Consider the following 55,027-nt stretch of genomic DNA (forward strand, 5'->3'; position numbering starts at 1 on the left):
CCCACCTGCTCACGGAGACGATCCGATACCCTCCCCGCTCGCGCTGCCCACAATCCGCTCATCCCCGCATCCGCGGGGATGAGCGGGGTGTGAGGATGAGCGGGTGTGGCTTGACACCCCGTCTTACACCTGTAGCCTCCGCGAGAGATTACGGGGGTAAGATGTCCAGGATCTCCGGCGCCGAAAGCCAGATCATGGAGGCCCTCTGGAACGAGGAGCCTCTCACCGCGGAAGAGATCATCGCGAAGGTGGGGCCGGCCAACGCGTGGGGCGAGGCCACCGTCAAGACGCTGATCAACCGGCTCCTGAAGAAGAAGGCGCTGATCTCGGCGCGGTCGGGCGGCCGGGCGCTCTACCGCACCCTGGTGACCCGCGAGGACTACGTCACCGGCGAGAGCCAGGGCCTGCTGGACCGGCTGTTCGGCGGCCAGATCGCGCCGCTGGTGGCCCACTACGCCCAGCACCGGGCGCTGTCGGCCGAGGAGGTCGCCCGCCTGAAGCGCCTGATCGCCGACCTCGAGGCGGACGATGAGTGACGTGGCCGCCGCGGTGGTGCTGGCCTCGATCAAGCCGATCCGGCCCTGAAGTTGACGCGGCGGGCGGTTGACCGCGCCCGACTCCGGCCCTGAGCAGTCGGCGGGCCGACTGCTCAAGACTCTTGCTTGAAGATAGACCATTCGTCGCGCTGAGCCCGGTCCAACTTTGGCGGCGAATGGTCTAGCGTGCCGCCCGACGGAAAAACGGGAGGACGTCATGCCGGAAGCCATTCTCGACCCTGAGCTGCCGATCGTCGACCCGCACCACCACCTGTGGGACCGGCGCAACTACGCGGCGCCCCAGGCGCCGGAGCACCCCTTCATGACGGCGATCGAGCCGGCGAAGCGATACCTGCTGGACGAGCTGATGGCCGACACCGGCAGCGGCCACAACGTCGTGGCCACCGTGTTCGTGGAGTGCGGCGCCTTCTACAAGGCCGACGGGCCGGTCGACTTCCGCGTGGTGGGCGAGACCGAGTTCGTGAACGGCGTGGCGGCCATGAGCGCCAGCGGCCTCTACGGCGACGTCCGCGCCTGCGCCGGGATCGTGAGCCGCGCCGACCTGCTGCTGGGCGACGGCGTGACGGCGGTGCTGGAGGCGCACATCGAGGCCGGCGGCGGGCGCTTCCGCGGCATCCGCAACTCGGCCTCGTTCGACGCGGACACCGATGTGCTGGGCCCGCTGAACCGGGTGGAGGCCGGGCTCTACCTGCGCGACGACTTCCGGGCCGGGTTCAGGCGCCTCGCGCCGCTGGGCCTGACCTTCGACGCCTGGCTGCTGGAGCCGCAGCTTCCCGACCTGATCGACCTCGCCCGCGCCTTCCCGGACACCACGATCGTCCTCGACCACGTCGGCACGCCGATCGGGCGCGGCAGCTACGCCGGCAGGCTGGAGGAGCGCTTCCCGATCTGGAAAGCCAACATCCTGGAGCTGGCCAAGTCGCCGAAGGTGAACGTGAAGCTGGGCGGCCTCGCCATGGCCTTCTGCAACTTCCCGTCCTTCCTGCAGGAGCCGCGGGCGCCGTCGAGCGAGCTGGCCGACCAGTGGCGGCCCTACATCGAGACCTGCATCGAGGCGTTCGGGGCGGAACGCTGCATGTTCGAGAGCAACTTCCCGGTCGACATGGGAAGCTGCAGCTACGCCACCCTCTGGAACGCCTTCAAGCACCTGGCCAAGGGCGCCTCGGCCGAGGAGAAGACGGCGCTGTTCTCGGGGACCGCGACGCGGGTGTACGGGCTTTCCCTCCCTTAATGGGGAGGGACAGGCGCCGCAGGCGCCAGGGTGGGGAAGCCTGACCCCGAGCGTCGGCGCTTCGGGATTGGCTGACCTCCACCCGCCCAGTTCCGGACCACACTGCCCCACCCTGGCCGCTTCGCGGCCTGTCCCTCCCCATTAAGGGAGGGAAGCTACGGCTTTGCGCCGCTCCATTTGGGCGGCGGGGCGACGTAGGCGCTGAAGGCGTCCAGCACCGCCTCGGTGCTGTCGGCGTAGACCAGCATGTCGACGTAGGCCTGGCCGATGAAGCCGTTGTCGGCCGTATGCTGGATGAGGTCGCGCAGGCGGTCGTAGTAGCCGGCGACGTTCACGAAGCCGCACGGCTTGGCGTGGATGCCGAGCAGGGCCCAGGTCCACTGCTCGAAGATCTCCTCGTAGGTGCCGGGGCCGCCCGGCAGGCAGAGGAAGCCGTCCGCCAGGTCGGCCATCTTCAGCTTGCGTTCGTGCATCGAGGCCACGACGTGCAGCTCGGACAACCCGCGGTGGGCGATCTCCTGGTCGACCAGGCCCTTCGGCATGACGCCCACGGCGCGGCCGCCGGCGGCCAGGACCGCGTCGGCCACCGCGCCCATCAGGCCCACCCTGCCGCCGCCGTACACGAGGGTGACGCCCGCCTTCGCCAGCGCCGCGCCGCAGGCCGTCGCCGCGGCGAGGAACTTCGGGTCCGTCCCTGGGGACGAGCCGCAATAGACGCAGATGCTCTTCACGGATGACCTGGCGGCGGGGCTGTGGCGGAAGGGCCGCTCCCTTATTCCGTTTGCGCCCGCGTGTCACGGGCGCTGGCGTTGCGCAAATTCCCTCGCTACAAAGTCTGCCACGGCTCGTCAGGGCGACTAGCCGGGCGTCGACACATGCGCGGCGCGGCACTTCTATTCTCGGTTAGGTTGCGACGACATGGCGAGCGGCACGGTTAAGTGGTTCAATACGGCTAAGGGCTTCGGCTTCATTCAGCCGGACGACGGCGGTTCGGACGTCTTCGTTCACATCTCGGCCCTGAACTCGGCGGGGCTGGACGCCCTCGGCGAAGGCGACAAGGTCGACTACGAACTCGAGCAGGACCGTCGGTCCGGCAAGCTGGCGGCGACGCAGATCGTCGTCACCGAACAGGGCGTGCCCCAACCCCGGCGCGCCGGCGGCGGCGGCGGCTTCGGCGGTGGTGATCGCGGCGGCTACGGCGGTGGCGGCGGCTATGGCGGCGGCGGTCGTGACCGCGGCGGCTACGGCGGCGGTGGCGGATTCGGCGGCGGTGGCGGCGGCGGCCGTTCGCGCGGCGTCGTCTCGGGCTCCGGCTCGGGCGAGGTGAAGTGGTTCAACCCCACCAAGGGCTTCGGCTTCATCAAGCCGGAGGGCGGCGGCCAGGACATCTTCGTCCACATCTCGGCGGTCGAGCAGGCCGGTCTCTCGGGCCTGAACGAAGGCCAGCGGGTCAATTTCGACCTCGAGCAGGACGGCCGGAGCGGCAAGACGTCCGCGACCAACCTCAAGATCACCGGCTAATGACCTGAAAACGGGCCCGTCCCGGCGGGCCCGTCCACGGCCGCGGTGAAACCGCGGCCCAGGGCGCGCGTTCTGACGCTCGATCGAGGAGCCGACCTCGTGTGGAGCGTGGATGATGCGTCCCCTGTTGAACCTTGCCCTGTGCAGCCTGATCGCGACGCCCGCCGCCGCGATGGCGCAGGATCTTCCCGACATCGCCAGCCCGCCCGCCGCGGAGGCGGCCCCGCCCGCGCCGGCGCTCACGCCCCTGCCCGCGGTGGAGCCGACCGCGCCGGCGCCCGAGGCCGTGACCAGCGCCCCGCCGCCCGCGCCGGTGGACGGCGCGCCCACGCCCAGGCTCGCCACGCCGACGGTCGTCGCGCCGGTGCTCGTGGAGAAGGAGCCCAGCAAGACGGCCCAGGTGGTGGGCGGCCTGGCCGTCAGCGTGGCCGGCGGCGCGGCCGGCTCGGCGGTGGCGGGCCCCATCGGCGGCTTCGTCGGCAAGCGGATCGCCACCAGCCTCTTCGGCCCCGACAAGGACAAGACGCCCGAAGTCCGCGCCATGTCGGCCGAGGACGCGGCCGCCCAGGCCGCGGCCCAGCTCAAGCATGACGAAGCCGCCGCCCAGGCCCGCGAGAAGAAACTCGCCGACGCCCGCTAAGGCGCGGCGGGGCTGACCCGCGCGGTTCCGCCGCCGGGCAGTTTCGCCGCATAGGGCCCGAACCGTGGGTCCGGCTGCATGTAGTCGGTCGAGACGTACTGCGCGCCCGAGGCGAAGGCGGCCGTCTGGCGCGTGGTGTCGTTGGCGCGGGCCTCGTAGGTGTCGGCGTCGGCGCGGGTGCGCACGATGATCCCGGCCTTCACCGCCGCGGCGATGCGGGCGGAAAGCTCCTTGGGCTCGTTCAGGGTGATGTAGCCGGCGGCGGGCGAGGCCTCGTCGATGTTCACGAAGGCGGCGCGGCCCTCCAGCACCTTGCGGCCCTCGCGATAGCGGGCGACCTGGTCGGGCGGGCAATCCAGGGCGAACATGACCCGGCCGCGGGCGGCCTTCAGCTTCGGCCAGCCGCCGGCGGCGACCGCGTCGCGCAGCGTGGCGTGGCGACCCTGCACCTGGTCGGGCGTGATCAGCGCGCGCTCCGGGAAGACCGAGCGGATCTCCCGGTCGATGCCGTCCATGGCCGCGGCGTCGAACAGCGGCGGCCTGACCGCGCCCGGCAGCGAGACGCCGTCCTCCTTGAGGTTGAGGATGATCAGGATCGGGACGTGGCCCGGGTGCGCCTTCGACCAGGCGCGAACGTCGCCCAGGCAGGCCGCGAAGGTGGCGCAGACCGAGCGGTAGTCGACGTCGGGCACGTGGAGGACCTTGAGGCCCGGTCCCTTCAGCGGCCCGAAGTCGTACGGGACGGCCCTGGCGCCGGCGGCCTTGTGGCCCAGCGGCGTGGCGTAGAGCCCGCCCGCGCCCGGATCGCTGACGACGTCGATCTCCAGTTGCCGCGCCCCGGCGTCGAGCTGTTCCTTCAGCGGCCGGTGGCTGTAGTCGAGGGTCGCGGCCGCCTTGGGGTTCGCCGCCGCGATCCTGGCGAACTCATCCGGCGCGATGGCCATCTTGTAGCTGTTGTGGGTCCCGATCACCTGGACGGCGTTCATGGGGAGGGCGTCGACGGCGGCGCGGGTGCAGCCCGGCTGGCCGGAGGGCTTCTCGAGGTCGCAGGCCGCCGAGATGGCGGCGGCGGCGAGCAGGGAGACGATCATGCGGGTCATCCTCGTCCGGCAGGGCCGCGCGGGCGGCGGGCGGTTCGCGCGGCGAACCCGACTTTCCCGACATTCCGTCCGCGCCGTTATCGAAGGCTCAAGCCTGATGAAGCACAATCGGCGCGCCCAGTAACCCCCCGCGTACTCGGACTGCGCATGCCGGACGAAATCCACACCAGCAAACGCGACCTGATCGCGCGCGTCGCGACCCTCGAACTGCTGGTCGCCGACCTCGTCCACATCCTGTGGCAGGTCTCGCCGCCGAGCATGCAGAAGCTGGCGGCCGACGCGCAGCACGACCTGGAGATCGGCCACACGAAGATCGCCCTGCCCGTGGGCGAGCACCAGCGCGACCGGCTCTACACCGTCCTGCAGACCCGGCAGCGCATCCTCAAGCGCAAGAAGGCCGACGCGCCGGACTGACGGCGCGGTCGGGCGAGGCCCGAGGGCGCCGCATACGCGATCTTAAGGGCGGCCGCGCGATTGTCCCGGCGCAGGGAGAGCCTCTTGTCCGCGCCGCACCGTTTCCTGGGCTTCGGCTTTGCCGCAGCCGACCTGTTGCTCGAGATCCGGCCCGACGGGAAGGTCGGCTTTGCGCTGGGCGCGGGCGAGGCGGTGCTGGGGGTGAGCGACACCAGGCTGGCCGGGCGGTCCTGGCGCAGCCTCTTCGACACCGAGGACCACCCGATGATCGAGGCGCTGTTCACCGGCCTGGACGACGGCATGCGCGCCGGTCCGGTCGTGGTGGGCGTCGCCCTGAGCCGCGGCGCGGCCGAACGGTTCGCCAGCGTGACCGCCATCCGCCTGGAGCAGAACCAGGGCGCGATCTCGTGCGCCCTCAGCCGCGCCACGTCGCGCGGGACGGTGGGCCTGCAGACCCGAGACGCCTTCGAGGCGCGCGCCAGCGAGCTCGCCGCCGGGGCGGCGCAGGAGCTGGAACTGGCCTTCGTCGAACTGGCCGGCCTGTCCGCCACGAGCGTGGCGGCCAAGGACCCGCGGCATGTCGAGGCGATGCTGACCGGCGCCCTGCGGGCCCAGGCCTACCGCGGCGAGGCGCCGACGCCGGTCGGCCCCGACCGCTACGCCCTCGTCCGCACGCGCGACGAGCCGACCGACGCCATCCTGTCGCGGATGGCCCGCATCCTGGACGCCAACGGCATCGCAGGCGTCGCGCCGTCCGCCAGGGCCGTGCCGATGACCGGGGTCACGCGGCCCAAGCAGATGGCCCAGGCGCTGCGGTTCGCGCTCAACCAGGTCCTGGAGCACGGGCTGAAGCGTCCGCTGCCCGGCGACCTCGCCGAGGCGCTCGAGCGGGCGATGCACGCCGCGCTCAGCAAGGCCGGCCAGTTGGGCGCCGCCATCCGCTATCGCCGCTTCACCCTGGCCTTCCAGCCGGTCGTGGCGCTCGCCGACCGCGCGCTCCACCACCACGAGGTGCTCGTCCGCTTCGGCAGCGACGGCAGCCCCTTCCCGACCATCCGCATGGCCGAGGAGATGGACCTCATCGAGCCGCTCGACCTGGCGGTGCTGGAGGAGACGCTGGCGGTGCTGCAGCGCGAGCCCGCGCTGATGCTGGCGGTGAACGTCTCGGGCCGCAGCCTGATGAGCGAGGCCTATGTGGCCCGCGCCGTGACCATGCTGAACGAGCGTCCCTGGGCGAGCGGGCGGCTGATGTTCGAACTCACCGAGAGCGCCGCGGTCGAGGACCTGCCGACCGCCGACCGCCACCTCCAGGCGCTGCGCGCCGCCGGCTGCGAGGTCTGCCTCGACGATTTCGGGGCGGGCGCCGCCTCGCTGGCCTACCTGCAGCAGCTCACGCTGGACCTGCTCAAGATCGACGGCCGCTACATCCGCGACCTGCAGCACGGCGGCCGCGAGGCCACCTTCGTGCGCCACCTGGTCAACATGTGCGGCGAGCTGAACGTGAAGACCCTGGCCGAGATGGTCGAGACGCCCGAAGCCGAGGACGCCGTCCGCCGCGCCGGCGTGGACTACGCCCAGGGCTGGCTCTATGGCCGCGCCGCCGACGAGCCGCTCTCCGAGGCGCAGTTGCGGGCCCGCATGCAGGGGCCGGAAGGGGCCCTGGCCGTCCGCTCCGCCCTGGAGCGCCAGGCGGGGTAGCGCTCCCTTCCCACACATCCAACGACTGTCATCCCGGTTTTCGCGGCACGCGAAAGACCGGGATGACAAGCGTGGGGGAGGAGAGCCGGGTGGGCAGAACCGCCTCACGGTTTCGTGACGTTTCGCCGGCAAAAGTCCGGGCGTAGGGTTTCCCCATAGGGCGGCGTCGGTCGGCCCGGCTGGTCAGCGACCGCCCATAACCTGCGCTTCAGGCGCCCTCACCCCTCCCGGTTGCCGGGCGCCTTGAGCGCCAGAGGTGATGGGAGAATGACCATGGCAATCCGAGAAACGGGGTCGGTTCGGGCGCTCGCGCTCGTCGGCCCCACGAGCGCCGGCAAGACCGCCCTCATGGAAGCCCTGCTGGAAGCCGCCACCGGGCAGGCGGTGCGCAAGGGCGAGGTCGGGGACTCCAGCCCCGAGGCCAAGGCCCGCGGTCATTCCGTCGAACTGAACCTCGCCGGCTTCGACTTCATGGGCGACCGCTACGTGGTCGTCGACTGCCCCGGATCCCTCGAATTCTGCGCCGAGATCGACCCGGCCCTGCCGGCGGTGGACCTCGCCCTCGTGGTGGCCGACCCGGATCCCGCGAAGGCCGTGCTGCTGCAGCCGACGCTCAGGGAGCTGGAAGGGCTGGGCGTGCCGCACGCGCTCTTCATCAACAAGATGGACCAGGCCCGCGGCAGCCTGCAGGAGCTGCTGGACGCGCTCGCGCCGGTCTCGTCCGCGCCGCTGGTGGCGCGCCAGATCCCGACGTGGACGGGCGACCACGTCACCGGCTTCATCGACCTGGCGCTGGAGCGCTGCTTCGTCTACCGGCAGGGCAAGCCGTCCGAGCAGATCGAGATCCCGTCCGACCTGCGGCAGGAGGAGGCCGACGCGCGCTTCCACATGCTGGAGCAGATGGCCGACTTCGACGACGCGCTGATGGAACAGCTCCTCTCCGACGTGACGCCCACCCGCGACACGGTCTTCGCCGACCTGGTGAAGGAGATGAACGACGGCCAGATCGTGCCGGTGTTCTTCGGCTCGGCCGCCAACGGCTTCGGCGTGCGCCGCCTGCTGAAGGCCCTGCGCCACGAGACGCCGCCGGCGGAGATGGCGGCGAACCGGCTGGGCGTCACCACCGGCGCCTATGTGCTGAAGGCGGCCTACGCCGGCCAGTCGGGCAAGCTGGCCTACGCCCGGGTGTTCGGGGCGAAGCTCGCCGACGGCGCCGACCTCGTCATGGCCGACGGGACCCGGAGCCGCGCGGGCGGGCTGTCGCTCGTGCAGGGCTCGTCGCTGAAGAAGGTGGCCGAGGCGCCCGTCGGCGAGATCGTCGCCATCGGCAAGGTCGAGCCGGCGGCGGCGGGGCAGATCCTGTCGACCAGCGGCGCGGCGCAGGCCGTGCGCGCGGCGGTGCGGCCCCGGCGACCGCTGTTCGCCGTGGCGCTCTCGGCCAAGAACCGCAACGACGACGTCCGCCTGTCGGGCGCCCTCGCCAAGCTGATCGAGGAGGACCCAGGCCTCTCGCTCACCCACGACGCCGAGCAGCGGCAGGTGCTGCTGTCCGGCCAGGGCGAGGGGCACGTGCGGCTGGCGCTGGAGCGGCTGAAGCGGCGGTTCGGGGTCGACATCGACACCGTCCAGCCCCGGACGCCCTACCGCGAGACCCTGGCCCGCGGCGCCCAGCAGCGCTCGCGCCACAAGAAGCAGTCGGGCGGCCACGGCCAGTTCGCCGACATCACCGTGGAGGTGAAGCCGCTGCCCCGCGGCTCCGGCTTCGTCTTCACCTCGAAGGTCGTCGGCGGCGCGGTGCCGAAGCAGTGGATCCCGGCGGTCGAGATCGGGCTGCGCGACGGGCTGGCGAAGGGACCGAAGGGCTTCCCGGTCACCGACGTGGAGGTCGTCCTGCTCGACGGCCAGACGCACGCGGTCGACTCTTCCGAAATGGCGTTCCGCACCGTGGGCCGCCTGGCGATCGAGGAGGCCATGGCGCAGACCGGCACCATCCTGCTGGAGCCGATCGAGAAGCTGACGGTCTACTCGCCCTCGCCCAGCGCCAGCCACGTCACCTCGGCGCTGACCGCCCGGCGCGGCCAGATCCTGGGGCTCGCGCCCAGGGAGGACTGGCGCGGCTGGGAGCGGATCGAGGCCTACCTGCCGCAGAGCGAACGGCAGGGCCTGATCGCGGAACTGCGGGGCCTGACCCAGGGCCTCGGCGCCTTCGAGGCCGACTTCGACCACATGAGCGAGCTCCACGGCAAACTCGCCGACGAGGCCTCGCAAGGCTCGCGGCCGAGCGCGTAGAGGTCAGGGCCGCGGCGCCCCCTGCGCGGGACGCCGCGGCCCCGCCTCCCTAGGCCGGCGCGCGGCGGCGGCGGAGCGCCGTCCCGGCCAGGCCGAAGCCGCCGATCATCAGGGCCCAGGTCGCGGGCTCGGGCACGCCGCCCGGCGTGCTGACGTTGATGACGAAGTAGCCGTAGGTGTCGCTGACGCCGTTCCCGTGCGCCGGGAACGCGAAGCCACCCACGTTGTCGTGGTAGACGCGGTCCTCGGTGTTGCCGTTCGCGCCGCCGACGCCGCGGATGACGAGGGCGGTGAGCGTGACCGTCGAGGTTCCCACGAGGCCGCTCAGCGCGCCCGCGCCGGTCGCGCAGGCGAAGCTGTAGCCCACCGAGCAGCCGGCCGTGCCGTTGGCCGAGAGGACGCCGGCGTTCGTCAGGAACGCCCCGATCAGCGGCGAGGTCGCGCCCGCGTCGTTGAAGAAGAAGTTGAAGCCGAAGCCATCCGCGCCGCCCGCCTGGTCGTCGCCGTCGCCCCAGAAGTAGATGATGTTGTCGCCCTCGTGCAGCGTGATCGACAGGTCGCCGGACGGCGCGAGGAAATCGCCGGACGCCGGCGTGTCGGTCAGGGCGTAGAAGATCTGGGCGCCGTAGTTGCCGGGAATGTTCTGCTGGCCCAGCACCGTGGTCCAGGCGCCGCGGGCGGCCGTGCCGCCGCCGTTCGTGGTGTTCTGGTTGGCCCCGGTCGTGTCGGCGCGGAACATCGTGCCGTTGGTCAGGCTCACCGCCGCCTGGGCCGACCCGGCCGCCGTGGCCAGGGCCAGGGCGGAAACCGCGGCCAAGGCCGCCTTCGACATACGCATCATCTCAAAGCACCCCTGTTGACTGTACTGTCAGAGGGGAAGGCGTAGACGCCTCGGAAAAGGTGTCACGTCAGGGCGCAAAATCTTGCGGCGGACGCGGCGCCTCCTCGCGCGATGACGGCGAGGGACGCCGAGGGGCCTCGTCCAGGCCATAGGCCACGAAAAAGCCGGCCGCGTGAACGGCCGGCTCTTCGTCGGGCGGGACCGGGCGGTCAGGCCGCGGCGGCGATCTTGCGCTGGCGGCGCAGCATCGCGCCGGCGGCGCCGAAGCCCAGGATCATCAGCGCCCAGGTGCCCGGCTCGGGCACGCCGTCGATCGGCCAGCCGATGGCGAAGGTCTGGTGCGCCGGGTTGCCCTGGTCGGTGATCGTGTAGACGCGGTCGTTGGCGTCGGCGAGCACGGTGTAGTTCCCGGCGACGTAGTCGTTGAAGTACGACTGATACTGGGCGTACTGCCCCGCATCGAGGTTGTTGTTCCGCACCGTGACGGTGCGGGTGGGGTTCGCGACCTGCCAGATGGCCGCCTGGATGGCCGCCGTGCGCATCAGGGTGTCGGCGCCGCTCGGGTCGGCCTGGTGCAGCAGCCAGCCGGTGTCCACCAGGTTGGTGATGGCGAGGATCTGCGCATCGCTCAACTCGTTGTCCGGCGCCGTGGGGCCGTAGTTCGTGTAGAGCGGCTGATCGCTATCCCCATAGGTCGACGTGTACGTGTAGTTCAGCGTCGTGTTGATGGTGATCTGATGGAAGATGTCGATGCAGAAGCCGTAGATGTAGTAGTCGGCGTAGTTGTAGGTGGCCGCCGTGCCCAGGTCGTTGACCCGGAAGGTCACGCCGTTCGAATAGACCGCGCCCACGCCCGAGATGTTCGCCTGGAACGTGGTGTTCATCGTGGCTTGTTCGACGTAGATCGTCTGAGTCGCCGACGCCGGCGTGGCCGCGACCAGCGACACCGCTGCGGCGGTCGCCGCAGCCGCCAGAACCTTCGGCATGGCCTTCAACGTTCGAGTCTTGAACATCGCATCCCCCATCACATAACCCCGCGCGCGATCCGGCACGGACGGCGCTTTCAGCCTCTTTTCGGCCAAGGTTGTTCGCCGTGCAAGGCCGCGCACGCCTCAGGGGAATCCGCAAACGTGCAAGCTGAGCCGCAGCCTGGCCCGTCAGGCCGCGGGCGGCGCAGGCGGGGGCGGGCGCCGCAGGAGGAAGGGAACCACGGAAGACACGGAAGACACGGAAGGGCGCCCTGCCCTCTTCCCCCCAGGAACGTCATGGCCGGGCGTCAGAAGCGGTCGTAGGTTGGAATGTCGTCAACCGACCCGCTTGCGGGTCCGGACACCCCCTGTTGTCATCCCGGTTTCGCCGCAGGCGAAGACCGGGACCCAACGGGCCACGAGGCGTCGATCTGCCGGAAGACCGCGCGGCGTCGATGTCGTGCGCAGGCTTGAAGCATCGACGCACGACCCTGGGTTGGGTCCCGGTCTTTGGCCTGCGGCCAAAACCGGGATGACACCTGTTGGGGGAGGTGAGGTCCGCAAACCACCCGCGTCAGACGTTCGAACGGTCTGCGAACCGCGCGTGCGCGTCGGGTCTCCCGCTGCCGCGCCTGGGAGAGGAGCTACAGGCGCGAGGTCTCGATCTTCGTATCCGCGCGTTTCCAGGCTTCGGCGAGGTCGGCTTTGACCTGGGCGGCTTCGGCGGTCTTGCCTTGGGCGTCGAGGGCTTTGGCGAGGCCGGCCAGGGCCCAGCCGTCTCTCCGGTAGTGGTGGAGGCTGGCTTTGTAGACGGCTTCGGCTTCGGCGGGCTGGCCCGCTTCCAGCAGCGCGGCGCCGAGGAGGTGGGAGACGGGGCGGTGCCAGTAGGCGGGCTCGGTGTAGGGGAGCGCGAGTTCCAGGTCCTGGGCCTTCCTGAAGTGGGCGACCGCGCCCGGCAGGTCGCCGGACTTCCGTGCGATCTCGCCGTCGACGCTCTCCAGGGCCACCGGGATCATCGCCTCGGCGGGGACATTGAAGGCGACGTACTTGTCGAACCTGATCTTCTGCAAGGCGGCGAGGCGCGTGCGGCTGGCCCTGGCGCCCTTGAGGTCGCCGGTGTTCGCCTGGGCGAAGGCCCGCGCGTAGAGCCACATGGCGGTGTCGAGCTGGAGCGCCTTGTCGGGGGCGGGCTCGGCCAGGACCGCCTGCCACTTGCCGAAGCGCAGCAGGGTGACCACCGGGGTGAAGTTGTAGAGCTCGGCGACCGACATCTGCCTTGCGAGGTTGGGCGCGTCGACGGCCTTCACGAGGCGGCGCGAGGCGTCGAGGGCGGCCTGGTAGCGGCCCTCCATCTCGGCCGAGGTCCAGAGGAAGTGGATGTTGTGGCCGTAGTAGGCGGCCGGGTAGAAGCCCTGCGCCCGGCAGGCGGCGATGTAGCGCTCGTCGGCGGTGGCGGCGACCTCGTTGGCCGCGGCGGCGTCGGCGTAGCGGCCCACGCGGTAGTAGATGTGGCTGGGCATGTGGACGATGTGGCCCGCGCCCGGCATCAGCTTCAGCAGGCGGTCGGCGGCGGGCTCGGCGCGCTCGGGCGTGGTCGAGGCCTCGACGGCGTGGATGTAGAGGTGGAGCGCGCCGGGGTGGTTGGGCGCGGCGGCGATCACACCCTCCAGCGCAGCGACGATCCGGGCGCCGTGGCCCTTGGGGGTCACGCCATCGGCCTCCCAGTAGTCCCAGGGCTGGGTGTCCATCATGGCCTCGGCCCAGAGCGTCTGGGCGTTGAGGTCGTCGGGGTATCGGGCGGCCAGGTCGCCCATGGCCTGGGCGAAGGCTTCGTTCAGGGCGGCGCGGTCGGCGGCCTTGCTCTCGGCGTAGCGCCTGGAGAGGGCGGCGATCCAGGCCTGCTCGCGCGGCGTGGCCTTCGGGGCCAGCGCCTGGGCGTTCTGGAGCGCCATCCAGGCGGGGCCGACGGCGTCGTCCTGCATGGGCAGGTTGATGTTGGAGCCCAGCGCGAAGGCCACGCCCCACCAGCACATGGCGCAGTCCGGGTCGAGCCGGGCGCCCTCGCGGAACGAGCGGATGGCCTCGGCGTGGTTGAAGCCGAAGACGAGGTTGACGCCCTGGTCGAAGAACTTCTGCGCCGCGGCATTGGCGGTGACGGGCATGTGGAAGACGCCCAGGCCCTCGAACACCGGCGCGCCCGGCTTGTCGGCCTGGCCGCCGTAGATCGACGGCATCGGCGGCAGGCCCATGCTCATCGGGCCCATCTTCGACATGTCGTGCTGTTGGGCGGACGCGGCCGTGGCCCAGAGAAGCGCGGCGGCGGCGAAGAGGGCGGCCTTCATCGGGGGAACCTCGCGAGCGGTGGTGGGCGGGAGCCTACGCCAAGCGCCGCCGTGCGCCACGGATAGTTGCGGTCTGCGCCAGGTGGATGCGTGACGAGCGCCCTGCCCGGCCCTCCCCCCGAGTGTCATCCCGGTTTTGGCCGCAGGCCAAAGACCGGGACCCAACCTACCGGTGCGTCGATGGCTGGGGGCGGCCTCGACAGTCGAAGCCAGAACACCACCTCAGAGCACCGGAGGGTTGGGTCCCGGTCTTCGCCTGCGGCGAAACCGGGATGACAGGCGTTGGGGGGTGAGCGCCGCTACCTCAGCCCGTCGATGAAGGTGCGGATGGCGGCGTTGAAGGCTTCGGGCCGGTCGATGTTGGCGGCGTGGCCGGCGCCGTCGATGACGGCCTTCTTCGCACCGGGGATCTTCGAGGCCATGTAGTCGGAGGCGGCCAGGAAGGGCTTGTCCTCCGAGCCGACGACGACGATCGACGGGACCTTGATGTCGGGCAGCGAGGTGATGACGCCCGCATCCCGCTGGGTGAGCATGCCGCGGGCGGCGAGCGCCAGGCCCCTGGCGCTGGTGTGCCGGGCGGTGCGGCGTTCGGCGCTGCCGCCTTCCAGGACGGCGAGGCCGTCGCGCTCGTAGCGCTCGGCGGTCCTGATCGAGGTGGCGTTCCAGCCGTCGCGGGCCTGGTCGTTCTTGTAGCCGGGGCCGGTGTCGATGATCAGCAGCGCGCGCACACGGTCGGCGTGGACGCGGTTGAAGGCGAGCGACATGTAGCCGCCGAGCGAGAGGCCGCCGACGACGGCGGCCGTGGCGCCCACCGCATCCAGCAGGGCCGCCATGTCGGCGACGGTCGCCGGCTCGGAGTAAAGCGCCGGGTCGTCCGGGCTGTCGGAGCGGCCGTGGCCGCGCATGTCCCAGAGGACGAGCTGGTGGTCGCGGCTGAGCTCGGCGACCTGGCCGCGCCACATCTGCGAGGTGGCCGAGTAGCCGTGGGTGAGCAGGATCGTGGGGCCGGAGCCGTGGACCTCGTAGTAGAGGCTGACGCCGTCGTCGCGCTTGAGCATGGTCATCGGGCCGTCTCCCACCTTGTTCGCTTCGGCCATCGAAGGCGGTTTGAGCGCGGTTGTCGAGCGCCGTGCGGCGGCAGCGCCCCCTCCACCACTTCGTGGTCCCCCCGCTTCGCAGGGGAGGTTCGCGAGGTCGATCGTTCCAAGTACCTCCCCCATTCATGGGGGAGGGGGACCACGAAGTGGTGGAGGGGGCGCTGGGGACGCCCTCGGCCTCAGGCCTCCTGCTTCGCGAGCCAGCGGTTCACGCGGGCTTCGAGGATGGGCATGGGCTGGGAGCCGCCGCCGAGGACGGTGTCGTGGAAGGTGCGGTAGTCGAACCTGGCGCCCAGGGCGGAGCGGGCCTTGTCGCGCAGCTTCTGGATGCGGATCATGCCGATCTTGTAGCAATTGGCCTGGCCGGGGTTGAGGAAGTAGCGCTGGATCTCGGCGCGGACGGCGGCTTCGGGCTGGGCGGAGTTGGAGAGGAAGTAGGCGACCGCCTGCTCCTCGCTCCAGCCCTTGGCGTGGATGCCGGTGTCGACCACGAGGCGGATGGCGCGCCAGATCTCGCCCGAAAGGCGGCCGAAGTCGTTGTAGGGGTCGACGTCGAAGCCCATCTCCTTCGCCAGGGCTTCCGAGTAGAGGCCCCAGCCTTCCGAATAGGCCGTGTAGCCGTACTGGGTGCGGAACTTCGGGACGCCCGTCAGCTCCTGGGCGATCGAGATCTGCATGTGATGGCCCGGCAGGCCCTCGTGGTAGGCGATGTTCTCGAGCTGGTAGGTCGGCATCGCGCTCATGTCGCTGAGGTGCGAGTAGAAGATGCCGGGGCGCGAGCCGTCGGGCGTGCCCGGGAAGTAGTGCTGGGCGGCGCCGGGGATCTCGCGGAACGCCTCGACGCGCTTCACCACGAGGTCGGCCTTGGGGAGGATGCCGAAGTAGGCGGGCAGCTTCTTCTTCATGCCCGCGAGGTAGCCGTCGGCGAGCCTGAGATACTCCGCGCGGCCCTCGTCGGTGTTGGGCAGGTAGAAGCGCTTGTCGGTGCGCATGAAGACGAAGAACTCGGGCAGCGCGCCCGTGAAGCCGGTCTTCGCCTTCACCGCCTCCATCTCGCCGCGGATGCGGGCGACCTCGGAGAGGCCGAGCTGGTGGATCTCCTCGGCGGTCATGTCGGTGGTGGTCTGCAGCTTCAGCGCCGCGTCGTAGTAGGCGCGGCCGTCGGGCAGCGCGCCGGCGCCCCTGGCCTCGGGCGTGGTGTTGGCGACGTCGGCCGCGAGCCAGGCGCCGACGCGGTCGTAGGCGGGCTTCATCCGGCCGGTCATCGCGGCCGCAGCGGCCTTCACGAGGGCGTCGGCCCTGGCGTCGTCGAGCTTGCCCGCGTCCTTCAGCGCCGCGACCTTCTTCCTGAAGTCGGCGTACATCGGCGAGTCCGGGCCGTCGGAGAACGGCGCGCCGGCGGTGACGCGGGCGAGGTCCTTCTGGCCCTGGACGTAGTCGAAGCGGGGCATGCGCACGCCCTCGGCCGCGGCGGCCCTGGCGCGCACCAGCATCTGGTCCAGCGCCGCGTCGATCCGGCCGATGCGGGCGATGTAGGCCTCGGCGTCGGCGGGCGTGTCGACGCGGTGGAAGTTGATCAGGAAGTTCGGCAGGCCCACGTGGGCCGCGCCGCGGGAGAAGACGTAGCGGTGGCGGCGCCACCTGTTGCGCAGTTCCGCCTGGTCGAGCGCCAGGATCCACATGTCGTAGGAGGTGCGCGCCTCCTCGCCCAGCCTGGCCGGGTCGAACTTCGCCTTCATGCGGGCCACGCTGCCGCGGCGCCAGGCCAGCACCTTCTCGCCGTGGGCCTCGCTGCGGTCGGTGAGGTGGTCGTACTGCTCCTTGCGGCCCTGGGAGGTCAGCTCCTCGGGGTCCATCTGCACTTCGGTCTCGTACTCGGCGTCGAGGAAGGCGGTGAGCTGCCGGTCGAGATCGCCGGCCTGCGCCGCGGCGGGCAGCGCGCCGGCGAGGGCGGCGCCCGCCGTCGTGGCGAGGAACGTGCGGCGGTCGAAGTGCGAGGTCATGGGTACTCAGGCTTTCTGTGAGGCGGTCCAGCGGCGGGCGACGCCCTCCAGCACGGTCAGGGGCATGGCGCCGCCCGCGAGGACGGCGTCGTGGTACCGGCGGATGTCGAATTTCGGGCCGAGCGCCTTCTGGGCCTCGGCGCGCAGGCGCAGCCAGGTGAGCTTGCCCACCATGTAGGCGCAGGCCTGGCCGGGGCGGACGCAGTAGCGCTCGATCTCGGTGGCCGCCGACGAGGTCGGGCTGCCGTCGATGGCGGTCATGGCGGCGATGGCCTTCTCGCGGCTCCAGCGCATCGCGTGCAGGCCGGTGTCGACGACGAGGCGCGCGGCGCGGAACAGCGAGGCCTGGATCTGGCCCAGCTCGCCCAGCGGATCGTCCCGGTACTCGCCCATCTCCAGCGCGAGCTGCTCGGCGTACATCGCCCAGCCCTCGGCGAAGGCCGGGAAGCCGGCCAGCTTGCGCAGCATCGGCAGGTCGGCCTCCATCTGCAGCGAGCGCTGCAGGTGATGGCCCGGGATCGCCTCGTGGTAGGTGAGCGTCTTCAGCGTCCAGGACGGGTTCTCGGCGCTGTCCCTGAGGTTGATCCAGTAGACGCCGGGCCGCGAGCCGTCGACCGGCGGGCGGTTGTAGTAGCCGCCCGGCGCGCCGGCCTCGATGAACTTCGGCACGCGGCGGATCTCGACGTCGGCCTTGGGGAGCCTGCCGAACATGGCGGGCAGGCGCGGGCGAATCTCGGCCACGACGGCGTTCAGGTCGGCGATCAGCTTCTCCTTGCCGGCGTCGGTGTTCGGATAGTGGTGTTTCGGGTCGGCGAAGAGGGCGGCGATGCGCTCGCCGACGGTTCCCTGGGTCATCCCCTGCCTGGCCAGGATCACCTCGGCGCGGGCGGCGAGTTCGCGGGCCTGGTCCAGGCCCATCCGGTGGATGTCCCTGGGCGTGAGCTCGGTCGTCGTGAAGTTGCGGAGCGCGTCGCGGTAGTAGCCCGCGCCGCCGGGTAGCTTCCAGACGCCGGCGTCGGGCCGGGCGACGGCCCTCAGGCCCTGCATCGCGGCGATCTGACGGTCGAGGGCGGGGTAGACGTAGGCCGTCAGCGCGCGCTCGGCGGCGGCGGCGTAGTTCCCCTCGATCCCCTTCTCCTTCACCCGCGCGGTGAGCTGGGTGACCAGCGGCGATTGGGCGGGCTCGGAGGCCCGGAGCGCCGTCATCTGGGCGAGGGTGCGCTCGCAGATGAAGTCGGGTGGGACGACGCCGAGGTTGCGGTCGCGCTGCGTCCGCTGGACCTCCTGGTCCATCACGACGGCGAAGGCGACCAGGCGTTCGAGGTAGGCGTCGGCGTCGGCCCTGGTCTCGATCGTGTGCTGCGTGCCGAGGAAGTCCGGGATGTCCTGGTAGGCGCCGGTGAGCTGGCTGAGCACGTAGGGTTCGCCCGCGCCCTCGTAGCCGTAGGCGTACCGGCGGCCCGCCGCCTCGTCGCCGGCCAGGGTGAAGAGGACGGCGTCGTAGTTGACCTGCTCGGGCGGGCTGAGCCGGGCGCGGTCCACCGTCTTCAGCAGCTTCAGGTGCGCCGCCGTACGGTCCTTGTCCGCGTCCAAGCCCTGGACCGAAGCGTCGGAGAGCTTCGACTTCGCCGCCGCGCGGGCGTCCTTGTCGAGGCCGAGCGCGGTGACGGTCTCGGGGTCGTCGTCCAGCACCGCCTCGAAGATGCGGTCGAAGACGGCGCGGAGCTTCGTATCCTCGGGTGTGACCGCCGCGGCGGCGGGGGCGAGGGCCACCCCGGCCGCAGCCGCCAGGAACGCGCGTCGGTCGAACCTCGTCACGGCCGTCTCCCCTCCCCCTTGCGGGGAGGGGTTGGGGGTGGGGGCGCCGAACGTGGAACGCTGCGCGGACACCCCCACCCCCAACCCCTCTCCGCAAGGGGGAGGGGCGATGAGGGTGGCGGCGTCGTGCATGGTCAGGCCCTGTTCGCGGCGATGTAGTTGTCGATCACGCTTTCCAGCGCGGTCAGCGGCATCGAGCCCGAGAGCAGGATCGCGTCGTGGAACCTGCGCGGATCGTAGCGGTCGCCGAGCGCCGCCCTCGCCTTCTCGCGCAGGCGCAGGATGGTGAGCTTGCCCACCATGTAGCTGCACGCCTGGCCCGGCCAGACCGAATAGCGCTCGATCTCCTGGGCGGCCAGCGGCTCGGGGTCGCCCTCGATGTCGCGCATCGTCGCGATGGCCTTCTCGCGGCTCCATTTCAGGGCGTGCAGGCCGGTGTCGGTGACCAGGCGGGCCGAGCGCAGCAGGGCGTCGTGGATATAGCCCAGCTCGTTCAGCGGCTCGCCCTTGTAGAGCCCCATCTCCTGCACGACCTGCTCGGAATAGAGCGCCCAGCCCTCGGCGTAGGCCCCGAAGCCCTGCACGCGGCGCAGCATCGGCAGGTCGGCCTCGCGTTGCAGGGCGATCTGCATGTGGTGGCCGGGGATGGCCTCGTGGAAGGTGGTGGTCGGCAGGAACCAGTACGGGCTCTCGGCCGTGTCGCGCAGGTTCAGCCAGTAGATGCCGGGACGCGACCCATCCAGGCTCGGGGCCTCGTAGTGGGTCGAGGCGCCCTGCTCGGTGGTGGCCGGGATGCGGCGGATCTCCACATCGGCCTTGGGCAGCGTGCCGAACTGTTCGGGCAGGCGGGCGCGGATGCGGGCGACCTCCTTGTTGAGGTCGGCGATGATCCTGGCCTTGCCGGCGTCGGTGTTCGGATAGACGCCCTTCTTCGAGGCGTAGAGCGCCTGGTAGCGCTGGCCGATGCCGCCCCGGGTGAAGCCCAGTTGCCTGAACAGCACCTCGGCGCGGGCGTGCAGCTCCTTCGTCACGTCGAGGCCCATCTGGTGGACCTCGGCCGGCGTCAGCTTCGTGGTCGTCGCGTTGGCCAGGGACTGGGCGTAGTAGGCCTCGCCGTCCGGCAGGCGCCAGACGCCGGCGTCGTGGACGGCCTTGCCGCGCAGCTCCTCCATCAGCGCGATCTGGCGGTCGAGGGCGGGCAGCACCTTGGCCTCGTAGGCGGCGGCGGCCCTGGCGGCCCAGTCGCCGGGGATGCCCTTGGCCCTGGCGCGGGCGGCGAGCGCGCTGACCAGCGTCGACCTGTCGGCCGGGACGCGCAGGCCCTTCATGCCGGCGATGCAGCCCCGGACCGCGAAGTCGGGCGGGACGACGCCCAGGCCCGCGTCGCGGCGGACCCGCTCGATCTCCTGGTCCATGACCCGGCCGATGGCCTCCAGGCGCGAGAGGTAGGCGTCGCAATCCTCCCGGCTCTCGATCCGGTGCTGGGTGGCCATGAAGTCGGGCGCGTCCTGCCAGACGCCGGTGATCTGGGAGAGGACATAGGGCGCGCCGGCGCCCTGGCGGCCGTAGACGAAGCGGGCGTCCGCGTCGGCCGTCGACTGCAGCTCGAACAGGATGGAATCGTAGTTCACCGCCGCCATGCCGGTCAGCGCCTTGCGGTTGACGGCCTTCAGGCGGCGGAGCTGGTCGGCGTTCAGCTTGCGGCGGCGGTCGACGCCGGCGATCGAGGCGTCGGAGAGCTTGCCGGCCTCGTCGGCCAGCTTGCCCTTGTCGAGGCCCAGCGAAGTGGCGAGCTCGGGGCTCTCGCGCAGGTTCTCGTCGAAGAAGTCGGCCATCAGCCTGTTGAGGTGCGACTCGGCCGACGGCGGCCTGGGCGGCGGCGGCGCCTGGGGCGGCGGCGGCGGGATCGGCGGCAGGTTCTCGTCGGCGGTGGCGCATCCGGAGAGCGCGAGCGCGCCCGCCAGGGTCAAGAGCTGCCGACGGCTGTGCATTGGTTACGCCTCCCCACGTAGGACCCGCCCAGGCTTAGGACCGCGGCGAAGGTCGCGGCAAGCCGAGCGGACGGGATGGAAACATTAATTCCCGGTAATGCGAAATGGCTTGCCGCCCGGGCCGACGGGAGGCAGGTCGGATTTCGTCGTCCGTCCCGGCCCGATCACAAGGATTCCATCACGATGTTCGGTGTCTCGCGGCATGTCCTCGCCGCCGTCCTCTCGCTCACCGTGGCCCTGCCCCTGACCGCAGGCGCCGCCACGCCCGGCGCGGCCGACCGGACCATCGCCGCCATCCGCAAGAGCCCCGGCTTCAAGGCCGCGCAGGCCGCGCTGGACGCCGACCACGACCGCATCGTCGCCGAGACCATCCAGCTCACCGAGATCCCCGCGCCGCCGTTCAAGGAGACGGCGCGCGGGCAGGCCTACATGGCGATGCTGAAGGCCGCGGGACTGACCGACGTCGAGATGGACGCCGAGGGCAACGTCATGGGCCTGCGCCGCGGGACGGGCGCCGCGGGCGGGCCCGTGGTGGTGCTGGCCGCGCACCTCGACACCGTGTTTCCCGAGGGCACGGACGTGAAGGTGCGCCGCGAGGGGACCAGGCTGCATGCGCCGGGCGTCGGGGACGACACCCATTCGCTGGCGGTGGTGCTGGGCTACGTCCGCGCGCTCGACGCCGCGAAGATCAGGACGAGGAAGGACATCCTGTTCGTCGGCAACGTGGGCGAGGAAGGCCCGGGCGACCTGCGCGGCACGCGCTTCCTGTTCGGCAAGGGCAAGTACAAGGACCGGATCGCCGCCTTCTTCTCGATGGACGGGACGTCGGCCGACCGCGTGACCTATGGCGCGGTGGGCTCGCGGCGCTATCGCGTGACGTTCAAGGGGCCGGGCGGGCACAGCTATGGCGCGTTCGGCCTGGTGAACCCGATGGCGGCCATGGGGACCACGGTGGTCGAGATGAACAAGATCAGGACGCCGGCCCAGCCGAAGACCACCTACATGACCAGCGTGGTCGGGGGCGGCACATCCGTGAACTCGATCCCGGACGCCATCTGGCTCGAGGTCGACATGCGCTCCGAGAGCAAGGAGGAGCTCGCGAAGATCGACGGGCAGTTCCTGGCCATCGTGAAGCAGGCGGTGGAACAGGAGAACGCGGCGCGCTCGACCCGCGCGGGCGCGATCAGCGCCGAGGTGAAGCAGATCGGCGACCGGCCGACGGGGGCCACCAAGGAAGACGCCGAGATCGTGCAGCTCACCTCGGCGGCGGTGAAGGCGGCGGGCTACACCCCGATCCTGGGGGCCAGCTCGACGGACTCCAACGTGCCGATCAGCCTGGGCATCCCGGCCGTCACCATCGGCTCGGGCGGCGAAGGCGGCCGGGCGCACGCGCCGGACGAGTGGATCGACGTCTCCAAGCCCGAGAGCCTGAACGGCATGAGCGTGGGCCTGGCGGCCCTGCTGGCGGTGGCGGGGACGTAGGGATCAGCCCTACCCTCGACCCAAACTCCCAGCTCGTCATGGCCGGGCCTGTCCCGGCCACCCATGAACACCGACGTCGCAGGAAACCCTGCAGCGGCGACGCAGCGGCTATTCATCAGGCACGGAGTTCATGGGTGGCCGGCACAAGGCCGGCCATGACGTACTAGAGGGAGATGATGGCCCACAGCGTCCGCTCCGCACAGAAGACCGTCGCCGTCGTCGGCGGGGGGCCGGCGGGGTTGTTCGCGGCCGAGCGGCTGGCGGTGGCGGGCTGTGCGGTCACCGTCTGGGAGCGGATGCCGTCGGTGGGGCGGAAGTTCCTGATGGCCGGGCGCGGCGGGCTGAACCTGACGCACTCCGAAGGGTTCGAGGCGTTCGCCGGGCGGTACGGCGCGGCGGCGGACTGGGCGCGGCCGATGCTGGCGGCGTTTCCGCCGGGCGAGCTGGCCGCGTGGGCGGAGGGGCTCGGTCAGCCGACCTTCGTGGGCTCGTCGGGGCGGGTGTTCCCGAAGGCGATGAAGGCCTCGCCCCTGCTGCGCGCGTGGCTGGCGCGGCTGGCGGGCTTGGGCGTCGCGGTGCGCACGCGCAGCGCGTGGCTCGGCTGGGCGGACGACGGGGCGCTGCGGTTCGCGACGCCGGACGGCGAGGCCGTGGCGCGGCCGGACGCGACCGTGCTGGCGCTGGGCGGGGCGAGCTGGCCGAAGCTGGGGTCGGACGGGGCCTGGGCCGGGTGGATCGGCGACGTCGCGCCGTTCCGGCCGGCCAACATGGGCTTCGACGTGGCCTGGAGCCCGGTGATGCAGGGGTTCGCCGGCCAGCCGCTGAAGGGGATCGCGCTGACGTTCGGCGAGCGCAGCGTTCGCGGCGAGGCGATGGTGGCCCGCTACGGCCTGGAGGGCGGCGCGGTCTACGCGCTGTCCGCGCCGCTCCGGGACGCCATCGACGCGGACGGCTCGGCGACGGTGAGCTTCGACCTGCGGCCGGACATGAGCGCAGGCGCCCTGACCGCCCGGCTGGGCCAGGGGCGCGGCGCACAGTCGCTGTCGAACCATCTGCGCAAGGCGCTGAAGCTGTCGCCCGTCGAGACCAACCTGCTGCGCGAGGCGCACGGCAAGGACCTTCCCGCGCAGCCCGCCGCCCTGGCCCAGGCGATCAAGGCCGCACCGGTCCGGCTGACCGGCATGCAGGGCCTCGCCCGCGCCATTTCCTCGGCCGGCGGGGTGCGGCTGGGCGCCGTGGACGAGCGGCTGATGCTGAGGGCGCGGCCGGGCGTGTTCGTGGCGGGCGAGATGCTGGACTGGGAGGCGCCGACCGGCGGCTACCTGCTGCAGGCGACCTTTGCGACCGCCGCGCGGGCGGCCGAGGGCGTGCTGGCGTGGACGGCGCGCGGCCGGGCTTGACCGTTCAGGAGGCGTTCAGGCTGGCGGGCCGAGCGTGGAGGTCATGCTCGACCGCCGCCTCCTGCTCGCCGGCCTGGCCGCCCTCGCGGCGTCCCCGGCCGTCGCGGCCGACAAGGCGCTCGCCGAGCAGCCGGAGATGCCGGGCCCCCTCCCCCGCTACCGCGACCTGCCTGTGAGGCGCGTGGACGGCGAGGCCTCGACCCTGGGCCGCCTGCTCGGGCCGCCGCGGCCGGCGGTGGTGAGCTTCTGGGCGACCTGGTGCGCGCCATGCGCTCTGGAGGGCCGCCGGCTCGCGCGCCTGCGCCGCGCCTATCCGGACGAGCGGTTGGCCATCGTCGGGATCAACCTCGACAACCGCCCCGACGACGCCCGCCTCGACCAGTTCCGCCGCAAGGCCGAGATGAACTACACGCAAGGGCTCGACGGGAAGGCGCTCTACCTCGCCCTCAGCGACCGGCCCACGGTCGCCCTGCCGCGGACCTACGTCTTCGACGCGAGCGGCCAGCCCGTCGCCGCGTTCGGACGGTTCTTCGGCGAACGCACGCTGGCCGCCATCGACGTGGCGGTGCGCGCCGTGGTGGCGACCGGGCCTGCGCCGCCTCCGCCAGGACGACGGCTTGCCTGGGCCACGGGTCGACGGTGACGCGGCGCATGTGGCGGCGCTGGCCGGGGTAGTCGTTGAGGGCGAAGTGCCAGACCGAGCGGTTGTCCCAGAAGGCCACCGAGCCGGGACGCCACGAGAAGCGGCAGGTGAACGCCTCGTAGCGGCAGTGCTGGAAAAGATAATCCAGCAGGGCCTTGGATTCGCTGGTCTTCCAGCCCTCGATCTTCAGCGTGAAGGCGGGGTTCACATAGAGCGCCTTGCGGCCGGTCTCGGGGTGGGTGAGCACGATAGGGTGGACGTATTCGCCCACGTAGCCGTCGGCCTCGGCCACCTGCATGGAGCCGCGCTTCTGCGCCGAGTGGCCGGTGGGCGCGTATTCCTTCGAGGCCGAGTGGACCGCGTTCAGGCCCTCCAGCGTGGCCTTCAGGCCGTCCGAGAGCGCGTCGTAGGCGGCGGCCTGGCTGGCGAACAGGGTGTCGCCGCCCCACTCGGGCAGCTCGACGGCGTAGAGGATCGAGCCGATCGCCGGGGTCTCCAGGAAGCTCATGTCGGAGTGCCAGCCGCCGCCGAAGTTGATGCGGTCGGACGGCTCCTTGATGATCTCCATCACCTCGGGCTGGCTGGCCATGCCGCTGACGTAGGGGTGGATGTTGAGCGGGCCGAAGCGGCGGCCGAACGCCACCTGCTGGGCCGGGGTCAGCGCCTGGTCGCGGAAGAAGATGACCTGGTGTTCGACCAGGGCGGCGCGGATCTGCGCGATGGTGTCGTCGGAGAGGTCCTGGGACAGGTCGACGCCGCCGATCTCGGCCCCGAGCGCGCCGGCGGTCCGGCGGATTTGCAGCGACTGGCTCATGACGGCTCCGCGGGCGTGGCTGCCCTGGGCCGTGAGAATAGGGAGAGAACGCCCGATGGACAAACCCGCGCCCGCCGCGGACGTCCCCTCCCGACCGGTCAGGCCATCGCGATCCGGCGGCGGCGGAGCGCGGCGCCTGCGGCGCCGAAACCCAGGATCATCAGCGCCCAGGCGCCCGGCTCGGGCACGGCGCCGCCGACCGGCGTGTCGTAGAGCGCGACCGCGACGCCGTGGACGAGGTTCTCCGTATAGCTGGGCGTCCAGTTGGCGCCGCCGTCGTTGGACCTGAACGCGCCAGCGTTGTCCTCGCCCATGGCGAGATAGCTGGTGTACACGGGCGTGTCGTATCGCAGGCCGAAGTAGTACGAGCCCGCGCCCAGCGAGACGGACGGCAGGTTGAAGGCGTTCAGGACCAGATCGAAACCGCCCAGCCAGCCGCTGCTGTCGGTGGTCAGATCGACGGGGCCGCTCGTGCCGGAGGCGATCAGCGTGCCAGGCTGGCCGCCGTCGCCGTCGGCCTGATAGAAGGCCCAGTTCGCCTGGCCGCCGTTGTTCTCGAGCGGGTCGTTGAAGGTCCAGAAGCTGGCCGACTTCAGCGTCGCCGCAGACGCCAGGGTGAACTTCTGCGCCACCTGGACGTCGCCGCAGGTCGTGTTGAAGTTGCAGGCGCCGATCGGATCGACCCGCTGGACGTCGTTGTCGTAGACGGCCGCCGCCTGGGCGGTGAGCGGCAGCATGAGGGCGACCGCCGCGGCGGCGGCGAAGGTGGTGCGGAGCGTCATCTCGAGGTCCTCCCGGACAGAAGCCGTGGGTGATGTTGGGCCAAGGCTAGGTGCGGGGCGGTCCCTCGGTCGATCACCTGATCAGGTGATTGTTCGCCCGACAGGCGAGCGGCGGATCGCCCAGGGCGGTACGGCGGGTTTGCGCAGATTGGCCCATGACGGCGGCGGGCCGGGTCGCTTACGCTCGCACGAGGCGCGAAAGGCCCCGCGACATGGACAAACCGACCGCCCGGTTCGACGCCGACGCCCACGCCGCCGAGATCCACGCGCGCGGCTTCACGGTCATCCGCGACTTCATGGACGCGGCCACCCTCGCCAGGGTCCGCGAGACGCTGGCGCCGTTTCAGGACCGGCGCCATGGGCGCAACAGCTTCGAGGGCTACAGGACCGAGCGGGTCTACACGCTGGTGGCGCGGGGCGCGGTGTTCGAGGAGCTGACGGCCGAGCCACGGCTCATGGCCATCCTCGACCGGTTCCTGCAGCCCGGCTACCTGCTGACCGCCAGCCAGTCGATCCAGATCAATCCGGGCGAGACGGCGCAGGACATCCACACCGACGACGGCTTCTACCGCCAGCCGCGGCCGCGCCCGGCGATCAGCATGACGGTGATCGCGGCGGTGGACGACTTCACCCAGGCCAACGGCTGCACCGAGGTGATCCCCGGCAGCCACCTGTGGGGCGACCCCGGCGCGCCTGAGCGGCCCGAGACGCAGGAGGCGCTGGAGGCCATGCTGGTCCCGATGGAGATGCCGGCGGGCGCGTGCTTCGTCATGGCCGGGACCTGCCTGCACCGTGGGGGCGCGAACCGGACCGGGCGGCCGCGCCTGGGCTTCACCAACCAGTACTGCGAGCCCTGGGGGCGGACGCAGGAGAACTTCTTCCTCGGCATCCCGCCGGAGCAGGCGCGGGCGATGTCGCCGCGGCTCCAGGCGCTGCTGGGCTACGACATCCACCCGCCGTTCATGGGCATGGTGAGCTCGCTCCATCCGCGCCGGGCGCTGGAGCCGGACTGGGTGGCGCCGGTGGTGGCGCAGCGGGCGACCAAACCTTAGCTGTCATCCGCCCTACCCCAAATTCCGGCGGAACAGGGCGAACAGGCGTTCCCAGTGGCGTTCGGCGGCGGGCTTGTCGTAGACGGGGCGGCCCGGGAAGGCGAAGCCGTGGTGGACGCCGGGGTAGAGTTCGACCTCGGCGTTGGCGTCCTTCAGCGAGGCGTCGAGGGCCTCGACCATCTCCCGCGGCGCGTAGCTGTCGTGCTCGGCGCAGGCGAAGTAGAGCTCGGCCCTGGTCTTCTGCGCCGCCAGGTGCGGGCTGTCGGGGCGGTCGGTGACCAGTTGCACGCCGTAGAGCGAGGCCGCGCAGGCGATCCGCTCGGGATGGCGGGCGGCGGCGTTGATCGCGTACTGGCCGCTCATGCAGTAGCCGATGGCGCCGGCCTTGCCGCGGCTGGCAGCCGGGTCGCGGTCGGCGAAGTCCAGCAGCGCGTCGGTGTCGTCCATCACGAGCGGAATGCTGAGCGAGCCCATCAGGTCGAACATCCGCGCCCGCGCCTCGGCCTCGGGCAGCGGCGGCAGGTCGCCCAGTTCCAGCACGCCCTTCCGGTAGTAGAGGTTGGGCAGCATCACATAGTAGCCGGCCGTGGCGATGCGGCGGGCCATGTCGCGCAGCTCCTCGCGGATCGCCGGGGCGTCCATGTAGAACATCACCAGGGGGTGCGGGCCGCCGCGCTCCGGGTGGACGATGAAGGTGGTGGTCTTCCCGTCCCGGGTGGGGATGTCGACGGTCTGCTCGATCATGGGGCCTCAGACGAGTTCGGAGGGCGCGATCCCCAACTCTTGCAGCATCGGGGCGGCATGGTCGATGCAGCCGGTCATGGTCTTCGGGTCGCCGATGGAAAGCCGGTAGACCGCCTCGGCGATGTATTCGATGGGCGTGACGCGGTCCTTGGTCGCCTCGGTGATCAGGCCGTGGACGGCGACGCCGGGGGTGTCGACCAGGCCGGGCGAGATGACGTTGACGGCGACGTTGTCCTCGTAGACCTCGGAGGCGAGGCCGGTGGAGAAGCGCTCCAGGGCAGCCTTGCACATGCCGTAGATCGTGCCGCCGCCGCGGCGGTTGTAGGGCTGCTGCGGGTGGATGGCCGCGCCGGACGAGATGTTGACGATCCAGCCCTGCCGGCGCTCGCGCATCGACGGCAGGACGAGCTGGGCCAGGTGCAGCGGCGCCCAGACCTGGACCTCGAACATCAGGTCGAAGCGCCTCTTGGGGAAGGTCTCGACCGGGATGAAGAAGGTGACGGCCGCGTCGTTCACCAGGATGTCCACGGGGCCGTAGGCGGCGACGGTCTCATCGACCAGGCGGACGCGGTCGGCCTCGACCGAGAGGTCGGCCCTGACCGCCGTGGCCTCGCCGCCGGCGGCGCGGATGCGCTCGACGGTGGCGTGGAGCGTGCCGGGCAGCTTGCTCTCGCCCTCCTCGGCCGTGCGGGCGGAGGCGACGACCTTGGCGCCCTCCATGGCCAGGCGCACGGCGATGGCCTCGCCGATGCCGCGGCTGGCGCCGGTGACCAGCGCCACCTTGCCCTTCAGCGTCCCGTCCGGATTCACGCCCGCCATCGCGCACTCCTCCCATACCGTTCTTTCTGATCGACGGCAGCGTCGCGCGGGACGCGGGGCGGCGCAAGGGCCAGGACCAATCCACTTCAGCGAACGCTTCCGCGAAGTGGGGCGGAAGGGGGTCGTGCGAATTCTTCGGCTTCGATGGCGCGTCAGCGCCGCTTTGATTCGACCACGAACGAACGCGAAGGCGCACGAACGCGTCGGGGATGATCCGGGCGCTGCGATCCCCTGCGGCCTGTTCGTGTGCCTTCGTGCTCGTTCGTGGTTCCAAATGACGGCGCCTGCGGCGCGCAGGAAGCCTGCGGCTGACACCCCGGATCAGGGCCGGTTCCCGTTGGCCAAGCCTGGTGAACGCAATGCCGATTGGCCCTAGCCACGGTCGCCTTGCCGGATGTCGAGCCGGCCCACCGTGAGTTCGTCGACCTCCAGGCGGCGGATGCGCACGCTGCGGACGGTGAGCCGGCCGATGACGAGGCGGCCGATGGCCAGCGCCCCGAGCGCGACCGCGCCGACGGCCAGGGCGCCCAGCATCGCCGAGCCCAGGGCCGCGGTCCCCACGGCGCCCGCGCCGACCGCCGCGGCGCCGGCGCGGGTGGCGGGCGGTCGGGAGGGCGTCATGGCGATCCTCGGGTCAGGCGCGGGCGGCGAGCGCCGCCTTCACCTCGGCGACGACGCTGGCCCAGTCGCCGGGCTTGGGTTGCCGGAACAGGCGCAGCGACGGGTACCAGGGCGTATCGGTGCGGTCGGCCATCCAGCGCCAGTCGGGGTTGAACGGCAGCATCACGAAGGTCGGCTTGCCCATGGCGCCGGCCAGGTGGGCCATGGCGGTGTCCACGGTGACCACGGCGCCGAGGCCTTCGAGGATCCTGCGGGTGTCCTCCAGGTCGCCGGCGCCGGTGTCCTCGGGCGCGAGGCCGGTCACGCCGGGCCAGGCCCGGATCCCGGCGGCGATGTCGTCTGGCAGCGAGCGGTTGCGGTCGTTGACGTGCTCGGCGCTGCCGCGGGCGACGAAGCCCACCCCCGTTCCGCCGGGGCCGCCCGGCAGGTAGGGCGGCTGCGGCACCGTCGCGAGCGTCGTCCCCATGCGCCACGGCATCGAGCCGATCAGGGTCCAGGCGTCGTGACGCGGGATCGGCACCTGCCCCTCGCCGCTGATGACCGCCGCGCCGAGATGCTCGAACAGGCGCTTCAGCGGCGGCCGGCACGCGATCGTCACCGCGACGCCCTGGGCCTGCAGCGGCTTCACGAAGCGGGCGAACATGATCTGGTCGCCCAGGCCCTGCTCCATCACCGCCAGCAGGCTGTTCACCGGCTGACCCGTCCACTCGGGGAAGCTGAACTGCGGCTTCTTCATGCCGGGCCGGATGCGGCGCTCGTAGAGCGGCCAGCCGGCCGCGAAGTCGCCCGCCCGCAGCCGGACGTAGCCGAGGCGGCGTTCGAACTCGGGATCGCCCGGATGCCTGGCCAGTTGCGCGCGGTAGAGGGCCTCGGCGTCGGCGTGACGGCCCTGGTCTTCGAGCGTGAGGCCGAGGTTCAGCGGCACCGCCGACGGCGGATCGCCCTTCATCAGCGCGCGATAGAGGCCCTCGGCGTCCGCGAGACGGCCCTCGCGGGTGGCCGCCGTCGCCATCTCGAACAGTTGCGTGAGGGTGAAACGTTGGGGGACGGGCTGGGACATCGCGGTCAGACCCATGGCCTGCGTGCGCCGCGTTGGCAAGCCGGGCCTGCGGGCGGACGCCGCACACGCCCGAGGCGCCGCGTCACGCCGCCTTCTGGAGCTCCTGCTTCACCCGCTCGGCCAGGGTCTTGATGTCGATGGGCTTGGGCAGGAACGAGACGTTGCGCTCGCCCTCCAGCAGGTCGGAGAACTCGCTCTCGGCGTAGCCCGAGATGAACATCACCGGGGCGGCGCCCAGGTACTGGCGGGCCTGCTTCAGCAGGTCGGGGCCCTGCATGCCGGGCATGACCACGTCGGAGATCATCAGGTCGATCTCGCCGGCGTGGGTCTCGGCGTACTCCAGGGCCTCTTCGCCGCTGGCGGCCTCGATGACGTCGTAGCCGCGGGCGCGGAGCAGCTTGGCGGCGACGCCGCGCACCGCGTCCTCGTCCTCGACGAAGAGGATGCGCCCGGCGCCGGAGAGGTCGCGGGCGGCGGGGCGCTTCGGGGCCACGGGCTCGGGCGCCGGCGCCGCCGACACCGGGGCGAGGTGGACCGGCAGGAAGATGCGGAAGGCCGCCCCCTCGCCCGGCTTCGACGCCACGGCGATCCAGCCGTCAGACTGCTTGACGATGCCGTAGACGGTCGCGAGGCCCAGCCCCGTCCCCTCGCCCACGGGCTTGGTGGTGAAGAAGGGGTCGAAGATCTTGTCCATGACCTCGGGCGGGATGCCGGGGCCGTCGTCGGAGACCTCGACCATCGCCTGGTCGCCGACCGCGGTGGGATAGCCGAGCCCCCGCGCCCCGTCCTGGGTCACGCGGGCCGTGCGGATGCGGATGGTCCCGCCGCCGTGGCTGCGGATCGCGTCGCGGGCGTTGACGACCAGGTTCATGATCGCGGTGTCGAGCTGGCCACGGTCGGCGCGCACGTGCGGCAGGTTGCGGCCGTAGTCGGTGACCAGCTTGATGTCCTCGTAGAGCAGCCGGCGCAGCAGCACCTCGGACTCCGAGATCATCTCGCCCACGTCGAGGATCTCGCGCTGGACGGTCTGCTTGCGCGAGAAGGCCAGCAGCTTGCGGACCAGGTCGGCGGCCCGCATGGACGTCTGCTTGATCTCGTTGAGGCCTTCGTAGCTGGGGTCGCCCACCGGGTGGCGGGTGGCCAGCACGTCGAGCTGCATCAGGATGGCGGTGAGCAGGTTGTTGAAGTCGTGCGCCACGCCCCCGGCGAGCTGGCCGATGGCCTGCATCTTCTGGCTCTGGGCGAGCTGCAGCTCGACCTGCTTCTGGTCGGAGACGTCGACGAGGTAGGCCACCCAGCGGCCGCCGCCCTGCGACAGATAGAGGTGGGCGATGCGGGCCGGGTCGTGCGCCAGGCGCACCTCGAGCGGGGTGTGGCCGTCGCGCGCCTGGTCGATGCGCAGACCCGCGTCCAGGCGGCTGGCGGCCTCGATCAGGCGGCCGAACACCTGGCCGGCCTCACCGCCCGGGGCGAGCTGGGCCAGGGCCGGGTTGGCCTCGACGATCTTCGCCTCGAACGGGTCCTCGCCCTCCAGCAGGGCCGCGCCGAACGGCGAGGCGGCGGCGAAGGCGTCCAGCACCTTGGGCGGCGGCGCCTTGGCGCCGGCGACGGCGTTCAGCACCTCCATCGCCGACGACGGGAGCGCCAGCGGGCCATTGCCCCGGCCGGTGAGGCGCACGAGGAAGCGCCGCGGCCCGATCGGGGAGACCAGGGCGTCGTGCTCCTGCCCGCCGGTCTTCAGCGTCGCGCGGCCGAGTTCGCCCCGGCGGGCGGCGGCGAGCGCGCCGAACAGGCTGGAGGCGGCCGCCCCGCTCTTGGGCAGGCGCGGGGCCGCGCCCATGGCCTCGCGCCAGGCCGGGTTGGTGGTGAGCAGGCGGCCGTCGGGCGCGGCCACGGCCGCGGGCTCGTCCAGCGCCGACAGGAAGGTCTCGGCGCCGACCTCGGTCTCGACCGGCTCCTCGACCGTGCCGCGCAGCACGAAGAGGCCCAGGCAGCAGACGCCGGCCAGGCCGAACAGCAGCAGCGATCCCGCCAGCGTCTCGGGCCCGCGGTTCACCAGCGGCGCGGCGGCGAACGCCACGGCCAGCAGGAAGAACAGCACGGCCAGCGCGATCAGCGGGTCGGTCTTGCGGGTCCTGGTCGGCGGCTCGGCCATGGCGAGCGTCGGCGCCTCCGGCGAATCGATGATCTGCATTCTGTCACAGGGCCTTGGGAACCACGAAAGACACGAAAATCACGAAGGCGCCCGGAGACCCCGCGCCAGCGGAGGCTCAGTCGTCTGGAACCACAGAAGACACGGAAAACACAGAAATCCGGCGGCTCCTTCTGTGTTTTCCGTGTCCTTCTGTGGTTCCTTGAATAGGACGGTGCCGCTTCGCGGCCTTTTCGACGGGGCGCATCCTTCGCGGTCAATGGTGGGCGGGGCGGTTGCGGGCCGAGCCCATGATGAAGCCGATGATCCTGGCCACGGCCTCGAAGTGGGCGGGCGGGATCATCTCCTCGATCTCGACGGCGGCGTAGAGCGCGCGCGCGAGCGGCGGGTCCTCGATGACCGGCACGCCGGCCTCCTCGGCCACCGAGCGGATCTTGAGCGCCAGCGAGTCGAGGCCCTTGGCCACGCACACGGGCGCGGCGTGCTCGCCCTGTTCGTACTTCAGCGCCACGGCGTAGTGGGTCGGGTTCATGACCACCACCGTCGCCTCGGGCACCGCCTGCATCATGCGCCGCCGCGCGCGCTCGTGGCGGAGCTGCCGCTGGCGCGCCTTCACATGGGGGTCGCCCTCGGTCTGCTTGTAGTCCTCCTTCACCTCCTCCTTGGTCATGCGCATGCGGACCAGGAAGCGCCGGCGCTGCCAGAGGAAATCGGCGCCGGCGATGACCAGGGTGAAGGCCGCCACCGAGAACACCAGCCGCTTCAGGATGTCGAGGCAGTATGGCAGCATCGCCGCCGGATCGAGGGCCGAGAGCGAGGCGAACGTCTCGACCGCCGGCTTCAGCACCACCCAGCCGATGACCGCGATGGCGATCACCTTCACGATCGACTTCACGAACTGCATCAGCGCGTCGGGGCCGAACATGCGCTGCAGGCCCTTGCGCGGGTCGATCTTGGAGAAGTCGGGCTTCAGCTTGTCGGGCGTGATGCGCAGGCCGCTCTGGACGAGGTTGGCGGCCACGCCCGAGAGCGCGGTGGCCGCCATCACGAACAGGAGCGCAGGCGCGCCGGCCATCAGGGCGTACTTCAGCACCCGGACCCCGCCGCCGCCTTCCAGGATCATCTGGTCGGGCCGGGCGATGAACGGCAGCAGTTGCGAGGCCATGTTGCGCGACAGCCAGCCGCCGCCGACCAGCACCACGGCGGACGCCGCCGACAGCGTCGCGAACGACGCCAGGTCCATGGTCTTGGCGCCGTCGCCCTTCTCCCGCGCCTGCTCGAGCTTTCGCGGGGTGGCTTCTTCTGTCTTGGACTCGCGATCGGGACCTTCACTCATCCTGCTTCGCTCCTGGCGGAGCTTCGCAGGACAGGTCCTGCTTCAGAGCGGGGGCGAAGCCCTGCGAAGCCTTGGCGAAGCAGGGTCATCGCGGCGCGAACGTCCCGATGAGGTCACGATAGCGGTCCACCCAGATCATCCCGATCGTCCCCAGGCTGAGGGCGAAGATCGACAGGCCCAGCATCACGCTGAGCGGGGCGGCGACGAAGAACACCTGGAACTGCGGCATCACCCGCCCGACGAGGCCCGTGGCGATGTTGAAGACCAGCGAGAAGACCACCACCGGAGCCGCCAGTTGCAGGCCCAGCGCAAACGACCTGCCCATGGTCTGGATGGCGAGCTGGCCCGCGTCCGCCACGGGCACGGCGCGCGAGAACGGGAAGAGCTCGAAGCTGCTCACCAGCGCGTTCAGGAAGAGCTGGTGCAGGTCGGTCGCGAAGATGAGGGTCATGCCGATCAGCCCCAGGAAGGTGCCGAGCGTGGCGGAGGGCTGGGCCTGCGTCGGGTTGGCGGTCTGGGCGAACGACAGCGTGGTCTGCAGCGAGACGATTTCGCCGGCCGTCGCCAGCGAGCTCATGAAGAGGCGCAGGACCGCGCCGATCAGGAGGCCGATGAAGAGCTCCTTGATCACCGCGCCGGCGAGGCCGGCGGCGTCGGCCGGGATCGCCGGGACGCCGCGGACGACCACGGGGAACAGCATCAGCGTCAGCGCCAGCGCGAACGACAGCCGGATGCGCGGCGGGATGAACGCCTCGCCGAAGCCCGGCAGCAGCATGACGATGGCGCCCAGCCGCGCGAAGACGAGGCCGGCGGCGAAGACCTGCTGGGCGGTGGCGTAGCTCTCCATCGCCCCGGCGCCCTACATGCCTGCGATGCGGGCCGCGATGTTGCGCATGAAGCCGCTCATCAGCGCGCCCATCAGCGGCAGGAAGAGCAGCAGCGAGACGAAGATCGCCACGATCTTCGGGGCGTAGACCAGCGTCTGCTCCTGAATCTGGGTCAGCGCCTGCAGGAGGCCGATGCCCACGCCCACGATCAGCCCGACGATCAGGACCGGCGCGCTGAGCTGGATCGTCAGCCAGATGGCGTCGCGCCCGACGTCCAGAACCTCGGCGCCATTCATGCGGAAACCCTCATACGGAAAGAGGCGGCCACCCGCGCCGCCCGTCCCGCCGAATATCGCCCGTCATGGTTAACGAAAGGCCAAGGACCGTTAACGAACGCGGAGTCGTCCCCGGCGGTCGGCGTCCCGGCGATCGGCGCCTTGGGTCGCACGGGCCGCGAGCCTACTTCGCCCGCGGCTCCTTCGCGAGACGGCTCATGAGCAGGGCCGCGCGCTTGGCCTGGATGTCGAGGCTCCTGAGGTCGGCGGTCTCGCCCGGCGCGTGGCTGCCCTCGCCGGCCATGCCCAGGCCGACCAGGCCGTCGATGAAGGCGACGAAGGAGATGTCGCCCGCGCCGCGGTTGGCGGGGTCGCCGGCGGGCATCTCGGGCAGGCCCAGGCTGGCGTTCACCGCGTTCAGCCTGGCGAGCAGCGCCCTGTTGCCATCGGTCGGCGCCATGGGCGGATAGCCGTCGTCGGAGAAGGCGAGCCTGGCCTCGGTCCTGTCGAGATGGCGCGCCACGATGGCCTGCATGCGCTCGCGCACACGGGCCTCCTGCTCGGGCGAGAGCGTGCGGATGTCGCCGCGGGCGATGGCGGTCGAGGCGATGACGTTGGGCTTGCCGGCGGCGGTCCCGCCGGTGTCGTCGCCGTTCAGCTCGGCCTGCGAGCCGCCCAGGATCAGGCCCACGTTGTAGGTGAGGTTCGGCTCGGGCAGCTCGCGGCGGAACTCGTCGAGGATGCGGGCGAGCTCGTAGATGGCGCCACAGCCCGCGTCGCCGCGGCAGACGCCCGACGAGTGGCCGGACCGGGCGCCGGCGTGGAGGGTCCAGGACGTGGAGGAGCGGCGCGCGATGGAGCCGATATCCTTGCCGCCGCTGCGCGAAAGGCCTTCGAAATCAAGCGCGACGTCGCTCTTCCTCGCGGCCTCGACAAGGTCCGCGCGCACCACCGACAGCGGCGCGCCGGGCTTCTCCTCGTCGCCGGTCAGGACCACGGTGATGTCGGCGTCCTTCAGCGTGCCGGCCGCCTGCATGGCGCGCAGCGCGGCCACGATGATCACGTCGCCGCCCTTCATGTCGCCGACGCCGGGGCCTTCGGCGATGTCGCCCTCGACCTTCCAGCCCAGGAAGCCGCTGTCGGGCTCGAAGACGGTGTCGAGGTGGCCGATCAGCAGCATCCGCTTGCCGCGACCGTCGCCCTTGTGGGTGGCCACGAGGTGGCCGGCGCGGCCGGCATGGGCCATCGGGATCCAGCGGACCGTGAAGCCCAGTTGCTCGAACTCGGGGCGCAGCATGGCGCCCACGCGCTCCACGCCCGCGAGGTTCATGGTGCCGGAATTCACGCGCACCAGCTCTTCGAGGAGCTTGAGATTGCGGCCGCGGTCGGCGTCGATGGCGGCGACCATCTTCGCTTCGGCGGGCGTGAGCCTGGGCGCGCCCCAGGCCTGCGAGGTCAGGGCGGGTTGAGCGGCGAGGCACGCCGCCACAAGGGCGGCGGCGGGGAATGCGCGATCGGGCATTCCTTCCTTTTAGCCCGGCTGGCTCCGCAGGCTACGGACGAATTCCACCAGGGCGGACCGCGAGACGCCCTTAGGGAGTCCCGCGTACGCCTTGAGCAGCTCCAGCGCACCGGGCTCCGCAAGCAGGGCCGCGACCTCGTCGACGGCGCCGCTGTTGACCGAGGCTTCCCCGAACATCTCGGCCACCGGCACGCCCAGGGTCTTGGCGATCCGCGTGAGCATGGAGGCGCTGACGCGGTTGGCCCCGCGTTCGTACTTCTGGATCTGCTGGAAGGTCACGCCGGCCGCTTCGGCCAGCGCCTGTTGCGAAAGCCCACGCACCTTGCGGAGGAGCCGAATCCGCGCGCCGACGGCGACGTCGACAGGGTCAGCGGCCGCTTCGGATTTGTTGGCCATGGATTCTTCGGGTCTCCTGTGGGGGGCTTGAGCTCTACCGCGCCCGGCTGGCCGCATCGTTGGCGGGCGGCGCCAGGTCTTCTTGCGGAGCGGGGTTGTCGGAAATGAAGTAGCAGGCTTCGGCGACCGCGATGCCCACGGCCCGCCGAAGCGGGCCGAACGCCGGCGCATCGCGCTCGAGTTGGATCAGCTCTTCTTCGTAGGGCATCAGCATCTCCATGAGATTTTGAGCGAGACGCTTGCCGTGCTCCGAATCCATGGGGCCCCCTTTTGTCGGAACCTCGACCATCGAATAGGCGAATGCAAGCAACCCCAACGAGCGGTTCGATGAGAAGCGCCCGTGCGTCGCAAGGGTCGGGGAACTCCCGGTCCCAGAATGGGTTAGCCGCCTCCGACGGGGCAGGCACGCCGACATCAAGGGCCGCGGTCAGCCTGCGACATCGCCGATTTCGACGATGCGCTGCGGCAGATCGCGTAGCGAGTTCCGCGGACGCCGCCCGACGGCACCGCTCCGCCCGAGGGGCCCCGCCCGCAATGTCGGCGAAAAAAACGCCGCGCCCGGGGGCGCGGCGAGTTCATAGGGAGGAAACGCCCAAAAGGGCGTTACCTTTGTGCGCCTTTGCTGCACTGCACGCAAGCCCTGATTTCGTATGGGAGTGAATTTCTTCGGGACCGGCGCATGCCCTGTGGTTACGAGGGGTTAGCGTCATCGAACGGTCATGTTGCACTGCCGTTATGGCGCGCGCCGGCGGACGATCTCGAAGAGGCCCGCCGCGCACCACGCGTAGAGGCGGTCGCGAACGGCCTGCAGGTCGGTGGACCGGCAGAGGCCGTCCGAGAGCTGGTCGATGCGGCCGGTCTCGGAAAGGGTGAGCATCATCGCGCCCGTCAGGAACTGGTAGCCCCAGTAGAGGTCGCGCTCCTCCGCATCCGGGCAGGCGGCCTTCAGCGTGCCGATCAACTGGTGGACCACGGGATCGAAGAACCGATGCATGGTCTCGCCGCCCCAGGCCGGGGTGTTGTTCACGAGGGCCACGAGCCGGAAGTAGTTCTTCCAGCCCGCGTCGTTGGTGAGCGACAGTTCGACCAGCGGGTCGATGAAGGCCTCGATCACGCCCTCCGGCGTCATGGCGCCGGCATGGCCCGTCTCGTAGGCGCGCAGGGCGCGGACGCGGATGTCGTTCAGGACGTCGGCGCGCCGGGCGAAGACGCTGTCGAACAACTCGCGCTTGGCGCCGAAGTAGTAGTGGATCAGCGCCGTGTCGACGCCGGCCTCCGAGGCGACCTGGCGCACGGTGACGCCATAGAAGCCGTGGCGCGAGAAGAGGCCCTCGGCGGCGTCGAGGATGGCCTCGCGAAGATCGGGCCCCTGCCCCTTCGGGCGGCGGCCGCGCAACGCTCCACCCTTCCGTCCGTCCGTCCGCGCCATGGCCCTGGCTAGCACGCCAGGGCCGCGGCGGCGACGGCGGCCCGTGGCGTCAGGCCGGCGCGCCGAGGCGCTGGGCGTTCTTCGCCAGGACGTCCTCGGCCTGGCGCATGATGGCGGCCACCATGTCCTTGCAGGTCGGGATGTCGTGGATCAGGCCCTGGGCCTGCCCGACGGTCCAGATGCCGCCGTCGGTGTCGCCCTCGCCCAGCACGTTCTTGCGGCCGCGGACGCCGGCCACCAGGTGGCGCACGTCGTCGATCGTCTTGGTCGGGTCCTGCTGGATCTTCACGACCTCTTCCGAGATCGCGTTGCGGGCCACGCGGCTGGTGTTGCGGAGTGTGCGGTTGGTGAGCAGCGTGTCGCGCTCGGTGTTCTCGACGATCTTCCGCTTCACGTTGTCGTGGATGGCGCACTCCTGGGTGGCCATGAAGCGCGTGCCCATGTTGACGCCGTCGGCGCCCAGCGCGAGCGCCGCAGCGAGGCTGCGGCCGTCGGCCATGCCGCCCGAGGCGATCACCGGCACCGGGGCCACCGCGTCCACCGTCGCCGGCAGCAGCACGATCAGGCCGATGTCGTCCTCGCCGGGGTGGCCGGCGCACTCGAAGCCGTCGATCGAGATCACGTCGCAGCCGTACTTCACCGCCGAGACGGAGTGGCGGACGGATGTGCATTTGTGGATCACCTTCACGCCCGCCTCCTTGAAGGCCGGCAGGTGGTCGACCGGCGCGCGGCCGGCGGTCTCGACGATCTTGATGCCGCTCTCGATGATCGCCTGGCGGTACTCGTCGTAGGGGATCGGGTTCAGGGACGGCAGCAGGGTGAGGTTCACGCCGAACGGCTTGTCGGTGAGGTCCTTGCAGCGCTTGATCTCGGCGTGCAGTTCCTCGGCCGACTGGCTGTGGTGGGCGGTGATGAAGCCCAGGGCCCCGGCGTTGGCCACCGCGGCCACCAGCGGCGCGTAGCCCACCCCGGTCATGCCGCCCATGACGAGCGGGGTTTCGATGCCGAACATCTCGGTCAGGCGCGTCTTGATCATGCGTTTTCTCCCGTTCGCCGCCTCTTTGGCGCGCTCAGTCAAACGCACGTTAGACTCCGCGGCGCAGGCTGCAAAGGTGACGCAGGGGGACCGGCCGGACGCAGGCGTCCGGCGACGCCCGGGCCTCAGCCCATCGGGTAGAGGATCGCCCTGGTCACGGCGTCGATGGCCTGCATCACCTCGTCGCTCAACACCAGGTCGCGGGCGGCGAAGATATCGGCCAACTGGTGTTCGGCCGAGACCCCGACGATGGTCGAGGCGACGAAGTCGTGCTGCTTGCTCCAGGCGGTGGCGAGGGTCGCCGGCGCCATGCCGGCCTCCTTCGCGATGGCCGCGAAGCGGGCGGTCGAGGCCAGGGACTTCTCGTTGACGAAGCGGTTGGCCATGGCCGCCTGGCGACCGCCCAGTTCGAGATAGCGGGAGAAGCGCGCGCCTTCGGGGCGGGCGCCGTCGTTGTACTTGCCGGAAAGCACGCCGCCGGCCAGCGGCGAGTACGGGATGAGGCTGACGCCTTCGTGGCGGCAGGCGGCGGCCAGCTCGTCCTCGAAGCGGCGGTTGTTGAGGCTGAAGTTGTTCTGGATCGTCTGGTAACGGGCCGCGCCCAGGCGCTCGGAGGCCGCCAAGCTCTTCATCAGGCCCCAGGTGGTCTCGTTGCTGCAGCCGACGATGCGCACCTTCCCCGCCCGGATCAGTTCGTCCAGCGTCTCCATGGTCTCGTCGTAGGACGCCCCGTGGTCGGGCCAGTGGGTCTGGTAGAGGTCGACGTAGTCGACGCCCAGGCGCTTCAGGCTGGCTTCCAGGGCGCGGGTGATGTTGTGCCGGTCCAGCGCCGTCATGCCGGCCCGCTGCGAGCCTTTGATCCAGCCGTGGCTGGGCCCGCAGACCTTGGTGGCCAGGATGATCGCGTCGCGGTCCTTGGTCTTCAGCCAGCGCCCGACGATCTCCTCGCACACCCCAGCCCACTTGGTGTCCGGCGGCACCGGGTAGTTCTCGGCGGTGTCGTAGAAGTTGATCCCGGCGTCGAAGGACTGGTCGAGGATGCGGTGCGCCGTGGCCTCGTCCACCTGCGACCCGAAGGTCATGGTGCCCATGCAGATGTCGGAGACCACGATGGCGCTGCGGCCCAGACGACGGTTGCCCATGAACGACTCTCGGATGACGGGAAGGCGCGCAGCGGCGCGTGTCCCGCGGTTCTGGCACAGTCACGCCTGGAGGGGAACGGCCCCGCGCCGAACGAAAGAGGCCGGGGGAGAACCCCGGCCCTTCGACACCTGGCGATGGTACCGCCCTCCCGGATCGAACGGGAGACCTCCAGAGCCACAATCTGGCGCTCTAACCAACTGAGCTAGGGCGGCGCGTCATCGCGAGCGGGCTGTAATAGTCGCGGCGGGCGGTCCGATCAAGCCGGGTCCAGCAGCGGCTTCCGGTAGCGGCGCGAGCCCATGAGCTCGCGGCCGTCGGCGAGGCGGACGACGAAATCGCCGGAGGGCTTGGATTCCACCTCGCTGATCGCGGCGCGGCGAACCAGGCGCGAGCGGTGGATACGCACGAAGCCCGCGCCCGCGAGCTGGCGCTCCATCGACGACAGCGGCGCGCGGTGGAGGATGGGCGTGGGGCCGCGGTGGAGCTCCACGTAGTTGCCGGCGGCCTCGATGAAGGCGACCTCGGTCAGCGGCACGAAGTGGCGGCGCGCGCCGTCGCGGACCTCGATGGCGGCGGGATCGCCGCCGGCCGCCTCGGCGGGCGGCGGGCCGGGCCAGGCCCGCAGCCACGTCGCGTAGATCGCGACCACGCCCAGGTAGATCAGCAGGTCCTTGCGGAACTCGTACGGGAAGTCGCGCAGCGGCCCGAGCGCCGAATAGAAGCCGCCGAGCGCGGCGTAGACCGCCCAGCGCACCGCGCCCATGACCGTCACGTGGACGAGGGAGAACGCCACCGCGGCGCCCAGGTGGACCGCCAGCACCCGCGGCCACGGCGCGACGAGGGGCTGCATCCGGCGGGTCAGCGCCATCACCAGCGGCGCCAGCGCCAGCAGGGCCAGGACGCTGGAGGTCTCCCAGACCAGCGGCTCCCAGAGGCCGATGGGGCGGCCCGCCTTGGCGCGATCGTCGGTGACGCTGAAGGCGTCGACCACCGCGATCGCGGCCGCCACCAGCATGAACACGCCCAGGAACAGACGGTCGCGCCGGCGCGCGCCGCCGGCCGACGCGTCGCTGCTCATCGGGGCCGCGCGATCCGTCACGGCCCCTTCTTACGTGGCCCCTTCGGGCGTGACCATCTGGGCAAAGAAAAAGCCCCGGCCGCGTGAGCGACCGGGGCCTTGTCCTGGATAGCGGACCCTTTTCGGATCAGCCCTTCGGCAGGGTGAAGCGGATCGGGATCCGCACCGAGCCCCCGTCGACGGGCTGGCCGTCCTTGGTCTGCGGCCGCATCTTGAAGAGTTTGGACATCTTCATCGCGGCGTCGCCGAAGCCCATGTTGTCCGGCTCCTCCGAGGTGACGGAGCAACCTTCCAGCGTGCCACGGGCGTTCACCGAGCAACTGAGCGTCGCGCGGCCTTCCACCTCCATCCGCTGGGCGCGGTCCGGATAGTAGCGCGCCATGTCCTCGGCCGAGGGACGACGCAGCCAGTCCGGGTTGGTGATGACCGACGGGCGCGGCGGCTCCGGCGGCGGCGCGGCCGGCGGACGCGGCTCCTCGATCCGACGCTCGACCGGCGGAACCGGCAGCGGCGGGATCGACGGCAGGTCCGGGACAGCGACCGGCGGACGCGGCTGCAGCTTCGGCGGCGGCGGCGGCGGTGTGTTCGGCGGCGGCGGCGGAGGCGGCGGCGGAGGCGGCGGCGGAACGGGCTTGATGAGGGCCACGTCCGTCACCTCGTCCGAGTACTCCTTGTACTTCGGGTCGAACCGCGACTTCCACAGGTAGACGCCGAGGGCGCCGTGGACGATGACCGCGAGGACCAGCGCAATGACGGTCCCCGGGCGACGCTTCGGCTTGGGATCGTCGAACGGGTTATGCCGGGCGAGAGCTTCGTGGTGAGTGTCAGACATGCTTCACCCCACTCACTTGTCTTCGCCGACGAGGGCCACGCTGTAGAAATTATTGTCCTGCAGCATGTTCATGACGCCCATGAAGTCCCCATACATCACGTCCTTGTCCGCCCGGATGAAGATGCGTTCCTTCTCAGGGTTACGCGTGTTCCCCAGGTTCTTGCGCAGGTCGTCGCCGAGCGTCGCAAGATCGGTCCGGAAGTCCTGAATGAAGATGCTCCCATTCGGTTGGATCGAGATGTAGACCGGCTTGGGAGGGTTCGTGCCGGGCGGCGCGACCGCAGGCGGAAGCTGGACCTTGACGGTCACGCTCGCCAGCGGCGCAGCCACCATGAAGATGATCAGGAGCACGAGCATCACATCCACGAAGGGCGTGACGTTGATCTCGGCGTTCTGACTCTCCTCGTAGCGTCCGCCCCCTCCGCTCGAGAGTTTGGCGGCCATCTACCTTACGCCCCCTTGTCGAGCTGCCGGGAGATCGCGTTCATCAGCTCGGCCACGAACCCTTCCGACCGCGCGCCGTAAGCGGAGATGCGGGTCTGGAAGTAGTTGTAGAAGATAACCGAGGGGATGGCGGCGAACAGGCCGAGACCGGTGGCGAGAAGCGCTTCGGCGATGCCGGGGGCGACGACGGCCAGGTTGGTCGTGTTGGTGTTCGCGATCCCGATGAACGAGTTCATGATCCCGTAGACGGTGCCGAACAGGCCGATGAACGGACCGTTCGAACCCACCGACGCCAGGTACTGCATGCCGCCCGAAAGGCGACGGGCCAGGGCCGCTTGCACGGCGCTCACCGCATGCTGGGCGCGGTCGATGGTGGTGTCGCGGTGTTCGCCGGTGATCGCGAGGCCCGCTTGACGCGAGAGCTCGATCTCCTGGGCGGCCGCGGCGGCCATGTCGGCCAGCGGGTTGCCGTCATACTCTTCCGAGAGCGCGATCCGGCTCATGTCGTTGATCGACTTGGCGCCGCGGAAGCTCTCCACGAAGCCGTCCGACACCTTGTTGAGGGCGTTGAACTCGAGGATCTTGGTGACGAGGATGGTCCAGCTCAGCACCGAAGCGAGAGCCAGGCCGATCATGATCACCTTCACGACCGGGTCGGCGTCCATGAACATGGTGCCGACGTTGAGTTTGCCCGCGTTCTTCATGGTCGGCGGGTCGGCGGCTTCGGCGGCGGCGGGATCCGCGGCCGGGGCGGCAGCCGGAGCGGCGGCGTCGGCGGCCGGAGCGGCGGCGGCGTCGGCGGCAGGGGCGGCGGCGGTCTGAGCGAACGCCGGCGCGCTCATGCTCAGCGCCACGGCGCCGAGGAGAGCGGAAAAGGTCATCTTCAGTTTGTTGTCGAGCATCTGTCGCCAGTTCCTGGTTGGTCTAGCACGATTGGCCGGAGGGTCGTCGCGCGAGAGCGTCTCCACCCTAGTTAAAGTTAAGCCCGGCGACCAAACCACTTCCGCGGCCCAGAACGCCAGAGGCGCTATCGCTGCGCCCGACCCCTGCGGAACGCGGGCCCCCGACTGTCGCAGGGATTGGCGTTTCTTAGGGCGGACGGCCTTGAACTCCCGGGGAGGGAACCCAAAGTCTTACCGCTTTGTAAGACAAGCGGTCCGACCCTTTGGCAACCCCATGTCGAAGCGTCAAGGGGCAGAAGCTTTCCCTTCAGCGTCATTTTTCCGACGCACAGGGACGGATTGTGCGCTGCACACGCAACGCACAGAGCCGCGCTGCGGAAACCAGACCGTTTGTCGCATCGTCATGCTGCAGCGCAACAAATCCGCCGCCGCGAACGCCGGTCGACTTCGAAGCTCCGGCATACCGGCGGGCGACGAAGAGGTGGGATCAGGCCGGCGGGCGTGGCGCCGCGTAGGGGCGCAGGCTCCGCAGGAACAGCTTCGCCTCGGCGTCCAGGGACGCCAGCGCCGCGGCGTCGGCCATCGCCGCCTCGACGGCCGCCTCCAGCCGGCCGAGGCGCCGCCGCTCGCCCGGCGGCAGGTCGAGCTTCCCGGCCTCGCGCAGCATCAGGAGCAGGCGCCGTCCGCGCTCGGCGGCCAGGAACGCCTCGACCATCCCCTTCAGGAGCGCGCCATCCTGAAGCCAGCTTCGCCCCCCGAACAGGACCTGGGTGACCCACGGCCCGGCGCCGAGGCAGTCGTATCCCACGCACCCGCGGAAGCCGCGGTCGATCCGCCGCCCGTGGATGGCGCAGCCGCCCGCGTCGTCGAGGTGCGGGCAGGGTTCGCCCGCGGCCTTGTCGACGCCGAACTGATCCGAGCGCTCGAAGTGGAAGGCGACGCAGCAGAGCGCGGCGCAGCGGCCGCAGTCGGCGCGGAAGTCCGGAGGTGACATGTGGAGGGTCCTCGACGCGCAGCACCGGGCGCCACGACGGCGCGCCTTGGGCTTGCGATGAGGAAGAATCCCGCCGGCCCGCTCGGGGCCGACGAAGCGGGTTCAGGTCTAACGCCCGCCCCGGCGCGTGTCCAGCATGCCGGCGCGTCCTACACGCCGGCTTCTGGAATGGCCTCCGGGTCGGCAGGCGAACGCGGATGGAGGGCCAAATCGCGCTCGCCAAGAAAGTTCCATATCATGGAACACTTTCCTTGTTCCACCACCGGGAACGCGCTATGGTCGCGCAGTGAGGTTGATCGCTCGCAGCACCGTCCTCGCCTACGCCGCCAAGCATCCGGCCGCCAAGGCGCAACTGGTCCATTGGCTAAACATCGTGCGGGTCGCATCGTGGCAGAACATGTCGGAAGCGGCCAACGCCTTCGCCAAGGCCAAGAGCGTGGGCGGCGACCGCCTCCGTTACGATCTGGTCGGCGGCGACTATCGCCTGATTGTCGCTTTCGACTTCGCCCGACAGATCGCCTTCGTGAAGTTCCTCGGAACTCACGCCGAATACGACAGGATCGACGCGGCGACCGTCGCGCTGTTCTGAGAACTACGGAGTTGAAGCCCGCCCCGCCAGCGGCAGAACCGGAGATGACGATGGACATCCGACCGATCCGTACAGCCTCGGACCATGAAGCCGCCCTGCGTGAAATCGACCGCCTTTGGGGCGCCGAAGTCGGCAGCGACGATGGTGACCGCCTGGACGTGCTCGCGACGCTGGTCGAGCGCTACGAAGAAGGCCACTTTCCCATTCCGACCTCCACGCCCCTGGAGGTGCTGAAATTCATGATGGAACAGACCGGCCGCCGCCAAACCGACTTGGCGAACCTGCTCGGCTCCCGCTCACGCGCTTCGGAAATCCTGAGCGGCCGGCGAAACCTCACCCTCGATCAGATCCGGCTGTTGGCTCGGGAATGGCGCATCCCGGCCGGCGCACTGGTCGGAGAACTGGAGCCGGCATGAGCCGGGAGGGGAACTCGTTTGGATAGATCCGGCGTCGTGTCAAACGCAAAGCCGATAGCCCGTGAGGTTGCAGAATTCGGCCGCAAACCACATAAATAATTGAGACTATTAAGGAAAGTGGTGCCTGGGGGCGGATTCGAACCACCGACACGCGGATTTTCAATCCGCTGCTCTACCAACTGAGCTACCCAGGCCCTGACCCGCCCGCGCGGGAGGTGGCGTCTATAGAAGAGGCGATCCGCGAAGTCCAGCGACCCGGGCGGGCGAATTTTCGCGCGGCCTATTCCTCGCCGGAATCCTCGTCGGGCAGGCTCTCGTCCTCGGCGGCCGGGATGGCGTAGCCGCCGGAGAGCCAGCGCTGCAGGTCGACGTCGGCGCAGCGGCGGGAGCAGAAGGGCCGATAGGCCGGATCGACCGGCTTGCCGCAGATGGCGCACCTGGCTGGGGCCCGGGTCATGCGGCGGCGACGTCCGGCCGCTCGCGCGGGCGCGCGGGGTCGGCGGCGAGGGTGAAGCGGGCGCCGAAACGCTCGGCGAGCGCGCGGACGAGTGGCTCGGCGGCGGCGGCGACAGCCGGCGCGCAGGCGGCCGTGAGGCGCGCGCCGGGCTGGGCGGCGGCCTCGGCCTCCAGGCGGCGGACCAGGCGCTGGGCCAGGGTGCGGTCGCTGAGGGCGCCGGAGGCGTCCATCAGGCGCTCGGCCAGCGGGCGCGTGCGGCGCGGGATCGAGAGCTCCATGGTCCCGAAACGCCCGACGGGGCCGATCGCGACGCCGGGGTTCTCGGGCGAGAAGGCGAGGCGCGCGGCGGCCAGCAGGGCGGCGCCGTCGTGGCCGCGGCCGACCAGGTCCAGGACGACGAGGCCGCCCAGGCTCTTCAGGCGCAGGAGGCGCGCGGCCTGCGCGAGGGCGGCGAGATTGGCCTGGCGCGCGGCGCGCTTGGCGTCGGCGCCCTTGCGCTCGCCCAGGTCGACGTCGACGGCGGTGAGCGCGCGGGTGGGCTCGACGGCGAGCGTGCCGCCGCCCGGCAGCGGGTGGATCGTCTCCAGCGCCTCGGCCTCGGCCGCGTCGGCGACGGCGCGCGCCTCGCGGCCCTCCACGAGCTCGGCGTCGCGGACGACGGCGCGCAGGATGTCGGCGACATCGGGGGGCGCGGCCAGCAGGCGCGGGCCGCCCTGCCCCGCCCCGAGCTCGCGGGCGACGGCGAGCTTGCCGGCGCGCGGCTCGGCGCGGATCTCGACCTCGACGGCGGCGCCGCGGACCGGGCGCGCGTCGGGTTTGAAGGGGAGAATGGCCTCGAGGCCGCCGCCGAGGTCCAGGAAGGCCGTGGCGATGGCGGGCTCCACGCTGGCCACGCGGGCCACGTGCTTCGCGCCGAGGCTCAGGCGCAGGTCGTCGTCGTCGCGGCGCAGGACCAGCCGCTCGGGGCGGCCATCGAGGGTGACGACGCCGCGGGTCTCGCCGACGCCGCGGTCGAGGAAGAGGGCGCGCGCGCTCACGGCGGCGCCTGGGGCCGGCGGAAGCCCAGGCCTTCGAGCAGGTTCGTGGTCTCGTACAGCGGCAGGCCCACGACGCCCGAATAGGAACCCTGGAGCGCGATGACCAGGGCGCCGGCGCGGCCCTGGATGGCGTAGCCGCCGGCCTTGCCGATCCCCTCCCCGCACGCCAGGTAGGCCTCGGCGTCGGCGGCGCTCAGCCGCTTGAAGCGGACGCGGCTCTCGACGAGGCGCGCCGACGTCCGGCCGTCCGGCGAGACCACCGCGATTCCCGTCAGGACGCGGTGCGCCCGGCCCGACAGGAGCTCGAGGCAGGCGCGGACCTCGGCCGCGTCCTCGGCCTTCGGCAGCACGCGGCGCCCGACGGCGACCACCGTGTCGGCGGCGAGCACATAGGCGCCCGCGTGGCGGGTCGCGACGCACGCCGCCTTGGCCTGCGCGAGGCGCAGCGCCAACTGGCGCGGGGTCTCTTGGGAAAGCGGGGTCTCGTCCAGTTCGGCGGCGTCGACCGCGTCGGGGACGACGCCGATCTGGCTCAGGAGGTCGAGCCGGCGCGGGCTCGCGGAAGCCAGGACGAGGCGCTGCTCAGAGGACAAGTCGAGCGCCCCGGTCAGGTCAGCGGACGCGGAAGGTGATGCGGCCCTTGGTCAGGTCGTAGGGCGTCATCTCCACCAGCACCTTGTCGCCGGCCGACACCCGGATGCGGTTCTTGCGCATCTTGCCCGCGGTATGGGCGATGATCTCGTGGTCGTTCTCGAGCTTCACGCGGAACGTGGCGTTCGGCAGCACTTCGCTGACCGTGCCTGGAAACTCCAGCAGTTCTTCCTTCGCCATGCGGCTCCCTTGGTCCTTCTCACATACGACGACGGCTCGCGCCGTCTGGCTGCGAGCCGCACATCTGCGGCGCAGAATATAGCGCATGGGGATGGGAAAGGTCGATACGGCCGCGCGTCAGCGGTTGAAACGGGCCCGGATCCGCTGGGCGAGGCCGTCGCGGACCTGCCGGTAGGACTCGAGCCGATGCTCGCGGGAGCCCTCCACGAGCGTCGGATCCATCGTCGGCCAGTATTCGATCTCGGCGTCGCGGCCGCGCGCGATCTCGATGGCCCGGTGCTGCGCCTCGGGGGTCAGCGAGATGACGAGGTCGAAGGAGTCGTCCTCCAGGTCGTCGAAGATCTTGCACCGGTGGCGGGTGAGGTCCACGCCGAGTTCCTGCATGACCGCGGCGGCCAGCGGATCGACCTCCATGTCGTCCTCGTCGGGATCGAACTTCGCGCGGCGCAGGCCGCAACTGTCGACGAAGATCCGCGTGCCGACGATGTGCTTCAGCAGCGACTCCGCCATCGGCGAGCGCACCTGATTGTAGTTGCAGCAGAAGAGGACCGCGTCGGGCAGGCGGGCGCCGGGGTCGTCCGACATGCGCCGTCAGCCCCGCCAGTGCAGGGCGCAGATGAGCGTGAAGAGCCGGCGCGCCGTGTCGATGTCGGTCTCGATCTTGCCCGACAGGCGGGTCTGCAGCAGTTCGGACGCCTCGTTGTGCAGGCCGCGGCGGCCCATGTCCAAGGCCTCGATCTGCTGCGGCGTCGAGTTGCGGATCGCCTGGTAGTAGCTGTCGCAGATCATGAAGTAGTCCCGGATCAGCGTCCGGAACGGCGACAGCGACAGGATGTGGCGGCGTTCGTAGGCCGGGCCGCGGATGTCGAGGACCAGGCGGTTCTCCAAGAGGCCCATCTGCAGGTCGTAGGGTCCGCCCTCGGCCCCCTCCGGATGGAAGAAGTTCTCCTCCAGCAGGTCGAAGATGGCGATCTGCCGCTCCTGCTCCTGGTCGCGCGACACCGCGGCGAGCGACTGCTCGTCGAGGTTGACCGACTGGAGCCGGTGGGTCTTGCGCGCGTCTTCGGCCATGATCTGAGCGGAGCTTTATTGCAAACCGGGGGCGGTCGTCATCCCGCCGCGTGGAAGCTGGGCCCTGGATACGAAAAAACGCCCGGCCGCTCAGGGAGCGCCGGGCGTCGTTTTCAGGTCAGGCGTAGCCGCTCAGTCGGCGGCCAGGACGCCGGCGGGCATGGCCGCAGCCAGGCCGCCGCCAGTCGTCCTGGTCTTCGCGTCACGCGCGGTCCTTCTCCGTCCTCTGCGTTGATCGATGACAAAGGTTTGGCGGCCCAGCCTGAACGGGCTTCGCGCCGGGCTGGCAGGAACTGTTCAGCCTGGCGCCGGGCTTTCCGGAGCCCCCGATGACCGCGGTTCGTCGAGGCGGGCCCGCTGCTCCTCCATCGACTCGGGCGTGACGGGCGTCGTCTTCACCGGCGTGAAGATGCCCTCTTCGTCGAGGGCGTTCTTGAGACGCCGGTTGAACTCCCGTCCGACCTTCCATTGCCACTTCGGCTGCGTGGTCACGCGCGCCTTCAACCAGACCGCATTGTCGGTGAGCCGGTCGACGCCCATCACCTCGCAGGGCTTGGTGATCAGCTTGCCGAGTTCAGGGTCCTCCGCGAGATCGTCGCCGATGCGCTGCAGAATGGCGAGCGCGGCGTCGACGTCGCTGTCGTAGCTGATCGGGATCTCGATCACATACGACGAGAACAGCTTGGTCCGGTTATGGATCACCTGGGCCTCGCTGTAGGGGAAGATGTGGAGCGTGCCGTCGGCGTCGCGGAGCCGGATGGTGCGCAAGGTCATGGCCTCGACCGTGCCGGCGCCCTGGCCGATCCGCACGTTGTCGCCGACGGAGACCACGTCCTCGGCGATCAGGAAGAGCCCGGTCAGGAAGTCCTTCACCAGCGTCTGGGCGCCGAAGCCCACCGCGATGCCGACCACCCCGGCGCTGGCCAGGATGGGGCCGACCTTCAGGCCGACTTCGGAGAGGAAGGTGATCAGCCCGATGACGATGATCACGGTCTGGGCCGAACCGCGGAGCAGCGGCGCCAGCGTGTGTAGCTGGGCCGAACGGCGAAGGTCGGCGCTTCGGCCGGCGAAGCCTTCGACCAGCCGGGTGATGACGAAGCCGCTCGCTTCGACCAGCGCGCTGACCAGGACGACGATGAGCGCCAGGCGCACGAGGCGCGCGCCGGCGTCACCGGACAGGAATGTCCAGGGGTCGATGCCCCAGACGCCCATCACCATCAGGGCCGCGGCCAGCAGGACCGCCAGGCGGACGAGCGTCCAGGTCAGGCCGGCGGCCTTGTGGGCGCGGCTGTCCTCGGGGAGGTCGCCGGGCGCCTTGGCGACGAAGTGCGCCAGCAGGCGATCGATACCGCGCTTCAGGAGCCAGATGACGCCGAAGGCGAGGAGCACCACCGCGGCCGACACCAGCGCATTGATGCCCGTCTCGCGGGCGTCGAGATGCACGAGCTGAGTCCAGGCGCGGTCGCCGAACCCGAGGATCTGTTCGGCAAGGCTGGGCTTCACGGCTTCGGCCGCGGCCGGCGCGGTCGCCGGCGGTGGTGTTGCAACAGGCACAGGAGCTCCCTCGACGGCCCCGAGCGCCAACGCCTCGCCGATGGCGAAGGTTCCGGAGGTTAGCGCCCCTGCCCCAGCCGGATGGCGGCGGAACGGGCGTGCGCGGGCAGGCCCTCGGCCTCGGCCAGCGCGATCGTCGCGGGCGCCAGGGCCGCGAACGAATCGGCGTCGCACTTCACGATCGAGGTGCGCTTCAGGAAGTCGTAGAGGGAGAGGCCCGAGGAGAACCGCGCCGCGCGGCTGGTGGGCAGCACGTGGTTCGAGCCGGCCACGTAGTCGCCGACCGCCTCGGGCGCGTGGCGGCCCAGGAAGATGGCGCCGGCGTGCCTTACGCGGTCGGCGAGGCGCTCGGGCTCGTCCAGTGCGAACTCCACGTGTTCCGGCGCGATCTGGTCCACGAGCGCGGGGCTTTCGTCGAGCGGCGCGATGACCACCGCCCCGTGGGCCTCCCACGAGGCGCGCGCGTCGGCGCCGGTGGCGAGCGCCGAGAGCTGCGCCTCGACGGCCGCCTCGACCTTGGCGGCGAAGGCCGCGTCGTCGGTGATGAGGATGGATTGGGCGGCCGGGTCGTGCTCGGCCTGCGACAGCAGATCGGCCGCGATCCAGTCGGGATCGTTCGCGCGGTCCGCGACCACCACGATCTCGGAGGGGCCGGCCAGCGCGTCGATTCCCACGGTCCCGTAGACGCGGCGCTTGGCGGCCGTGACGAAGGCGTTGCCGGGGCCCACGATCTTGTCCACGGGGTGGATCGGACCTGCGCCATAGGCCAGCGCGGCCACCGCCTGCGCGCCGCCGACGCGCCAGATCTCGGTGACGCCGGCTTCCCTGGCGGCCGCCAGCACGGCGGGTTGCAGACGGCCCGGCGGCGTCACCATGGCGATGCGCCCGACCCCGGCAGCGGCGGCCGGAACGGCGTTCATGAGGACGGTGGAGGGATAGGCTGCACGGCCGCCAGGCACGTAGATCCCCACGGCCTCCAGCGGGCCCCAGCGCCAGCCCAGCTCGACGCCCGCGGCGTCGACGAAGCGCTGGTCGGCGGGTCGCTGCCGCTCGTGATAGGCGCGGATGCGGGCGGCGGCGAAGGCGATGGCCTCGCGCACCTCGGCCGGACACGCCGCAGCGCCCTCGGCGATTTCCTCTGCGGTGACCCGCAGCGTGGCCTCCGTCAGCTCGACCTTGTCGAATTCGCGCGCGTAGCGGAGCAGCGCGCCGACACCCTCGGAGCGGACCGCGGCCAGCACGTCGCGGACGATCGCGTCCACCTCGTCTGGCGTCTCGCGGCGCTCGGCCACGAACGCGGCGAAGGTGTCGGAAAAGCCTGGTTGGTCGAAGCGGAAGCGGCGCATGGCGCGGCTCTCTTAGCGGCGAGCGGCCGCCAAGGCCATGCGCCTCACGATTCGTGCGTCGGCGCGCGCGGCGTGGGCCAGGGCTGCGAGACGTCGGCCAGCACCGCGTCGATGCACTCGATCTGGGCCCGCAGGTCGCCGCCGCCGGCGAAACTCAGTGTCAGCGCCCCGCCCGGCGCCTCGCCGGCGTCGAAGGCGATGGTGAGCAGCTCGACCACCGCATCCTTGCGCTCGCGGCGGATCTTGCGCGCCTTCAGGTCCAGCACGCCGCCGACCTGCAGCGCGGAACGCACCCGCTGGCGCTCCCCGGCCTCCCAGCGATAGCGGTTGAACGCGATGGTCAGCCGCCGCGCCCTCGCCTCGAAGACGATGTCGCCCACCTTGGCCACGGCGTCCTGCAAGGCGGCCGAAATCACCGCCAGGTCTTCCGGATCCTGGGCGAGCAGTTGGAGCGGCGCAGCCTCGGCCATCGCTTACTCGACCTCCTCGCCGCCGTCGCCCTTCAGGCGGCGCACCTGAGCGCCGCACGCGCCCAGCTTCTCCTCCAGGCGCTCGAATCCCCGGTCGAGATGATAGACACGGTTGACGATCGTCTCGCCCCGCGCCGCCAGTCCGGCGATCACCAGGCTGACCGAGGCGCGCAGGTCGGTCGCCATGACCTGCGCGCCCTCGAGCGAGCCCACGCCCCGCACCCGCGCCTCGCCGCCATGCACCGAGATGTCGGCGCCCAGCCGGCCCAGCTCCGGCACGTGCATGAACCGGTTCTCGAAGATCGTCTCGCGGATCACGCTCTCGCCGTCGGCCAGCGACATCAGCGCCATGAACTGGGCCTGCAGGTCGGTCGCGAAGCCCGGATAGGGGTCGGTCGTGATCTCGACCGCCTTCAGCCGCCCGCCGTTGCGCTTGACCGTCAGGCCGTCGTTGTGCGGCGTGACCTCCACGCCCGCCTCGACCATCTTGTCGATGAGCGCCTGGATGAAGTCGCTGCGGGTCCGGGTCAGCCGCACCTCGCCGCCGGCCATGGCGGCCGCCAGCGCATAGGTGCCGGTCTCGATCCGGTCGGGCAGCACGGCGTGCGTGGCGCCCGCGAGCCGGCTCACGCCCTGGACGGTGATGGTGGGCGTGCCCGCGCCGATCACCTTCGCGCCCATCTCGTTCAGGCAATCGGCGAGATCGGTGATCTCGGGCTCGCAGGCCGAATTGGTCATCACCGTCTCGCCGTGGGCGAGGACGGCGGCCAGCAGGGTGTGCTCCGTGGCGCCCACCGACACGAACGGGAAGTCCACCTGCCCGCCGCGCAGGCCCCGTGGGGCCTGGGCGTAGACATAGCCCTCGTGCAGATCGATCTTGGCGCCCAGCGCCTCCAGCGCCTTCAGATGCAGGTCGACGGGCCGCGCGCCGATCGTGCAGCCGCCCGGCAGCGACACCTTCGCCTGCCCGCTGCGCGCCAGCAGCGGGCCCAGCACATTGAACGACGCCCGCATCTGGCGGACGAGGTCGTAGGGCGCAAAGCCGCTGACGATCTCTCTCGTGGTCAGCACCGTTTCCGGCCCGTCGGCGCCATCCGACTCCACGACCTCGGTCCCGAGCCGCTGCAACAGCCGCCCTAGGAACCGCGTGTCGGCCAGGCGCGGCATGTTCGTCAGCCGCAATGGCTCTTCGGTGAGCAGGCTCGCGGCCATGAGCTTGATGGCCGAGTTCTTGGCGCCGCTGATGGGGATCTCCCCATTCAGACGGACGCCGCCCGTGATGGCGATGCGATCCAATCGGTATCCTAACGAAGCACGCGCGGGCCCGCGTCCCACGGCGCCCATCTGCGCCGATATCTAGCGTGCCCCGCGCGGGCCCGCAAAGCGCTCAATCCGTGTCGCTTTCGTGCGCTTTCGGCCGAGGCGGCGCGACCGCCGGGGCCTTGCGGCGGCGCAGGTTGGCCCGCAGCGCCTGGGCGAGCTTCGCCTCCCGCGATTCGCGCGCGCCGGGCTTGTCCTCGGGACGGTTGGCCATCGCGCTGAGGTGCGGCGAGGCGTCCTGGCCGTCAAGCCTCCGGGCATCGATTTGGGGCTTCACGCCGCGCCCGGCTACCGCTATAGCGCGCGCCTTCGCCGCCGTAGCTCAGTGGTAGAGCGCATCCTTGGTAAGGCTGAGGTCGGCAGTTCAATCCTGCCCGGCGGCACCATGTTTCCCCAGCCCAATCAAGGGCTGGGGAAGCAACCTCAACTCACTCCCCCAGCTTGAAGCCGCCTCAGTCGGCTCTGTCCCCCAGCAAATGTGGGGACTTTTCGGGGAGTAGGTTCGCCTCTCGTTCCCAAGCGCAGCAACGGATTTCGATCTCCACGCGGCCAGACCGCGAGAGGCGATTCGGCGACCGCCTAAATACCCGATGCGTCCAGCCCATCCGACCGAACGCCTCATGGAGGAACTCGCCTATTCCGGCAGTGCCGACGCCGCCGCGCTCCGCAGCCGCATGACGCGATGCGGCGGCGAGGAATGGAACTATCAGTTTAGCTGCCGCACCCCAGCCTGCGCGACTTGCCGTGGCCGCTACATCGGTCGCCAGCGGCGGGCCGCGATCAAGCGGTTCGCCAAGCATGAGAACCACGATCTCGCGTTCGCGAGCATCGTCATCGGCGCCACGGACTATGTGGATGAGATCGGCGAGACATTCATGAAGTTCAGGAAAGACCTTCGCAATGTCGTGGATGCCAATCGGCGTCAACGGCGCCGGTGGAGCAACTTCGAGGCCCTGCTCTGGCTGGAAACGGATGCGCTTAGCGGCGACGACTTCGTTCACCTCGGCAGCGACAAGAAGGCCCAGCTTGGCGAGATGGCCCCTCTCTTCGTCCGTGACAGCGGCCCCGTTTGGGTGGTCACGGCGCACGGTGTGATCGCGTGTCCCGGGATCGACTATCAGGAGGTGGCCGAGGATTTCCGTCAGCGTTGGCCGGGCACGAAGCGCGTCGATGTGCGCCCGTTCTACGATCACCAGACCAAGGATCAGAACCTTGGCTATACGATCAACTACGCCCTGAAGCACGAGTGCCGAACCCACCTCGGCCAATTCGCCGAACCGTGGCCGGTCGGATGGATGGCCGAATATTATTCATATTTGCACCGCTGGTCTCGCGGCTTTCAAAGCACGCGCATAAGCATCTCTCCAGTAGCAATTAAATCGACAAACGTCATTCTTTCGCAATACAATAAAGACGAGTTAGAAGAGCGTGAACCATTGCCCTTCATATACTCAGATAGTGTTTTTCATACATACTATAACTGGAAGGATCGAACTTGAATACGGAACTCATCGACCGCATTATGAACTCTGCGGTGCTCGCCAAAATCTTGGAACAGTATGACTTTGAGCCTGCCGTCACGATCTCGATCCAATCACATCGCGACGATGCGAATTGGGCTGAACGAGCCAGCGTCATGCGGG

General features: G+C 70.6%; 55 protein-coding genes, 3 tRNA genes and 2 pseudogenes (1 of these 60 cut by a window edge). 17 read left to right on the forward strand and 43 right to left on the reverse strand.

Features of this window, described 5'->3' with window-relative positions:
• Window positions 1–161 precede the first annotated feature (161 nt).
• Together KF737_RS14485 and KF737_RS14490 are read left to right on the forward strand one after the other, a co-directional pair.
• Window positions 162–536: a BlaI/MecI/CopY family transcriptional regulator gene (locus KF737_RS14485; protein WP_296456088.1), complete on the forward strand. Its 375-nt coding sequence runs from the start codon at window positions 162–164 to the stop codon at window positions 534–536.
• Between the two features lie 217 nt (window positions 537–753).
• Complete coding sequence (locus tag KF737_RS14490) at window positions 754–1,788, forward strand: amidohydrolase (protein ID WP_296456091.1); 1,035 nt, start codon at window positions 754–756, stop codon at window positions 1,786–1,788.
• Between the two features lie 155 nt (window positions 1,789–1,943).
• Here the strand turns inward: KF737_RS14490 and KF737_RS14495 are convergent, their stop codons facing one another.
• Window positions 1,944–2,519 carry a TIGR00730 family Rossman fold protein gene (locus KF737_RS14495; protein WP_296456094.1) on the reverse strand — a complete coding sequence of 192 codons (576 nt, stop codon included), beginning with the start codon at window positions 2,517–2,519 and terminating at the stop codon, window positions 1,944–1,946.
• A gap of 187 nt (window positions 2,520–2,706) precedes the next feature.
• Here KF737_RS14495 and KF737_RS22485 point away from each other — a divergent pair.
• The 3 genes and pseudogenes from KF737_RS22485 to KF737_RS14505 all read left to right on the forward strand — a co-directional run.
• Window positions 2,707–2,904, forward strand: a pseudogene (locus KF737_RS22485) (cold-shock protein); the annotation flags it as partial.
• Window positions 2,905–3,111: 207 nt separating this feature from the next.
• Window positions 3,112–3,309, forward strand: coding sequence for a cold-shock protein (locus KF737_RS22490; RefSeq protein ID WP_367273240.1), 198 nt, complete (start codon window positions 3,112–3,114; stop codon window positions 3,307–3,309).
• 112 nt (window positions 3,310–3,421) lie between these two features.
• Window positions 3,422–3,949 carry a hypothetical protein gene (locus KF737_RS14505; RefSeq protein WP_296456101.1) on the forward strand — a complete coding sequence of 176 codons (528 nt, stop codon included), beginning with the start codon at window positions 3,422–3,424 and terminating at the stop codon, window positions 3,947–3,949.
• Here the strand turns inward: KF737_RS14505 and KF737_RS14510 are convergent.
• Complete coding sequence (locus KF737_RS14510) at window positions 3,946–5,040, reverse strand: phosphatidylinositol-specific phospholipase C1-like protein (RefSeq protein ID WP_296456104.1); 1,095 nt, start codon at window positions 5,038–5,040, stop codon at window positions 3,946–3,948. The genes KF737_RS14505 and KF737_RS14510 overlap by 4 nt on opposite strands.
• Before the next feature lie 156 nt (window positions 5,041–5,196).
• On the opposite strand from KF737_RS14510, the gene KF737_RS14515 reads away from it, so the two are divergent.
• From KF737_RS14515 to KF737_RS14525, 3 genes are all read left to right on the forward strand, one after another.
• Entirely contained in the window at window positions 5,197–5,463 is a 267-nt protein-coding gene (locus KF737_RS14515; protein WP_296456107.1) for a hypothetical protein, read from the forward strand.
• A gap of 84 nt (window positions 5,464–5,547) precedes the next feature.
• Window positions 5,548–7,161, forward strand: coding sequence for an EAL domain-containing protein (locus tag KF737_RS14520; RefSeq protein WP_296456111.1), 1,614 nt, complete (start codon window positions 5,548–5,550; stop codon window positions 7,159–7,161).
• Between the two features lie 273 nt (window positions 7,162–7,434).
• Window positions 7,435–9,450, forward strand: coding sequence for an elongation factor G (locus tag KF737_RS14525; protein ID WP_296456114.1), 2,016 nt, complete (start codon window positions 7,435–7,437; stop codon window positions 9,448–9,450).
• A 49-nt stretch (window positions 9,451–9,499) separates the two neighbouring features.
• On the opposite strand, the gene KF737_RS14530 is transcribed toward KF737_RS14525, so the two are convergent.
• The 7 genes from KF737_RS14530 to KF737_RS14560 all read right to left on the reverse strand — a co-directional run bounded on the left by KF737_RS14530 (window position 9,500) and on the right by KF737_RS14560 (window position 20,510).
• Complete coding sequence (locus tag KF737_RS14530) at window positions 9,500–10,267, reverse strand: PEPxxWA-CTERM sorting domain-containing protein (protein WP_296456117.1); 768 nt, start codon at window positions 10,265–10,267, stop codon at window positions 9,500–9,502.
• A gap of 233 nt (window positions 10,268–10,500) precedes the next feature.
• On the reverse strand, window positions 10,501–11,277 hold the full coding sequence (locus KF737_RS14535) for a PEPxxWA-CTERM sorting domain-containing protein (RefSeq protein ID WP_296456120.1): 777 nt from the start codon (window positions 11,275–11,277) through the stop codon (window positions 10,501–10,503).
• Window positions 11,278–11,903: 626 nt separating this feature from the next.
• Entirely contained in the window at window positions 11,904–13,601 is a 1,698-nt protein-coding gene (locus KF737_RS14540) for a hypothetical protein (protein ID WP_296456122.1), read from the reverse strand.
• Between the two features lie 299 nt (window positions 13,602–13,900).
• Window positions 13,901–14,665 carry an alpha/beta fold hydrolase gene (locus tag KF737_RS14545; RefSeq protein WP_296456125.1) on the reverse strand — a complete coding sequence of 255 codons (765 nt, stop codon included), beginning with the start codon at window positions 14,663–14,665 and terminating at the stop codon, window positions 13,901–13,903.
• Between the two features lie 212 nt (window positions 14,666–14,877).
• Window positions 14,878–16,701 carry a DUF885 family protein gene (locus KF737_RS14550; protein ID WP_296456130.1) on the reverse strand — a complete coding sequence of 608 codons (1,824 nt, stop codon included), beginning with the start codon at window positions 16,699–16,701 and terminating at the stop codon, window positions 14,878–14,880.
• 6 nt (window positions 16,702–16,707) lie between these two features.
• On the reverse strand, window positions 16,708–18,519 hold the full coding sequence (locus KF737_RS14555; protein ID WP_296456132.1) for a DUF885 family protein: 1,812 nt from the start codon (window positions 18,517–18,519) through the stop codon (window positions 16,708–16,710).
• Window positions 18,520–18,653: 134 nt separating this feature from the next.
• Entirely contained in the window at window positions 18,654–20,510 is a 1,857-nt protein-coding gene (locus KF737_RS14560; RefSeq protein ID WP_296456135.1) for a DUF885 family protein, read from the reverse strand.
• 183 nt (window positions 20,511–20,693) lie between these two features.
• Between KF737_RS14560 and KF737_RS14565 the strand changes: the two genes are divergently transcribed.
• The 3 genes from KF737_RS14565 to KF737_RS14575 all read left to right on the forward strand — a co-directional run bounded on the left by KF737_RS14565 (window position 20,694) and on the right by KF737_RS14575 (window position 24,035).
• Complete coding sequence (locus tag KF737_RS14565) at window positions 20,694–21,992, forward strand: M20/M25/M40 family metallo-hydrolase (protein WP_296456137.1); 1,299 nt, start codon at window positions 20,694–20,696, stop codon at window positions 21,990–21,992.
• A gap of 176 nt (window positions 21,993–22,168) precedes the next feature.
• Entirely contained in the window at window positions 22,169–23,392 is a 1,224-nt protein-coding gene (locus tag KF737_RS14570) for a TIGR03862 family flavoprotein (protein ID WP_296456140.1), read from the forward strand.
• A gap of 43 nt (window positions 23,393–23,435) precedes the next feature.
• Entirely contained in the window at window positions 23,436–24,035 is a 600-nt protein-coding gene (locus KF737_RS14575) for a TlpA disulfide reductase family protein (RefSeq protein ID WP_296456143.1), read from the forward strand.
• Between the two features lie 55 nt (window positions 24,036–24,090).
• Here KF737_RS14575 and KF737_RS14580 read toward each other — a convergent pair.
• Both KF737_RS14580 and KF737_RS14585 read right to left on the reverse strand, forming a co-directional pair.
• Window positions 24,091–24,849: pseudogene (locus KF737_RS14580) on the reverse strand (TauD/TfdA dioxygenase family protein); the annotation flags it as partial.
• Window positions 24,850–24,947: 98 nt separating this feature from the next.
• The gene (locus KF737_RS14585) at window positions 24,948–25,631 is read right to left on the reverse strand and encodes a PEPxxWA-CTERM sorting domain-containing protein (RefSeq protein WP_296456146.1); all 684 of its coding nucleotides are present in this window, start codon (window positions 25,629–25,631) and stop codon (window positions 24,948–24,950) included.
• Between the two features lie 212 nt (window positions 25,632–25,843).
• On the opposite strand from KF737_RS14585, the gene KF737_RS14590 reads away from it, so the two are divergent.
• Window positions 25,844–26,683, forward strand: coding sequence for a phytanoyl-CoA dioxygenase family protein (locus tag KF737_RS14590; protein ID WP_296456149.1), 840 nt, complete (start codon window positions 25,844–25,846; stop codon window positions 26,681–26,683).
• Window positions 26,684–26,695: 12 nt separating this feature from the next.
• Here the strand turns inward: KF737_RS14590 and KF737_RS14595 are convergent, their stop codons facing one another.
• The 20 genes from KF737_RS14595 to KF737_RS14690 all read right to left on the reverse strand — a co-directional run bounded on the left by KF737_RS14595 (window position 26,696) and on the right by KF737_RS14690 (window position 44,293).
• Complete coding sequence (locus tag KF737_RS14595) at window positions 26,696–27,427, reverse strand: dienelactone hydrolase family protein (protein WP_296456152.1); 732 nt, start codon at window positions 27,425–27,427, stop codon at window positions 26,696–26,698.
• 6 nt (window positions 27,428–27,433) lie between these two features.
• Window positions 27,434–28,246 carry an SDR family NAD(P)-dependent oxidoreductase gene (locus tag KF737_RS14600; protein ID WP_296456155.1) on the reverse strand — a complete coding sequence of 271 codons (813 nt, stop codon included), beginning with the start codon at window positions 28,244–28,246 and terminating at the stop codon, window positions 27,434–27,436.
• Between the two features lie 372 nt (window positions 28,247–28,618).
• Window positions 28,619–28,867, reverse strand: coding sequence for a hypothetical protein (locus KF737_RS14605; protein ID WP_296456158.1), 249 nt, complete (start codon window positions 28,865–28,867; stop codon window positions 28,619–28,621).
• A 13-nt stretch (window positions 28,868–28,880) separates the two neighbouring features.
• Window positions 28,881–29,927: a tetratricopeptide repeat protein gene (locus KF737_RS14610; protein ID WP_296456161.1), complete on the reverse strand. Its 1,047-nt coding sequence runs from the start codon at window positions 29,925–29,927 to the stop codon at window positions 28,881–28,883.
• Window positions 29,928–30,009: 82 nt separating this feature from the next.
• Complete coding sequence (gene cckA, locus KF737_RS14615; protein WP_296456388.1) at window positions 30,010–32,082, reverse strand: cell cycle histidine kinase CckA; 2,073 nt, start codon at window positions 32,080–32,082, stop codon at window positions 30,010–30,012.
• Between the two features lie 253 nt (window positions 32,083–32,335).
• The gene (flhB, locus tag KF737_RS14620) at window positions 32,336–33,415 is read right to left on the reverse strand and encodes a flagellar biosynthesis protein FlhB (RefSeq protein WP_296456164.1); all 1,080 of its coding nucleotides are present in this window, start codon (window positions 33,413–33,415) and stop codon (window positions 32,336–32,338) included.
• A gap of 85 nt (window positions 33,416–33,500) precedes the next feature.
• Entirely contained in the window at window positions 33,501–34,262 is a 762-nt protein-coding gene (gene fliR / locus KF737_RS14625) for a flagellar biosynthetic protein FliR (RefSeq protein ID WP_296456165.1), read from the reverse strand.
• A 12-nt stretch (window positions 34,263–34,274) separates the two neighbouring features.
• A complete protein-coding gene (fliQ, locus tag KF737_RS14630; RefSeq protein ID WP_293480838.1) occupies window positions 34,275–34,538 on the reverse strand; it encodes a flagellar biosynthesis protein FliQ in 264 nt (87 codons plus the stop codon).
• Window positions 34,539–34,701: 163 nt separating this feature from the next.
• Window positions 34,702–36,039, reverse strand: a complete 1,338-nt coding sequence (locus tag KF737_RS14635) for a M20/M25/M40 family metallo-hydrolase (RefSeq protein WP_296456168.1) — start codon at window positions 36,037–36,039, stop codon at window positions 34,702–34,704.
• A gap of 9 nt (window positions 36,040–36,048) precedes the next feature.
• A complete protein-coding gene (locus KF737_RS14640; RefSeq protein ID WP_296456170.1) occupies window positions 36,049–36,435 on the reverse strand; it encodes a helix-turn-helix transcriptional regulator in 387 nt (128 codons plus the stop codon).
• A 34-nt stretch (window positions 36,436–36,469) separates the two neighbouring features.
• Window positions 36,470–36,694, reverse strand: a complete 225-nt coding sequence (locus KF737_RS14645) for a hypothetical protein (RefSeq protein ID WP_296456173.1) — start codon at window positions 36,692–36,694, stop codon at window positions 36,470–36,472.
• 474 nt (window positions 36,695–37,168) lie between these two features.
• Window positions 37,169–37,864 carry a TetR/AcrR family transcriptional regulator gene (locus KF737_RS14650; RefSeq protein WP_296456176.1) on the reverse strand — a complete coding sequence of 232 codons (696 nt, stop codon included), beginning with the start codon at window positions 37,862–37,864 and terminating at the stop codon, window positions 37,169–37,171.
• Window positions 37,865–37,913: 49 nt separating this feature from the next.
• Entirely contained in the window at window positions 37,914–38,900 is a 987-nt protein-coding gene (locus tag KF737_RS14655; protein ID WP_296456179.1) for a nitronate monooxygenase family protein, read from the reverse strand.
• 125 nt (window positions 38,901–39,025) lie between these two features.
• Window positions 39,026–40,042, reverse strand: coding sequence for an aldo/keto reductase (locus tag KF737_RS14660; RefSeq protein ID WP_296456181.1), 1,017 nt, complete (start codon window positions 40,040–40,042; stop codon window positions 39,026–39,028).
• 136 nt (window positions 40,043–40,178) lie between these two features.
• A tRNA-His gene (locus KF737_RS14665) sits at window positions 40,179–40,255 on the reverse strand.
• Window positions 40,256–40,299: 44 nt separating this feature from the next.
• Window positions 40,300–41,121, reverse strand: coding sequence for a LytTR family DNA-binding domain-containing protein (locus KF737_RS14670; RefSeq protein WP_296456184.1), 822 nt, complete (start codon window positions 41,119–41,121; stop codon window positions 40,300–40,302).
• Between the two features lie 127 nt (window positions 41,122–41,248).
• On the reverse strand, window positions 41,249–41,953 hold the full coding sequence (locus tag KF737_RS14675; protein ID WP_296456187.1) for an energy transducer TonB: 705 nt from the start codon (window positions 41,951–41,953) through the stop codon (window positions 41,249–41,251).
• A gap of 12 nt (window positions 41,954–41,965) precedes the next feature.
• Window positions 41,966–42,397, reverse strand: a complete 432-nt coding sequence (locus KF737_RS14680; RefSeq protein ID WP_296456189.1) for a biopolymer transporter ExbD — start codon at window positions 42,395–42,397, stop codon at window positions 41,966–41,968.
• Window positions 42,398–42,402: 5 nt separating this feature from the next.
• Window positions 42,403–43,299, reverse strand: coding sequence for a tonB-system energizer ExbB (gene exbB, locus KF737_RS14685; protein ID WP_296456191.1), 897 nt, complete (start codon window positions 43,297–43,299; stop codon window positions 42,403–42,405).
• A 487-nt stretch (window positions 43,300–43,786) separates the two neighbouring features.
• Entirely contained in the window at window positions 43,787–44,293 is a 507-nt protein-coding gene (locus KF737_RS14690) for a hypothetical protein (protein ID WP_296456194.1), read from the reverse strand.
• A gap of 286 nt (window positions 44,294–44,579) precedes the next feature.
• Here KF737_RS14690 and KF737_RS14695 point away from each other — a divergent pair, with 286 nt between their 5' ends.
• Together KF737_RS14695 and KF737_RS14700 are read left to right on the forward strand one after the other, a co-directional pair.
• Window positions 44,580–44,882, forward strand: a complete 303-nt coding sequence (locus tag KF737_RS14695) for a type II toxin-antitoxin system HigB family toxin (RefSeq protein ID WP_296456197.1) — start codon at window positions 44,580–44,582, stop codon at window positions 44,880–44,882.
• Between the two features lie 44 nt (window positions 44,883–44,926).
• The gene (locus KF737_RS14700; protein WP_296456200.1) at window positions 44,927–45,298 is read left to right on the forward strand and encodes a helix-turn-helix domain-containing protein; all 372 of its coding nucleotides are present in this window, start codon (window positions 44,927–44,929) and stop codon (window positions 45,296–45,298) included.
• A 118-nt stretch (window positions 45,299–45,416) separates the two neighbouring features.
• Here KF737_RS14700 and KF737_RS14705 read toward each other — a convergent pair.
• The 12 genes from KF737_RS14705 to KF737_RS14760 all read right to left on the reverse strand — a co-directional run bounded on the left by KF737_RS14705 (window position 45,417) and on the right by KF737_RS14760 (window position 53,661).
• A tRNA-Phe gene (locus KF737_RS14705) sits at window positions 45,417–45,492 on the reverse strand.
• An 86-nt stretch (window positions 45,493–45,578) separates the two neighbouring features.
• A complete protein-coding gene (locus KF737_RS14710; protein ID WP_296456203.1) occupies window positions 45,579–45,755 on the reverse strand; it encodes a DNA gyrase inhibitor YacG in 177 nt (58 codons plus the stop codon).
• Window positions 45,752–46,792 (reverse strand): ribonuclease E/G, encoded by a 1,041-nt coding sequence (locus KF737_RS14715; protein ID WP_296456207.1) that lies wholly within the window; start codon window positions 46,790–46,792, stop codon window positions 45,752–45,754. The genes KF737_RS14710 and KF737_RS14715 overlap by 4 nt, the downstream gene beginning before the upstream one ends.
• Entirely contained in the window at window positions 46,789–47,385 is a 597-nt protein-coding gene (locus tag KF737_RS14720; protein WP_296456210.1) for a Maf family nucleotide pyrophosphatase, read from the reverse strand. The genes KF737_RS14715 and KF737_RS14720 overlap by 4 nt, the downstream gene beginning before the upstream one ends.
• A 19-nt stretch (window positions 47,386–47,404) precedes the next feature.
• Complete coding sequence (gene infA, locus KF737_RS14725; RefSeq protein ID WP_111458197.1) at window positions 47,405–47,623, reverse strand: translation initiation factor IF-1; 219 nt, start codon at window positions 47,621–47,623, stop codon at window positions 47,405–47,407.
• Between the two features lie 117 nt (window positions 47,624–47,740).
• Window positions 47,741–48,208, reverse strand: coding sequence for a low molecular weight phosphatase family protein (locus KF737_RS14730; protein WP_296456213.1), 468 nt, complete (start codon window positions 48,206–48,208; stop codon window positions 47,741–47,743).
• A 6-nt stretch (window positions 48,209–48,214) separates the two neighbouring features.
• Entirely contained in the window at window positions 48,215–48,694 is a 480-nt protein-coding gene (locus tag KF737_RS14735) for a UPF0262 family protein (protein WP_296456216.1), read from the reverse strand.
• Window positions 48,695–48,991: 297 nt separating this feature from the next.
• Complete coding sequence (locus tag KF737_RS14740) at window positions 48,992–50,197, reverse strand: mechanosensitive ion channel domain-containing protein (RefSeq protein WP_296456219.1); 1,206 nt, start codon at window positions 50,195–50,197, stop codon at window positions 48,992–48,994.
• A 110-nt stretch (window positions 50,198–50,307) separates the two neighbouring features.
• Window positions 50,308–51,594 (reverse strand): histidinol dehydrogenase, encoded by a 1,287-nt coding sequence (gene hisD / locus KF737_RS14745; RefSeq protein WP_296456222.1) that lies wholly within the window; start codon window positions 51,592–51,594, stop codon window positions 50,308–50,310.
• A gap of 44 nt (window positions 51,595–51,638) precedes the next feature.
• Window positions 51,639–52,064, reverse strand: coding sequence for a DUF2948 family protein (locus KF737_RS14750; protein WP_296456226.1), 426 nt, complete (start codon window positions 52,062–52,064; stop codon window positions 51,639–51,641).
• Between the two features lie 3 nt (window positions 52,065–52,067).
• On the reverse strand, window positions 52,068–53,360 hold the full coding sequence (murA, locus tag KF737_RS14755) for a UDP-N-acetylglucosamine 1-carboxyvinyltransferase (protein WP_296456229.1): 1,293 nt from the start codon (window positions 53,358–53,360) through the stop codon (window positions 52,068–52,070).
• Window positions 53,361–53,451: 91 nt separating this feature from the next.
• The gene (locus tag KF737_RS14760; RefSeq protein WP_296456232.1) at window positions 53,452–53,661 is read right to left on the reverse strand and encodes a hypothetical protein; all 210 of its coding nucleotides are present in this window, start codon (window positions 53,659–53,661) and stop codon (window positions 53,452–53,454) included.
• A 34-nt stretch (window positions 53,662–53,695) separates the two neighbouring features.
• Here KF737_RS14760 and KF737_RS14765 point away from each other — a divergent pair.
• The 3 genes from KF737_RS14765 to KF737_RS14775 form a co-directional block, all read left to right on the forward strand.
• Window positions 53,696–53,770, forward strand: a tRNA-Thr gene (locus tag KF737_RS14765).
• Window positions 53,771–54,004: 234 nt separating this feature from the next.
• Entirely contained in the window at window positions 54,005–54,883 is an 879-nt protein-coding gene (locus KF737_RS14770; protein ID WP_296456234.1) for a hypothetical protein, read from the forward strand.
• Window positions 54,880–55,027, forward strand: partial view of a hypothetical protein gene (locus KF737_RS14775; RefSeq protein WP_296456237.1) — the 5' portion only. The gene runs 122 nt beyond the window's last position; 148 of the gene's 270 nt are visible here — the first part of the coding sequence; it begins with the start codon at window positions 54,880–54,882; its stop codon lies beyond the right edge, outside the window. The genes KF737_RS14770 and KF737_RS14775 overlap by 4 nt, the downstream gene beginning before the upstream one ends.

Origin of the sequence: Phenylobacterium sp., assembly GCF_019636135.1 — a bacterium.
Lineage (GTDB): Bacteria > Pseudomonadota > Alphaproteobacteria > Caulobacterales > Caulobacteraceae > Phenylobacterium.

Excerpts from the sequence above, each read along its gene's own strand:
- KF737_RS14485 (WP_296456088.1), top strand. The coding sequence starts at position 162 with ATGTCCAGGATCTCCGGCGCCGAAAGCCAGATCATGGAGGCCCTCTGG.
- KF737_RS14490 (WP_296456091.1), top strand. The coding sequence starts at position 754 with ATGCCGGAAGCCATTCTCGACCCTGAGCTGCCGATCGTCGACCCGCAC.
- KF737_RS14505 (WP_296456101.1), top strand. The coding sequence starts at position 3,422 with ATGATGCGTCCCCTGTTGAACCTTGCCCTGTGCAGCCTGATCGCGACG.
- KF737_RS14510 (WP_296456104.1), bottom strand. The coding sequence starts at position 5,040 with ATGATCGTCTCCCTGCTCGCCGCCGCCGCCATCTCGGCGGCCTGCGAC.
- KF737_RS14515 (WP_296456107.1), top strand. The coding sequence starts at position 5,197 with ATGCCGGACGAAATCCACACCAGCAAACGCGACCTGATCGCGCGCGTC.
- KF737_RS14525 (WP_296456114.1), top strand. The coding sequence starts at position 7,435 with ATGGCAATCCGAGAAACGGGGTCGGTTCGGGCGCTCGCGCTCGTCGGC.
- KF737_RS14535 (WP_296456120.1), bottom strand. The coding sequence starts at position 11,277 with ATGCCGAAGGTTCTGGCGGCTGCGGCGACCGCCGCAGCGGTGTCGCTG.
- KF737_RS14540 (WP_296456122.1), bottom strand. The coding sequence starts at position 13,601 with ATGAAGGCCGCCCTCTTCGCCGCCGCCGCGCTTCTCTGGGCCACGGCC.
- KF737_RS14545 (WP_296456125.1), bottom strand. The coding sequence starts at position 14,665 with ATGACCATGCTCAAGCGCGACGACGGCGTCAGCCTCTACTACGAGGTC.
- KF737_RS14550 (WP_296456130.1), bottom strand. The coding sequence starts at position 16,701 with ATGACCTCGCACTTCGACCGCCGCACGTTCCTCGCCACGACGGCGGGC.
- KF737_RS14560 (WP_296456135.1), bottom strand. The coding sequence starts at position 20,510 with ATGCACAGCCGTCGGCAGCTCTTGACCCTGGCGGGCGCGCTCGCGCTC.
- KF737_RS14565 (WP_296456137.1), top strand. The coding sequence starts at position 20,694 with ATGTTCGGTGTCTCGCGGCATGTCCTCGCCGCCGTCCTCTCGCTCACC.
- KF737_RS14570 (WP_296456140.1), top strand. The coding sequence starts at position 22,169 with ATGGCCCACAGCGTCCGCTCCGCACAGAAGACCGTCGCCGTCGTCGGC.
- KF737_RS14575 (WP_296456143.1), top strand. The coding sequence starts at position 23,436 with ATGCTCGACCGCCGCCTCCTGCTCGCCGGCCTGGCCGCCCTCGCGGCG.
- KF737_RS14585 (WP_296456146.1), bottom strand. The coding sequence starts at position 25,631 with ATGACGCTCCGCACCACCTTCGCCGCCGCCGCGGCGGTCGCCCTCATG.
- KF737_RS14590 (WP_296456149.1), top strand. The coding sequence starts at position 25,844 with ATGGACAAACCGACCGCCCGGTTCGACGCCGACGCCCACGCCGCCGAG.
- KF737_RS14595 (WP_296456152.1), bottom strand. The coding sequence starts at position 27,427 with ATGATCGAGCAGACCGTCGACATCCCCACCCGGGACGGGAAGACCACC.
- KF737_RS14600 (WP_296456155.1), bottom strand. The coding sequence starts at position 28,246 with ATGGCGGGCGTGAATCCGGACGGGACGCTGAAGGGCAAGGTGGCGCTG.
- KF737_RS14605 (WP_296456158.1), bottom strand. The coding sequence starts at position 28,867 with ATGACGCCCTCCCGACCGCCCGCCACCCGCGCCGGCGCCGCGGCGGTC.
- KF737_RS14610 (WP_296456161.1), bottom strand. The coding sequence starts at position 29,927 with ATGTCCCAGCCCGTCCCCCAACGTTTCACCCTCACGCAACTGTTCGAG.
- cckA (WP_296456388.1), bottom strand. The coding sequence starts at position 32,082 with ATGGCCGAGCCGCCGACCAGGACCCGCAAGACCGACCCGCTGATCGCG.
- flhB (WP_296456164.1), bottom strand. The coding sequence starts at position 33,415 with ATGAGTGAAGGTCCCGATCGCGAGTCCAAGACAGAAGAAGCCACCCCG.
- fliR (WP_296456165.1), bottom strand. The coding sequence starts at position 34,262 with ATGGAGAGCTACGCCACCGCCCAGCAGGTCTTCGCCGCCGGCCTCGTC.
- fliQ (WP_293480838.1), bottom strand. The coding sequence starts at position 34,538 with ATGAATGGCGCCGAGGTTCTGGACGTCGGGCGCGACGCCATCTGGCTG.
- KF737_RS14635 (WP_296456168.1), bottom strand. The coding sequence starts at position 36,039 with ATGCCCGATCGCGCATTCCCCGCCGCCGCCCTTGTGGCGGCGTGCCTC.
- KF737_RS14640 (WP_296456170.1), bottom strand. The coding sequence starts at position 36,435 with ATGGCCAACAAATCCGAAGCGGCCGCTGACCCTGTCGACGTCGCCGTC.
- KF737_RS14645 (WP_296456173.1), bottom strand. The coding sequence starts at position 36,694 with ATGGATTCGGAGCACGGCAAGCGTCTCGCTCAAAATCTCATGGAGATG.
- KF737_RS14650 (WP_296456176.1), bottom strand. The coding sequence starts at position 37,864 with ATGGCGCGGACGGACGGACGGAAGGGTGGAGCGTTGCGCGGCCGCCGC.
- KF737_RS14655 (WP_296456179.1), bottom strand. The coding sequence starts at position 38,900 with ATGATCAAGACGCGCCTGACCGAGATGTTCGGCATCGAAACCCCGCTC.
- KF737_RS14660 (WP_296456181.1), bottom strand. The coding sequence starts at position 40,042 with ATGGGCAACCGTCGTCTGGGCCGCAGCGCCATCGTGGTCTCCGACATC.
- KF737_RS14670 (WP_296456184.1), bottom strand. The coding sequence starts at position 41,121 with ATGAGCAGCGACGCGTCGGCCGGCGGCGCGCGCCGGCGCGACCGTCTG.
- KF737_RS14675 (WP_296456187.1), bottom strand. The coding sequence starts at position 41,953 with ATGTCTGACACTCACCACGAAGCTCTCGCCCGGCATAACCCGTTCGAC.
- KF737_RS14680 (WP_296456189.1), bottom strand. The coding sequence starts at position 42,397 with ATGGCCGCCAAACTCTCGAGCGGAGGGGGCGGACGCTACGAGGAGAGT.
- exbB (WP_296456191.1), bottom strand. The coding sequence starts at position 43,299 with ATGCTCGACAACAAACTGAAGATGACCTTTTCCGCTCTCCTCGGCGCC.
- KF737_RS14690 (WP_296456194.1), bottom strand. The coding sequence starts at position 44,293 with ATGTCACCTCCGGACTTCCGCGCCGACTGCGGCCGCTGCGCCGCGCTC.
- KF737_RS14700 (WP_296456200.1), top strand. The coding sequence starts at position 44,927 with ATGACGATGGACATCCGACCGATCCGTACAGCCTCGGACCATGAAGCC.
- KF737_RS14710 (WP_296456203.1), bottom strand. The coding sequence starts at position 45,755 with ATGACCCGGGCCCCAGCCAGGTGCGCCATCTGCGGCAAGCCGGTCGAT.
- infA (WP_111458197.1), bottom strand. The coding sequence starts at position 47,623 with ATGGCGAAGGAAGAACTGCTGGAGTTTCCAGGCACGGTCAGCGAAGTG.
- KF737_RS14730 (WP_296456213.1), bottom strand. The coding sequence starts at position 48,208 with ATGTCGGACGACCCCGGCGCCCGCCTGCCCGACGCGGTCCTCTTCTGC.
- KF737_RS14735 (WP_296456216.1), bottom strand. The coding sequence starts at position 48,694 with ATGGCCGAAGACGCGCGCAAGACCCACCGGCTCCAGTCGGTCAACCTC.
- hisD (WP_296456222.1), bottom strand. The coding sequence starts at position 51,594 with ATGCGCCGCTTCCGCTTCGACCAACCAGGCTTTTCCGACACCTTCGCC.
- KF737_RS14750 (WP_296456226.1), bottom strand. The coding sequence starts at position 52,064 with ATGGCCGAGGCTGCGCCGCTCCAACTGCTCGCCCAGGATCCGGAAGAC.
- KF737_RS14770 (WP_296456234.1), top strand. The coding sequence starts at position 54,005 with ATGGAGGAACTCGCCTATTCCGGCAGTGCCGACGCCGCCGCGCTCCGC.